The sequence below is a fragment of the Nocardioides sp. IC4_145 genome, assembly GCF_011250565.1.
GTDB lineage: Bacteria > Actinomycetota > Actinomycetes > Propionibacteriales > Nocardioidaceae > Nocardioides.
Genome location: NZ_JAANMS010000031.1, coordinates 1 through 54,868, shown reverse-complemented (window position 1 = coordinate 54,868; position 54,868 = coordinate 1). Strand labels below are relative to the sequence as shown.

Genomic DNA, 54,868 nt, shown 5'->3' with positions numbered 1-54,868 from the left:
GACCGCCTACGAGGACATCGTCCGCAAGGCGAAGAACAACAAGCTGACGATGGAGGACTACTCCGGCACGACGGTCAGCCTCACCAACGTCGGCGGCCTGGGCACCAACAACTCGGTCCCGCGCCTGATGAAGGGCCAGGCGGCGATCATCGGCGTCGGCTCGATGGACTACCCGCCGGAGTTCCAGGGCGCCTCTGAGGAGACGATCGCGCGCAACGCGATCTCCCGCATCCTGACGATGACCTCGACCTACGACCACCGCGTCATCCAGGGCGCGCAGTCGGGCGAGTTCCTCGGCCAGGTCGCGAAGTACCTCCTCGGCCAGGACGGCTTCTACGACGAGATCTTCCGCTCGCTGCGCATCCCCTACGAGCCGATCCGCTGGAACGCCGACGTCTCGGCCTCCCACGACGACGAGATCGACAAGCAGGCCCGGATCCTCGAGCTGATCCACGCCTACCGCGTGCGCGGCCACCTGATGGCCGACACCGATCCCCTGGAGTACCGCCAGCGCAGCCACCCCGACCTGCGCATCGAGTCCCACGGCCTGACGCTGTGGGACCTCGACCGCGAGTTCCCCACCGGCTCCTTCGGTGGCGAGGGCCGGCGCTTCATGAAGCTGCGCCACATCCTCGGCACGCTGCGTGACTCCTACTGCCGCACGACCGGCATCGAGTACATGCACATCATGGACCCCGAGCAGCGGCAGTGGATCCAGGAGCGCGTCGAGCAGCCGCACCAGAAGCCGCCGCGCGAGGAGCAGCTGCGGATCCTGCTGAAGCTCAACCAGGCCGAGGCGTTCGAGACGTTCCTGCAGACCAAGTTCGTCGGCCAGAAGCGCTTCTCCCTCGAGGGTGGCGAGACCACGATCCCGGTCATCGACGAGATCTGCGAGGCGGCCGCGCAGGCCGACCTCGACGAGGTCACCATCGGCATGGCCCACCGCGGTCGCCTCAACGTGCTGGCCAACATCGTGGGCAAGAAGTACTCCCAGATCTTCCGGGAGTTCGAGGGCAACATCGACCCGCGCACGGTCCAGGGCTCCGGCGACGTGAAGTACCACCTCGGCGCCGAGGGCGAGTTCGAGGCCGGCTCGGGCCACAAGATCAACGTGTCCGTGGCGGCGAACCCCTCGCACCTCGAGGCGGTCGACCCCGTGCTCGAGGGCATCGCGCGCGCCAAGCAGGACGTGCTCGACCGCGGCCCGGAGTACCCCGTGCTGCCGCTGCTCGTCCACGGCGACGCGGCGTTCGCGGGCCAGGGCGTCGTGGCCGAGACGCTCAACCTCTCCCAGCTGCGCGGCTACCGCACCGGCGGCACGATCCACGTGATCGTCAACAACCAGGTCGGCTTCACGACCTCGCCGGGCTCCTCGCGGTCCTCGCTGTACGCCACCGACGTCGCGCGCATGGTCCAGGCGCCGATCTTCCACGTCAACGGTGACGACCCCGAGGCGTGCATCCGGGTCGCGCGGCTCGCCTTCGAGTACCGCCAGGCGTTCAACAAGGACGTCGTCATCGACCTCGTCTGCTACCGCCGGCGCGGCCACAACGAGGGCGACGACCCGTCGTACACCCAGCCCCTCATGTACGACCTCATCGAGCAGAAGCGCTCGGTGCGCAAGCTCTACACCGAGTCCCTCATCGGACGTGGCGACATCACGATCGAGGAGGCCGAGCAGGTCCTGCGCGACTACCAGCAGCAGCTGGAGCGGGTCTTCACCGAGGTCCGCGAGGCCAGCACGCAGCCGTCGGAGTGGACGACCGTGCCGGACTACCCGGACAAGCCGGCCGGCGAGGCGAGCACCGCGATCTCCCCGGAGGTCCTCAAGCGGATCTCCGACGCCTACACCACCCCGCCGGAGGGCTTCACCGTCCACCCGAAGGTGATGCCGCAGCTGCAGCGCCGGGCGCAGGCGATCACTGACGGCCCGATCGACTGGGGCACCGGCGAGATCCTCGCCTTCGGCTCCCTGCTGATGGATGGTCGCCCGGTCCGCCTGGCCGGCCAGGACTCGCGCCGCGGCACGTTCGTGCAGCGCTTCGCGACGATCATCGACCGCACCAACGCCGACGAGTGGACCCCGCTGAGCTCGCTCACCGAGGACCAGGCGAAGTTCCACGTCTACGACTCGCTGCTCTCGGAGTACGCCGCGCTCGGCTTCGAGTACGGCTACTCGGTGGCCCGCCCCGAGGCGCTGGTGCTGTGGGAGGCGCAGTTCGGCGACTTCGTCAACGGCGCGCAGATCGTCATCGACGAGTTCATCACCGCCGGTGAGAGCAAGTGGAACCAGCAGTCGGGTGTCGTGCTGCTGCTGCCGCACGGCTACGAGGGCCAGGGCGCGGACCACTCCTCCGCCCGGATCGAGCGGTTCCTGACGATGGCCGCCGACGAGGCATTCGTCGTCGCGCAGCCGAGCAGCCCTGCGTCGTACTTCCACCTCCTGCGCCAGCACTCGCTGGGCGAGCGGCACCGCCCGCTCATCGTCTTCACGCCGAAGTCGATGCTCAAGCGCAAGGAGGCGGCCTCGCAGCCGGCGGAGTTCACCGAGGGCACGTTCCGGCCGTTCGTCGGCGACGCCGCGGCCGACCCGGAGAAGGTCGACACGCTGCTGCTGTGCTCGGGCCGCGTGACCTGGGACCTCATGGTCGAGCGGGGCAAGCAGGAGCAGGCCGAGCGGTTCGCCATCGGTCGCGTGGAGCAGCTCTACCCGCGCCCGATCGACGACATCAAGGCCGAGATCGCGCGGTACCCGCACCTCAAGGAGGTCCGCTGGGTGCAGGACGAGCCGCGCAACATGGGCCCGTGGCCGCACTACCAGCTCAACGTGTGGCCCGAGGTCGACGCAAAGGTCGTGCCGGTGACCCGGCCCGCCTCCTCGTCGCCCGCCGTCGGCACCGTCAAGCGGCACCAGGCCGAGCAGAAGGAGCTGCTGGCGCAGGCGTTTGCCTGACAGGAACCGTCCGAGGAACGAGGACGGGTCCGTCGTCAGGCAGGTCGAGCAAGCGTCACGGCTGAGCCTGCGAAGCCGTGAACCGCGTGTCGAGACCCAGTGAGGCTAGGCAGGGCCTGGAGGTAGCCATGTACTTCACCGACCGAGGCATCGAGGAGCTCGAGCGGCGCCGCGGCGACGAGGAGGTCACGTTCGCGTGGCTCGCCGAGCAGCTGCAGGCGTTCACCGACACCCACCCGGAGTTCGAGACCGCCGTGGAGCGTCTCGCCACGTGGCTCGCGAGGCTGGACGACCCCGAGGACTGAGGGGATGATCAGCGGGTGACCGAGACCTCCTCCCCCGTCCCCTCGGCCCCGGCCGAGACCCCGGCGTACCCGGCGGCGCCGTGGCAGATGACGGGGTCGCTGTTCCTCTCGCTGTTCCGCGTGCCGACCAAGGTCGACGACCTGCGGCCGGCCGGGGTGTACGGCGCGGCGTTCGTGTCCTACGAGGAGCCGAGCCCCCTTACCTACTCCGAGCTGCTCGTCGCCCGCCCCGTGAAGGCGCCGGGCTCGAGGGGTCGCCGGGTCAGCATCACCGACATCTGGGTCGACTCCCCCGCGTCGGTCGCCGGCGGCCGTGAGCTGTGGGCGATCCCGAAGGGGCTGTGCGACTTCCGGCTGGAGTCGGAGTACCGCGGGCCGTTCGCCCGCACCGAGTGGAGCGCGACGCTCGACCGTCGCCCGGTCGCCAGCGCGCGCTTCACCGACGCGGCAAGGCTCGTGCCGCGGGTCCCGTTCAAGGGCCAGACGTGGCAGCCGGGCATCGCCGACACCGACGGCGAGGAGCGCCGCGCGACCCTGCAGGGCAGCGCGAAGGCGATGCCGTGCTGGGGCGCCTGGGAGTTCGACCCCGACGGCCCCCTCGGCTGGCTCGCCGGCCGCCGCGCCATCGCGTCCTTCCGCATGCGCGACTTCCGGATGTCCTTCGGCTGAGCCTCCCGGCCCGGCCGGTCCTCGTCCGGGCCGGTCCGTCCGGGCAGCGTCGGTTCATCAAGGTATGCAGCCGAGCCGTCACTCCCCCAGGTGAGCTCACCGTGGGGAGTGATGGTTTCCCTGCATACCTTGATGAACCGCCGGACGCCCCCGGCCGCGACGGCTCAGGCCTCGGGCAGGCCGGGTCGGTCGTCGGCGGACTCGAGGGTGGCGCGGCGGGCCGCGTCACGCAGCTCGAAGACCTCGGTGGCCAGGCCGCCGAGGGCGCCGGCGACGTCGCGGACCGCGCGGGTGAGGATCGTGGCGACCTCGCCCACGGCGGTCGCGGTCGCCTCGACCGCACCCTGCACGGCGTCCTTGCGGATCTCGGCCTTGCTGAGGTGGTCGGTCATGGGTCCAGTGTGTCCCGGGCGCCTCAGGCGGCCAAGGTGGTCTCGGACTCCGGCGCGACCGCGTCCTCGCGCTTGCGGTCCGGCAGCGCGAACCGGCAGATCTTCCTTGCGACGCTGAACAGCTGCTTGCCGAGCGGACCGGTGTTGTACGGCAGCTCGTAGCGCTCGCAGATGTCGCGGACCTCCTCGGCGACCTCCGGGTAGCGGCGGGCCGGCAGGTCGGGGAAGAGGTGGTGCTCGATCTGGTGGCTGAGGTTGCCGGTCATCAGGTGGAAGAGCTTGCCGCCGGTGATGTTGGCGGAGCCGAGGAGCTGGCGGAAGTACCACTGGCCGCGGCTCTCGTCCTCGCACTCCTCCTGGGAGAAGGTCGCGACGCCGGCCGGGAAGTGGCCGCAGAAGATGATGTTGAACGCCCACACGTTGCGCACCAGGTTGGCGGTGGCGTTGCCGGCGAAGGTGAGCGGGAACAGCGGGCCGGTCAGCGCCGGGAACAGCAGGTAGTCCTTGACGGCCTGGCGCTTGACCTTGCGCATGATGCCGGCGTGCAGGGCCTTGTTGTCCTCGATCCTGCGCTTGCCGGCGACCAGGTTCTCGACCTCGAGGTCGTGCATCGCGACGCCCCACTCGAAGAACACCATCAGCAGGAACGCGTACAGCGGGTTGCCGAGGTAGTAGGGGTGCCACGGCTGGTCCTCGTCCATCCGCAGGATGCCGTAGCCGATGTCGCGGTCCTTGCCGAGGATGTTGGTGTAGGTGTGGTGGATGTAGTTGTGGCTGTACTTCCACTGCTCGCTGGGGCACACGTTGTCCCACTCGTACATCCGCGAGCTGAGGCCGGGGTCGCCCATCCAGTCGTACTGGCCGTGCATGACGTTGTGCCCGATCTCCATGTTGTCGAGGATCTTCGACACGCTGAGCGAGGCGACGGCGAGCGGCCAGGCCGGCGGCAGGTAGAACAGCGCGCGGCCGGCGATCTCGAAGGCGCGCTGGGCCTTCACGACGTTGCGGATGTACGTCGCGTCGGCCTCGCCGAGGTCGGCGAGGACGCGCTGGCGGATGGCGTCCATCTCCTCGCCGAACGACTCGAGCTGCTCGGGGGTGAGCCGGCCGAAGATGCTCGCCGTGCTCTCCGGGGCGTCGGTCGTGGCGGCGGTGTCGGGAGCAGCGTGCTGGGTGGCGGTCATGGTGTTCCTCTCGTCGGGTGCGGAGGCAGGTTCGGGAGGGTGGTCAGAGGTCGACGGTGCAGTCGCCGACGGGGGCGGAGACGCAGATCCGGATCTCCTCGTCCGGCAGCGAGGACTCCTCGCCGGTGAGCACGTTGCGCACGGTCCCCTCGCTCTTGCGGGAGACGCAGGAGAAGCAGATGCCCATCCGGCAGCCGGACTCGGGCGTCAGCCCGAGCGCCTCGGCCTGGTCGAGCAGCGTGTCACCGGTGTTCGCGCCGGCGGCGCCGGAGCGGCTGAAGACGACGTCGCCCTCGGCCGCGTCGGACCCGGCGACCTTCGGTGGCTTGAAGTACTCCAGGCGGAGCGCCGGCGAGTCGGCGTACGCGCCCTTGACCGCCTCGATGAGCGGCGCCGGGCCGCACGCCCAGGTGGGCACGTCGCGGTATCCGGGGACGTGCCGCTCGAGGTACGCCGGCGACAGCGCCGGGTCCCCCAGCTCGGGGTGCAGCAGCGTGACGTCGATGCCGTGGCCGGACCGCCGGACCTCGTCGAGCTCCGCGGCGAAGATCTGGTGCTCGGGGCTCTGGGCGTAGTGCAGGAACGTCACGTGCCCGCGATGCGTGCGGCGCTGGAGCGAGCGCAGCATCGACATGACCGGCGTGATGCCGGAGCCGCCGGAGATGAACAGGATCCGCTCGGGCACGGCGTCGGGGAGCACGAACTCCCCCTGCGCCTGCGACAGGTGGACCATGGTGCCCGGCCGCGCCCGCCCGACGAGGTAGCGCGACACGAGGCCCTCGGGGTTGGCGCGCAGGGTGATCGTGAACCGGTCACCGGGGCGGCTGTCGGGGCTGGAGATGGTGAAGACGCGGGTCGTGCGGCGCGCGCCGTCGATCTCCACGCCCACCTGGACGTGCTGCCCGGCGCGGTGGCCGCGCCACGTCGAGGTGGGTTGGAGGGTGATCGTGGCGACCGGCGGGTGGCCGGGCACGTCGACCTCGCGGTGCACGTCGACGACGCGGGCCCGGACCTCGTGCGCGGCCCACATCGGGTTGACGAGCTCGAGGTAGCGGTCGACGCCGTGCGGCGAGGTCAGCGCCGCGAGCGTGCGGCTGCGCAGGACGGAGGTGGCGAGCCCCATGAGGTTGCTCCTTCGTGGGTGGCACGGGTTCGGTGAACTGCTTCGGTGAACGACTGTGCACTCTCAGGTTGCCGAGGAACTGCGGGTCTGGTCAAGGTCTGGCCAGGTGAGGGTGCACACACGTCCACCGGCGGTGTGACGAGGGCTACGATGAGGACGTGACGGAGACCCGCGTCGAGCGCAAGGAGCGCACCCGCCGCGCGATCCTGGACGCGGCGCTACACCTGTGCGAGGACAGCTCGCTGGTCGCCCTCTCCCTGCGCCAGGTCGCCAAGGAGGTCGGCATCGTGCCGACCGCGTTCTACCGGCACTTCGAGTCGATCGAGGCGCTCGGCCTCGCGCTGGTCGACGAGTCGTTCGTGTCGCTGCGTGCGATGCTGCGGGACGTACGCCGTGGCGAGGGCGCCGCCGACGGCTTCGCCGGCATCGTCGACTCCTCGGTGTCGATCCTCGTCGAGCACGTCCACCAGCAGCGGCAGCACTTCCGGTTCATCGCCCGCGAGCGCGCGGCGGGTCCGCCCTCGGTGCGCGAGGCGATCCGGCACGAGATCGAGCTGTGCGAGCGCGAGCTCGCCACCGACCTGGCGCGCCTGCCGGGCACCGAGCAGTGGTCGGGCGAGGACCTGCGGGTGCTGTCGAACCTGATCGTCACCGCGATGGTCGCCACCGCCGAGTCGATCCTCACCGCGTCGGGGCGCCCCGACGTGGAGAGGCAGCTCGCCGAGAACGCACGCACCCAGCTGCGCATGGTCCTCATCGGGGCCATGCAGTGGCGCTCGAGGCCCTAGCAGGCGAACCGTCCGGTCCCGTCTGACCGGGTCAGCGGGGCTGGACGAGCACCTCCGGCACGACCGCGTCCGCGGGCAGGTCCAGCACGTGCAGGACCAGGTCGGCGACGGTCTCCGCGCGGACCCAGGCGCCGGCGTCGTACTCCTTGCCCTCCTGGCGGTGCACCTCCTCCTGCATCGGGGTGGCGGTGCGGCCGGGGAAGACCGAGGTGACCCGCACGCCGTTGCCGGCCTCCTCGGCGCGCAGGGAGTCGGCGAGGGCGCGCAGGCCGTGCTTGGAGGCGGCGTAGGCGCCCCACTCGGGCTTGGCGGTCCTGCCGGCGCCGGAGTTGAGCAGGACGACCGTGCCGCGCGCGGCGCGCAGGGCCGGGAGCGTGAGCCGGGTGAGCACGGCGGGCGCGACCAGGTTGACGACGAGCTGGTCGGTCCAGGCGCTGGTGGGCAGGTCGGCGACGGTGCCGAGCTCGACGACGCCGGCGGCGTGGACGACCGAGTCGAGGCGCTCGGGCAGCGCGAGCCCGTCGAGCGTCTCCGGCCGGGCGAGGTCGGCGACCGGGACGTCGGCGCCGGGGTACGCCGCCGCCAGGTCGCCCGCGCGGCGCTCGTTGCGAGCGAGGAGCACCAGGTGGTCGCCGCGCTCGTGCAGCCGCCGGGTGACGACCTCGCCGATGCCGGAGCCGGCGCCGGTGACGAGATGGGTCCGCGAACCGGTCACAGCGTGAACACCACCTTGCCGAACAGGTCACCGCCGGCCATCGCCTCGAACCCGGCGCGGGCCTCGGTCAGGGGCAGCACCCGGTCGACCAGCGGACGGACGCCGGTGGCGTCGAGCATCGCGACGAGCGCGGCGAGCTCGTTGCGGGTGCCCATGGTGGAGCCGACGACGCGCAGCTGGCGGTAGAAGATCCGGGTCAGCTCGGCGTCGTCGGGCTGCGCGCCCGAGGTCGTGCCGGAGATGACGATCGCCCCGCCGGGTCGCAGCGACCGCACCGAGTGCGACCAGGTGGCGCGCCCGACCGTCTCCATGACGGCGTCCACCTTGACCGGGAGCCGCTCGCCGCTGGCGTGCACCTCGTGCGCGCCGATCTCCAGCGCCCGCTGCCGCTTGCCCTCGTCCCGGCTGGTGGCGAGCACCCGCAGGCCGGCGGCGCGCGCCAGCACGATGAGCGCGGTGGCGACGCCCCCGCCGGCGCCCTGGACGAGCACGGTCTGGCCAGGCGTGCAGCGGCCCTGCGTGAACAGCATGCGGTACGCCGTGAGCCAGGCCGAGGGCAGGCACGCGGCCTCCTCGAACGACAGCGAGGCCGGCTTCGGCACCAGGTTGCGGCGGGGCACGACGACCGACTCCGCGAAGGTCCCCCAGTGCCGCTCCGAGAGGATCGCGCGGTCCGGGTCGAGCGTCTCGTCGTCGGCCGCGCCCGGGTCGCCGATGACCGCGTGGACGACCACCTCGTTGCCGTCGTCGTCCACCCCGGCGCCGTCACAGCCGAGCACCATCGGCAGGGCCTCGGCCTTGATCCCCACCCCGCGCAGGGTCCACAGGTCGTGGTGGTTGAGCGCGGCGGCGCGCAGGCGCACGCGCGCCCAGCCGTCCGGGACCTCCGGCTCGGGCTGCTCCCCCACCACGAGGGCGGAGAGCGGGTCGTCGGGTGCGAATCGTTCGGCGTAGACGGCGAGCACGGCGGCCCGGTGCCCCTCTCGGCGGCGGCTCAGCAGCCGGTCAGCGGTCGCTCAACGGTCGGTCAACGCCGGGCGACGCCGTCGCGACGCGCGGCCTCGGCGACGGCGGAGGAGACCGCGGGACCCACCCGGTCGTCGAACGGCGACGGGATGACGTAGTCCTCGGCGAGCCGGTCGCCCACGAGCTCGGCCAGCGCGTCGGCGGCCGCGAGCTTCATGCCCTCGGTGATCGCCGTCGCGCGGACGTCGAAGGCGCCGCGGAAGATGCCGGGGAACGCCAGCACGTTGTTGATCTGGTTCGGGAAGTCCGAGCGACCCGTCGCGACCACGCGGGCGTGGCGGTGGGCCACCTCCGGCAGCACCTCGGGGGTCGGGTTGGCCAGGCCGAAGATGATCGCGTCGTCGGCCATCGTCGCGACGTGCTCCTCGGGAACGGTGCCGCCCGAGACGCCGATGTAGACGTCCGCGCCGACCAGCACGTCGGCCAGGGACCCGGAGCGGCCGGTCACGTCCGCGGTGAGCTCGGCGACGACGCGCTTGATGGGCGTGAGGTCGTCGCGGCTGGAGCTGAGCACGCCCTTGCGGTCGGTGACGGCGAGGTCGGTGATGCCGGCCTCGAGCAGGATGCGCGCCACCGCGACGCCCGCGGCGCCGGCGCCGGAGATGACGACGCGGGTCTCGCCGGGGGTGCGGCCGGTCAGGCGCAGCGCGTTCTTGAGCGCCGCGAGCGCCACGACCGCCGTGCCGTGCTGGTCGTCGTGGAAGACGGGGATGTCGAGGCGCTCCTTGAGCCGGTCCTCGATCTCGAAGCAGCGCGGGGCGGAGATGTCCTCGAGGTTGATGCCACCGAAGCTCGGCGCGAGCCGCGCGACGGTCTCGATGATCTCGTCGGTGTCGGTGGTGTCCAGGCAGATCGGGACGGCGTCGACGTTGCCGAACTGCTTGAACAGCACGGCCTTGCCCTCCATCACCGGCATCGCCGCGGCCGGGCCGATGTCGCCCAGACCGAGCACGGCGGTGCCGTCGGTCACGATGGCGACCGTGTTCGGCACCCACGTGTAGTGCTGGGTCATCGAGGGGTCCTCGGCGATGGCGGTGCAGACCCGGGCGACACCCGGGGTGTACGCCATCGAGAGCTCGTCGGCCCCCGTGAGCGCGACCGTCGAGACCGTCTCGAGCTTCCCGCCTACGTGCAGGTCGAAGACCGGGTCCCCGGCACGGGGGTGGTCGGGTGCTGCGGCCTGCGGTGCCTCGGGAGCCTCGGTCGTCTCGTGCGGTGTCGCCATGGTCGGCCACTCTGGCACAGCCGTCGACCGTGGCAGACGGTGTCCAGGATGGTGTGGGTCACAGCAGCCGTGGACGGGGCCACAGCCGGGCGCGGGCGACCGCCAGCACGTCCTCGTCCCGGACCGGTCCCCGGTGCCGGGAGTCGACACCGCGGTCCGGGTCGTCGCTGAGCAGCCACCACCCGGGCCGTCCGGACGCCGTCGTACGTCGCTCGACCGCCCGCTTGACCGCGACCGTCCCGTCGGCCAGCCGCGCCACCACCACCCGACCCGGTCGGGGGGCCACGCCGTGGAGCACGAGCAGCCGGTCGCCGGGGGCCAGCGTGGGCCTCATCGAGTCGCCGGAGACGTGCGCCAGACCGATCCTGGGCACCGGTCCCGGGCCGCGGCGACCTGCTCGTGCGTCACGTGACACGCGGAGTAGTGTCGCAGCAGGGGCCGGCCTCCGTGCCGGCCCGCCCGGCTCCACCGCACAACCGAAGGCTCCGCCGACCACGGGCGGAGCCACCCACCTGAGAGGACGGCAATGTTCGCGCGACTCTTCGCTCCCACCCTCGAGGTCTCGGCCCACTGCGACCTGCCCTGCGGCGTCTACGACCCCGCGCAGGCCCGCTACGAGGCCGAGTCGATCAAGGCCATCATCGCCAAGGTCGCCGACAACGACGACCCTGACTTCCGCACCCGCGCGGTCCTCATCAAGGAGGAGCGCTCGAACCTGGTCAAGCACCACCTGTGGGTGCTGTGGACCGACTACTTCAAGGCCCCGCACTTCGAGAAGTACCCGCAGCTGCACACCCTCTTCAACGAGGCCACCAAGCTCGCGGGCGGTGGCGGCGGCACGAAGGCCACCTTCGACGCCGAGAAGGCCGACCAGCTGATCGCCAAGATCGACGAGATCGCAGAGATCTTCTGGGAGACCAAGAAGGCCTGAGGAACGAACGCCTTCTTGGTCGTCACAGGGAAGGCGTGAGGCGGGACGGGGCCGGTCGCCGGGGGAATCCCCCGGCGACCGGCCCCGACGACTATGGTCACCTCGACGGTCCCAGCGAAGAAGGACGAACCACATGTCTGTCACGGCCAGCGGTCCCAGCCAGGACCGTGCCGACGTCGAGCTGCGGGTCCCGGCCGACGGCGCCTACGTCTCGGTGCTCCGCACCACCACCGCCGGCCTGGCCGCGCGCCTGGACTTCACCATCGACGACATCGAGGACCTGCGGATCGCGGTCGGCGAGGCCAGCGCGATGGTGCTGCCCGAGGCCGACCCCGGCTCGGAGCTGCAGTGCCGCTTCTGGCTTGCTCCCGCGCAGATGACGGTCTCGGTGAGCGTGGAGGCCTCGTCCCCCGCGGCGCCCGACGAGGACAGCTTCGCCTGGCAGGTGCTCACCACCCTCGCCTCCTCCGCGTCGGTGCAGTCCGGTGACGGCCGGCTGGGCGTGACGATGACGATGCGGGCGCTCGACCTCGGAGGGGACGACCTCGAGGCGGCGCTGGGCGCCGGGCGCTGAGGATGGACTCCTCGCGCACGCAGGATTCACCGGAGGTGGACGCACCGCCGACCGGGGTGGAGCTGACCCGGTTGCGCAGCGCCGAGCTCTTCCGCGAACTCCACGACGCGGGTGCGCCGCAGCACGTCCGCGAGCGGGCGCGTGACGACCTCGTCCACCTCCACCTGCCGCTGGTGGAGCACTGCGCGCGACGCTTCCGCAACCGGGGCGAGCCGTTCGAGGACCTGGTGCAGGTCGGCACGATCGGGCTGATCAAGTCCGTCGACCGCTTCGACACCGACCGCGGCGTGGAGTTCTCGACGTACGCCACGCCGACGATCATCGGCGAGATCAAGCGCTACTTCCGCGACAAGGGCTGGGCGATCCGGGTGCCGCGGCGGCTGCAGGAGCTGCGGATGCAGATCGGCTCGGCGACCGCCGAGCTGACCCAGTCCCTGGGCCGCTCCCCCACGCCGCGGGAGCTCGCGGAGGCGATCGGCTGCACGGTCGAGGAGATCGTCGAGGGCATCGAGTCGAGCAACGCCTACTCCACGCTGTCGCTCGACGCCAGCGACGACTCCGACGACGGCGCCGCCTCGATGCTCGACGCGATCGGGGTCGACGACGCGAACCTCGAGCACGTCGAGATCCGCGAGTCGATCAAGCCGCTGCTGGACCGGCTGGACCCGCGGGAGAAGAAGATCCTGCTGCTGCGGTTCTTCAAGAACATGACGCAGTCCCAGATCGCCGAGGAGATCGGCGTCTCGCAGATGCACGTCTCGCGTCTGCTCAACCGCACGCTGGTCCAGCTGCGGACCTCCTTGGAGGAGGCGGACTAGTCCGCCTGCCGGTCCGCCTCACGCCCCCCGCGACCGGTGCCCGTCGGGTCGTCGGTGAGCACCGCGGTGCTGGCGGGGTGGAAGACCCCGGCGAGCACGATCGCGGCGACGACGGCGAGGCCGATCGCGACCAGCGGCAGGTTGCCGCCGCGGAAGGACCAGGCGACGCCGAGGCTGATCAGCTGCGCGAGCACCACGGGGCTGCGCGACCAGGTCGCGTGCTGCCGCAGGCCCCAGGCGCACAGCAGGAGCGCCGCGCCGCACAGCAGGAAGAACCCGGTCGTGGTGACGTTCATGGTGACCCGACCCGAAGTCAGGTGGGCCAGCTCCGCGACGGCGAGCAGCACCAGCACCAAGCCCTCGACCGCCGTCAGGGATGCCGCGACGACAAGGGGCGCGGGGGTCGCGGTCGCCCCGCTCACGCGGTCGTGGCCGGCACCGGTATCGGACGGATCCATCGAGGGCACCGGTCGAGCCTAGCCGGGTCCGGAGAGGCCCCCGCGGGAGCACGTGCGCGGTGCGCCTGTGACGGAAGAGACCATCGCAAACGCTTGTATAACGTTCCAAAGATTGCCACGCTGGACACTCGCTCGTGAATGCGTTCACTTTGCTGTGCCCCGGACACGAGCCCGCAGGCCTGAGCTGCCCCTGGCCTGCACGTGCGTTGTAGAGAGTAGGGATTCCCCAGCCATGGATTGGCGCCACCGTTCCGCCTGCCTCGACGAGGACCCGGAACTGTTCTTCCCGATCGGCAACACCGGTCCGGCCATCCTCCAGATCGAGGAGGCCAAGCAGGTGTGCCGACGCTGCGAGGTGCGCGAGCAGTGCCTCGCGTGGGCGCTGGAGGCCGGGCAGGACCACGGGGTCTGGGGCGGCCTCAGCGAGGACGAGCGTCGCGCGCTGAAGCGCCGCAACGCCCGGGCCCGCGTCCGCACCGCCTGAGCGGCACCGTCCAGAGCCGCACCGCCTGAGCCGCATCGCTAGAGCCGCACCGCCCGGCCTGACCGCCGCCGGGCGCCGGAGCCGGCGGGCTCAGACCAGGGGTACGTCGACCGCGGCCCGCGTCCCGGAGCCGCCCGGCACCGCGCCGAGCTCGAGCCGGCCGCCCAGCTCCGACTCGACCAGCGTCCGGACGATCGAGAGCCCGAGGTTGGTCGAGCCGTCGAGGTCGAAGTCCTCGGGGAGGCCGCGCCCGTCGTCGTCGACGGTGATCCGGAGCCGACCGTCGCCGCGGCGCACGGTCAACCGGATCGTGCCGCCGTCCCCGTCGGCCTCCCCCAGCCGGGACAGGTCCTCGGGCACGGCCGGCTCGGCGTCGCGGTCGACCTCGTAGCCGTGCTCGACGGCGTTCTGCAGCACCTCGGTGAGGACCATCGCCAGCGCGGTGGCCGACTCCGAGGGCAGCGCGCCGAACTCGCCGTCGCGCAGCACCCGCACGCGACCGGCGACGGCGCTGACCTCGATGACCATCGAGGAGAGCCGGTCGGCGATCTCGTCGAAGTCGACGTTCTCCTCGCCGGCCTGGCTGAGCGTCTCGTGGACGATCGCGATCGAGCCGACGCGGCGCACCGCCTCCTCCAGCGCCATCTTGGCCGCCTCGGAGTCGATGCGGCGCGCCTGGAGACGCAGCAGGGCGGCGACGGTCTGGAGGTTGTTCTTCACCCGGTGGTGGATCTCGCGGATCGTGGCGTCCTTGGTGACCAGCTCCCGGTCGCGGCGGCGCAGGTCGGTGACGTCGCGGACGAGCACCAGCGCGCCGATGCGGTTGCCCTGGGGTCGCAGCGGGATCGACCGGACGATGAGCGAGACGGTGTCGGTGCCGATCTCGGTGTCGCGGTGCGCGCGGCCGCCGAGCACGGCGCTCAGCGTCTCCTCGTCCGGCCGGCGCCGCGGCGGCACGAGCTCGCGGGTCAGGTCCGCGAGCGAGAGCCCGGCCAGGTCGCCGGAGAGGCCGAGGCGGCGGTAGACCGAGAGCGCGTTCGGGCTGGCGTAGGCGACCCGGCCGAGGGCGTCGACCCGCAGGAACCCGTCGCCCACGCGCGGGGAGTCGGCGTGGTCGCTGCGCTGCCCCGGGGCCGGGAACCGGCCGTGGGCGATCATCTGGGTCAGGTCGGCCGCGGTCTGGAGGTAGGACAGCTCCAGGCGGCTGGGCGTGCGCACGCCGAGCAGGTTGGTGTTGCGCGCGACGACGGCGATCACCCGGCCCGCGCGGCGCACGGGGATCGTCTCGACGCGGACCGGCACCTCGTCGCGCCACTCCGGGTCGCCCTCGCGGACCAGCCGCCCCTCGGCGTACGCCGCGTCGAGCAGCGGCCGCCGGCCGGCCGGGACGAAGGTGCCGACGACGTCGTCGACGTACGCCGTCGGGCCGGTCGTCGGGCGCATCTGCCCGGCCGCCCAGAATCCGGCGCCGGCGCGGTCGGGCAGCCACAGCACGAGGTCGGCGAAGGACAGGTCGGCGATGATCTGCCAGTCGGCCTGCAGCAGCTGGAGCCACGCGACGTCCTCCGGGGAGAGATCGGTGTGGCTGCGCACCAGGTCGGCGAGGGTCGGCACGCTCCGTGACCCTACTGCCGTGCGCCCGAGACCTCCGCCGGGTCGGCCTGAGCGAGATTCGCTGGCAGGATGGGGGCCATGTCGGGGCAGTACTGGAAGCAGGTCCACGCCTCCGGGCTCGCGGTGCCGGACGACCGACCGCTGGAGGACCTGACCGCCGACCTGACCCGCATGCTGGGGGACCCGGATCCCGAGCTGCGCGAGGCCACCGCCTGGCCGGTGCTGGTCACCTGGATCGGACGCGGCGTGTACGACGACCTGCTGGTCGGCCTCGGCGACGGCATGTCCGCCGGGTTGCGGACGGGGCTCGGCGAGGTCGGCACCGACAGCGTGCTGCGGCGCAGCTGGTCGGCCCGGGTGCTCGCCGAGTGCCTCGAGCGCGACAACCTCCGCTCGCTGCTGCCGGCCGGGAAGGTGCTCGACTGGGGCGACCGGATCGCGACCTGGCTGCTGCGCGAGCAGGACGTCCGCGGCTTCGTGCCCGGTCGGGGCTGGGCGCACGCGGTGGCCCACGGCGCGGACGCGCTCGGAGCACTGGCTCGCTCCCCCCACCTGGGCACCCCCGAGCTGACCGTCGTGCTCGACGTCGTCGCCGACCGGGTGCTGCTGCCGGTGGACCAGCTGTTCGTCAACGCCGAGCCGGACCGGCTGGCCCAGGCGACCATGACGGTGCTGCGCCGCGACGAGGTGCCGCTGCAGGTGCTCGAGCCCTGGATCGCCCGGCTGGTCGCGGCGGCGGCCGTGCAGGCGTCGTACGACGGTCGCGACCCGCACCTGACCGGCGGCAACGCCGAGGCGTTCCTGCGGGCGCTGCACCTGCAGCTCGCGCTGGCGCCGGACCCGCCCGCGGTCCGGGCCGACCTGCTGCTGGTCGTCGTCGACGCCCTGCGCCACACCAACCCGGGTCTGCGGCACGTCGGGGCTTCCACCTCCGTGTGACCTGCGTTGCACATACCCTGCGGGCATGACCGACGCTGACGCAGAGATCTGGCCCGACCTCGACGCCGACACCCCGATCCCCGACGGGCACGTGCGGGGCCACGCCGGCGAGCTGGCGGTCGCCGTCGCGCAGGCGCACGGCGTGGAGACGATGTTCACCCTGTCGGGCGCGCACGTCTTCCCCCTCTACGACGGCGCGGTCAAGGCCGAGGTGCCGATGCGGCTCCTCGACGTGCGCCACGAGCAGACCGCGGCGTTCGCGGCCGAGGCCACCGGCAAGCTGACCCGCGTGCCGGGCCTGGCCGTGCTCACCGCCGGCCCGGGGGTGACGAACGGCGTCAGCGCGATCGCGCAGGCGCAGTTCGCCGGCTCCCCCATGGTCGTCGTCGGCGGCCGCGCCCCGCAGAACCGCTGGGGCAGCGGCAGCCTCCAGGAGCTCGACCAGCCGCCGATCGTCGCCTCGGTCTCCAAGGACGCGCGCACGCTGATGACCGCCGGCGACGTCGCGCCCGGCCTCGACCAGGCCTTCCGCGCGGCCGGCTCCTCGCACCGCGGGCCGGTCTTCGTCGACGTGCCGATGGACGAGCTCTTCGCCCAGGCCACCGTCCCCGCGCCGACCGCGGCGTCGCTGCCGCGCGGCGCCGAGCCGGACCCCGAGGCCGTCGAGCGCATCGTCGAGCTGCTGGCCGGCGCGTCCCGCCCCGTGCTCGTGCTGGGCACCGACGTGTGGGCCGACCGCGCCGAGGAGGCTGCGCTGCGGCTCGTCGAGACCGCCGGCGTCCCGACGCTCACCAACGGCATGGGCCGTGGCGTCGTCCCCGGCGGGCACCCCCTGCTCGTCACCAAGGCGCGCGGCCAGGCGCTCAAGGAGGCCGACCTCGTCATCGTCGTCGGCACCCCGCTGGACTTCCGCCTCTCCTACGGCGTCTTCGGTGACGCGAAGGTCGTGCACGTCGCGGACTCCCCGGGCCAGCTCTCCGCCCACGCGCACCTCGCGGCATCGGTCGCGGGCGACCTCACCACCGTCCTCGACGGGGTCCTCGCCGGGATCGAGCGCTCCGCGCGGCGCCCTGACTGGGCGGCGTGGGTCTCGACCCTGCAGGACACCGTCCGCGCCGGCGTCGAGCGCGACCGCGCCCTGCTGACCGCGGAGGCCGACCCGATCCACCCCGCCCGCATCTACGGCGAGCTGGTCCCCCGGCTCGCCGACGACGCGGTCGTGATCGGCGACGGCGGCGACTTCGTCAGCTTCGCCGGCAAGTTCGTCGAGCCCAAGCGGCCCGGCGGCTGGCTCGACCCCGGGCCGTACGGCTGCCTCGGCGCCGGCCTGGGCGCGGCCATCGCCGCGCGCATCGCCCGACCCTCCTCGCAGGTCGTGCTGCTCCTCGGCGACGGCGCGGCCGGCTTCTCGCTGATGGACGTCGACACCCTCGTGCGGCACCAGCTGCCGGTCGTCATGGTCATGGGCAACAACTCCGCCTGGGGCCTGGAGAAGGGCCCGATGCAGATGCTCTACGGCTACGACGTCGCCGCCGACCTCGCGCCCCGCACGGCGTACGACGAGGTGGTCAAGGCGCTCGGCGGCGCCGGCGAGACCGTCACCGACCCGCGCCAGGTCGGCCCCGCTCTCGACCGGGCGTTCGCCGCGAACGTGCCGTACCTCGTCAACGTCATCACCGACGTCGACGCGGCCTACCCGCGCGCCACCTTCGGGATCTGATGCTGCTGCGACGAGCGTCGCCCGCCGAGCTCGGGCCGGCGGGTGACGTCACCGTCGCGGCGTACGCCGACTTCGTGCTCGGGCCCGACGACCCGTACGTCGCGCGGCTGCGCGACGCCGCCCGGCGCGACCGGGAGGCGGAGCTGTGGGTGGCGGTCGACGACGGGATCGCCGGCAGCGGCGCGGTGCTCGGGACGGTCACGGTCTGCCCACCGGGGTCGCCGTGGCGGGAGGTGGCGCGGGAGGGCGAGGGTGAGCTCCGCATGCTCGCCGTCTCCCCCGCCGCCCAGGGCCGCGGGGTCGGCGCGGCCCTGCTCGACCTGGTCGTCGAGCGGTTCCGCCGCGAGGGCGCGCACGCGGTGGTGCTCTCCAGCCTGCCGCAGATGGCCGCGGCGCACCGGCTCTACACCCGCGCCGGCTTCACCCGGATGCCCGAGCGCGACCACTCCCCCGCCCCGCACGTGCAGCTGCTCGCCTTCCGGAAGGACCTCACCCGATGACCACCGCCACCCTGCCGTTCTCCGTCGGCGACGACGACACCGCGCTCGCCGTCGGCTCCGGCTCCCTGCCCGTCCTCGGCACGCCGCGGCTGCTGGCGTGGTGCGAGGCGGCGACCTGCGCCGCGATCGAGCCGGCGCTCGGCGCGGGCGAGACCTCGGTCGGCACTCGCGTCTCGCTCGACCATCAGGCCGCCAGCCCGCTCGGGCAGGCGCTCGAGGTCACCGCCACGACGGCGTACGTCGACGGGCGGCTGCACCGCTTCACCGTCGCCGCGCGGCACGTCGAGGTCGGCCCCGAGGGTCCCGTGGCCGGCAAGGTGGTCGCCACCGGGGAGGTCACCCGGGTGGTCGTCGACGCGGAACGGTTCCTGAGCCGGATTTCTCCTGGTTCGTGACATCTGGGAGACTGTCCGACGGCCCTTCGTGGGCGACGTACATCGATCCCAGGAGGACACCATGGGCAAGACCGGCCGCAAGCGCCGCGCTCGCAAGAAGAAGGGCGCGAACCACGGCAAGCGCCCCAACGCCTGAGCGCAGGCAAGACGCACTGGACCCCCGAGCCTCCCGGCCGGGGGTTCGTTGCTTTCCCGGGCCGCTCGCACGACCGGCGGCCCTTGTAACGCAGTGTTCGCCGCTGTGTAGGCACGTTGCAACGTGCCTACACAGCGGCGAACAGTGCGTTACATGTCCGGCGCGAGCGAGGCTCAGGCCTCGGTGATGCGGACCTGGACCTCGCGGATGCGGAGCATGACCCGCTCGCGGAGCTCGGCGGGGGCCGGCTCGGAGCAGGAGCGGGCGACGACCTGCTTGACGGTGCGCTGGAGGTCGTACTTCTCCAGGCAGGGGTTGCACGTGTCGAGGTGGACCCGGACGGCGGCGCAGTCGGCCTCGGCCAGCTCGTTGTCGATGAAGTAGACGATCTGCTCGAGGTAGTCCGCGCACTCCTGCGGGTCCACGTGCTGGTGGCGGGCGTCGTCGCTCATCACTTGCCCCCGTCGCGGCCGACGGTGAGGAGGTCGTTGGCGCGGACGTAGTCCGAGAGCATGTCGCGCAGCTGGCGGCGACCGCGGTGCAGCCGCGACATGACGGTGCCGATCGGCGTCTCCATGATCTCGGCGATCTCCTTGTACGCGAAGCCCTCGACGTCGGCGAGGTAGACGGCGAGCCGGAACTCCTCGGGCAGGCGCTGGAGGGCGTCCTTGACCTGGGAGTCGGGCAGGTGCTCGAGCGCCTCCATCTCCGCGGACTTCAGGCCGGTGGAGGTGTGCGACTCGGCCCGGGCGAGCTGCCAGTCCTCGACGTCCTCGGACATCGACTGCTGCGGCTGGCGCTGCTTCTTGCGGTAGGTGTTGATGAAGGTGTTGGTGAGGATCCGGTACAGCCAGGCCTTGAGATTCGTGCCCGGCCGGAACTGGTGGAAGGAGGAGTACGCCTTCGCGAACGTCTCCTGCACGAGGTCCTCGGCGTCGGCCGGGTTGCGCGTCATGCGCATCGCGGCGGAGTAGAGCTGGTCGAGGAACGGCAGCGCGTCGCGCTCGAAGCGCAGCGAGCGCTCCTCGTCGGTCTCGGAGGCGACGTCGACCGGGTCCACGGTCGAGGTGGCCCCCAGCGGGTCAGTGACGGAGTCAGTCATCGCGTCCCAGCGTACTCGCCGCTGGGGTGGGGTCGGCTCGGTCAGCACGGGGCGTTCCATCAGCACGGTCACGCCCAGCAGAACACCTCACCCCCGGCGCTGATTCCCGGTCACCTCGCGCACCAGCCACTCCAGCGTGCACTGCACCAGCAGGTCCATCGCCCCGGCCTGGTCGACGGCCCCGCGGGCCGGCACCTTGAAGCCGTGGTCGGCGTCGGGGACGACGGCCATCTCGACGTCGTCGGGGAACTCCTCGGGCCGCCCCATCGGGTCGCGCTCGCCCTGCACCACCAGGGTCGGCAGCCGGGCCCCGCGCAGCTCCTCGAGCCGGGAGCGCTCCGGCTTGCCGGGCGGGTGCAGCGGGAACGCCAGCGCCAGGCAGGCGACCGCGCCCAGCCTGCGCCCGACCCGCACCGCCGACCGGGCCCCGGCGGAGCGCCCGCCGACCACCAGGGGCGTGCGCACCCGCAGCTTGTCGGAGGCGGCGACGAGGCCCTCGTCGAGGATCCGTCCCGCCGGGGCGATCTTCTTCCCGGCGACCCTCCACGGCTGCTCGACGCGGACGACGGTGAAGCCGTGCCGCGGCAGGTTCGTGGCGAGCGCCTCCAGGTCGCGGCCGTCCACCCCACCCCCGGCGCCGTGGCCGAGCACCAGGGTGCCGACCGGTCGCGAGGCCCGGTTGGTGACGAGGCGGGCCGGGCCGTGCGGGGTGTCGACGACCCGCTCGCTCAGCGTCACTCGGCCACCTCCTCCAGCGGGAGCGGCTCGACGAGGTGCGCGCCGTTGTTGCGCACGTTGCTCACCTCGCGGGAGACGGGGTACGCCTCGAGCGTCCCGGGAGCGGCTGGCACGAGCAGGTCGAGCAGGGAGTCCTGCGGGGCGGTCGGGTCGAGCCAGGAGGCCCAGCGGTCGCGCTCGACCATCAGCGGCATCCGGTCGTGGATGTGGCCGAGGTCGTCCTCGGCGTCGGTGGTGATGACCGTGCAGGTCCACACGAACCGGTCCGGGTCGTCGTCGGCCTTCGCCGGGTCCCGCCAGATCTCGTAGAGGCCCGCCATCGCCAGCGTCCCGCCGTCCTGCGGGCGGATGAAGAACGGCTGCTTGAGCGGCTTGCCCGCCTTGGTCGTCTGCTGCGTGGGGTACCACTCGTAGTAGCCGTCCGCGGGCAGCAGGCAGCGACGCTTCGCGAACGCCCGCTTGTACGCCGGCTTCTCGGCCACCGTCTCCATCCGGGCGTTGATCATCCGGTTGCCGATGGAGACGTCCTTCGCCCAGGACGGGACCAGGCCCCACCGGAGCACCCGCAGCTGCCGCTCGGCGCGCCCGGCAGCTCGCTCCGCGACCTGCTCGCCGGACGGCGGCCGCTCCACGACGGCGTACACGTCCTTGGTGGGCGCGACGTTGTAGTCGGGCTCGAGCGGGGCCGCGATCCGAAGCGCGTCGACGTCGAACTCCTCGACGAGGTCCTCGGCCCGGCGGCTCGAGGCGTAGCGACCACACATGCGCGCCACCCTAGTGGCGTCCGCCCCCTGCGGCGGCCGAGCGGTGAGGGCGGTGCGGGGCGCGCGCCCCCGACTAGAGTGCGGCCCGTGACCGACCCTGCGCGCGCCGCCGTCGAGGACCCCTGGCCCGCGCCCCGCGCGCGCCGTCCGGTCGAGGCCACCGTGACGCTGCCGGGCAGCAAGTCGCTGACCAACCGGGCGCTGGTGCTGGCCGCCGTCGCCGACGGCCCCTCGGTCGTACGCCGTGCCCTGCGGTCGCGGGACACCTCGCTGATGGCGGCGGCGCTGACGTCGTTGGGGGCGCACGTCGACACCACCGGCGAGGACTGGCGCGTCACCCCCGGCGCGCTGGCCGGCGACACGGGTGTCGACTGCGGCCTGGCCGGCACCGTCATGCGGTTCGTGCCGCCGGTGGCGGGCCTCTCGACCGGGACGGTGTCCTTCGACGGCGACCCGCACATGCGGAAGCGGCCGGTCGGCGAGGTGCTCGGGGCGCTCCGCACGCTGGGGATCGACGTCGCCGGCGACGCCCTGCCGTTCGCGGTCCGCGGGACCGGCTCGGTGCCGGGCGGGACGGTCGTGGTCGACGCGTCGGCGTCCTCCCAGTTCATCTCCGCGTTGCTGCTGGCCGGTGCCCGCTACGAGCGCGGCGTCGACGTCCGGCACGAGGGCGCGCCGGTGCCCTCGCTCCCCCACATCGACATGACCGTCACGATGCTCCGCCAGCACGGGGTCGAGGTCGACGACGCCGACGCGGACCGGTGGACCGTCGCGCCCGGGCCGATCCGGGCCGTCGACCACCTCATCGAGCCGGACCTCTCCAACGCCGCGCCGTTCCTGGCGCTCGCCGCGCTCTCCGGTGGCACCGTGACCGTGCGCGACTGGCCGGCGCACACCACGCAGGCGGGCGACGCGCTCCGCGGCATCCTCGCCGCGATGGGCTGCGAGGTCTCCCTCCACGACGCCGGGCTGACCGTGACCGGCCCCGACGAGCTGCAGGGTGTGGACCTCGACCTGCACGACGTCGGCGAGCTCGCGCCGGCGGTCGCGGCGCTCTGCGCGCTGGCCACCACGCCGTCCCACCTGCGCGGCATCGCCCACATCCGCGGCCACGAGACCGACCGGCTCGCCGCGCTCGCGACCGAGCTCGGCCGGCTGGGGGCCGACGTCACCGAGCACCCCGACGGGCTCGAGCTGCGCCCGGCACCGCTGCACGGCGGCGTGTTCCGCACCTACGCCGACCACCGGATGGCCCACGCCGGCGTCGTCGTCGGCGCCGCGGTCGACGGCGTCCTCGTCGAGGACGTCGCGACGACCGGCAAGACCTTCCCCGACTTCGCCGGCTTCTGGGCCGGGCTGCTGGGGTAGGACGCGCGCATGTCGGGCCGCTACTCCACCCACGACCACGAGCACTACGAGCGACCCCGTCGCCACACGCGGCCGCGCACCAAGGACCGCCCGACGTACGACGACGCGGTCGACGGCGTCGTCGTGACCGTGGACCGCGGGCGGTTCACGCTGCTCGTCGACGGCGCCACGGTGATGGCGATGAAGGCGCGCCCGCTCGGGCGCAAGGGCGTCGTCGTGGGCGACCGCGTCCGGGTCGTCGGCGACACCTCCGGCTCGGACGGGTCGCTCGCCCGCATCGTCGAGGTGCGCGAGCGGGAGACCGTGCTGCGCCGGACCGCGGACGACGACGACCCGGTCGAGCGGGTGATCGTCAGCAACGCCTCCCAGCTGGTCGTGGTCACGGCGCTGGCCGACCCCGAGCCCCGCCCGCGCCTGATCGACCGCGCCCTCGTGGCGGCGTACGACGCCGGCATGCAGCCGCTGCTGTGCCTGACCAAGGCCGACCTGCGCGACCCCGAGACGCTGCTGGTGACCTACCGGTCGCTGGGCGTGCCGTGGGTGGTGACGCAGCGCGGTGGCGACGTCTCCGAGGTGCGCGAGCGGCTCGCGGGGCGCACGAGCGTGCTCGTCGGGCACAGCGGCGTCGGGAAGTCGACGCTGGTCAACGCGCTGGTGCCGGACGCCCACCGCGAGGTCGGGCACGTCAACGCGGTCACCGGTCGCGGCCGGCACACCTCGACGTCGGCGTACATGCTCGCGCTCCCGGGCGAGCAGGGCGGCTGGATCATCGACACCCCCGGCATCCGCTCCTTCGGGCTCGCGCACGTCGAGCCCGAGCACCTCATCGGCGCCTTCCCCGACCTCGACGAGATGACCGAGGACTGCCCGCGCGGCTGCACCCACGGCGGCGACGAGCCCGAGTGCGGCCTCGACGAGGCGGTCGCGGACGGCCAGGCCGACCCCGAGCGGGTCTCCTCGTTCCGGCGGCTGCTGGCCGCGCGGAGCGCGTCGGACTACTGACCGAGGAGCGCGAAGGTCGCGACCGCGTGCACGAGGTCCTTGCCGTCCTGCTCCACGCCGGCCTCGCAGACGGTGAGGTCCTGCCCCCGCTTGCGGACCTCCGCGGTGACCACGAGGGTGCCCGGCTTCCCGGGCCGTAGGTAGGTCACGGTCAGCTGGCTGGTCGCGGGCACCTGGTCCTCGCCGGCGCTGCGCACCGCCGCCCCCATGACGGTGTCGACCAGCGTGGCGAACAGGCCGCCGTGGACCGTCCCCGCGGGGTTCAGGTGGCGCTCGTCCACCTCGACCTCCAGCCGCGCGCTGCCGTCGCGGACCTCGGGCGCGCCGGCGCCGACGAGGTCGATGAAGCCGGTCGTGGTGGTGTCCATGGCGCACGGGTACCCGCCCGCGGGACGAGCACGCACGTGAGCGAGCCCCACGGCTCGACCAGTCCGCCGGGCGGCCTGCTCCGAAGAGCCCTACGTGCCTCCCTTCCCCGCCCGCCGGTCCCAGCCCCGGTCCTTGCCCTGGTCCGAGCCCCGGCTCGTCGCCCACGTCGACCGGCTGGCCGAGGAGCACCCGCCGATCGACCTGGCGACCTGCGACTTCACCGTGCGCCGACCCGCCGAGGTGGTGGCCCGGTTCGCGCCGGCGCTGGACTACATGGCCCGCGCCGAGCTCGAGGTCGAGCGCAACACCCTCGAGCTCGGCGTGCTGCTGCCGCACGCGCCCGACGTGGACCGGTACTTCTACCGCGAGGTCTGGCAGCCGCAGGAGTCCCACCACGGGCTCGCGCTCGACGAGCTGCAGGTGCGGCTCGGGCTGCCGCCCGCGCAGACCGACCTCACGACCCTGTCGCCGAAGATCCGCGCGGTCGGCGCGCTCGCCCACGTCGGCGCGCTCCAGGACGTCGTCCGGATGCTCTACTACCTGACGGGGATGACCACCGAGCGTTCGGCGCTGCTGGCCTACCACCGGCTCCACGACGGGCTGGTCGAGATGGGCGAGACCGCCGTCGCCGACACGATCATCACGCCCATCCGGCGGCAGGAGCCGGGACACTTCGCCTTCTACCAGCTCTCGGCGCGCGGCCTGTGGTCCCGGTTGGCGGAGTGGCAGCGTTGGCTCGTGCGACGGATGCGGGCGGTCTCGTTCGCCCCGGTCGCGGCCGGCGACGACAGCCGGAAGGCCGACGTCGGCGACATGATGGTCGCGCTCGGCATCGGCACGCCCGAGGCGGCCGACGAGTTCGTGCAGACGGTCGCCCGGACCGAGGCCGAGCTGCTCGGCGCGGCCGAGGCGGGGCTGGCCGTGCCGCCGTACATCGTCCGGTCGTTCCGCGAGTGCCTCGAGCTGGCCCGGGAGCGGGTCGCGCTCGCCTCGTGATGGCCGGCGTGCGCTCCGGCGCACGCTGGGCAGCACGAGGCGGGTGGGTCAGCCCTCGACGCCGTACCACGCGACCTGGGCGCCGGCGTCGCCCGTCAGCACGGCGTACACGACCGTGGCGACGCCGGTGACGGCCAGCAGCGCCGCGAGCAGCCAGCGGACCGCCCCGACGCGCCGGTGGAGCGCCGCGGCCGCGACGGCCACCACGGCGAAGGCGGCCACCACCAGCCGGAACACCTCGGCGCGCGACTCGTGGGTCTCGATGAGCTCGAGCAGCGGGCCGCCGTACTGGTTGGCCTCGGTGAGCTGCTCGCCGGAGAAGTACGCGATCCACACCGCGACCGCGGCCGGCACCACAAGCACGACCATCGGCCAGCGGATCCAGTCGCGCCACCGCGGGACCGCGGCGTACGCGACGCCGAACAGGGCCGAGACCGGGCCGAGCACGACGGCGGCGTGGACGACGAGGGCGTGCAGCGGGAGGCCGTTGATCTCCATGGATTGAATGTTGCACCACACCGCGCGCCGGTTGCTGAAAGTAGCCTGTGCGTCCGTGGCCACCCCGCACCCCGACTACACCGACGACCTGCGCCTCGCGCACGTGCTCGCCGACGACGCCGACTCGCTGACCATGGCGCGGTTCAAGGCGCTCGACCTGCACGTGATGAGCAAGCCGGACCTGACCCCCGTGACCGATGCCGACCAGGCCGTCGAGGAGGGGATCCGGCGGACGCTGTCGCGGGTCCGCTCCCGCGACGCGGTCACCGGCGAGGAGCAGGGCTCCACCGGCCACAGCCAGCGGCGGTGGATCGTCGACCCCATCGACGGCACCAAGAACTTCGTCCGCGGCGTGCCCGTCTGGGCCACGCTCATCTCGCTCGTCGTGGACGACGAGGTCGTCGTGGGCGTCGTGTCCGCGCCCCAGCTCCAGCGCCGCTGGTGGGCGTCGGCCGGCGGCGGCGCCTGGACCGGCCGGTCGCTGCTCAAGGCGACGCCCTGCCGGGTCTCCGACGTACGCCGCCTGGAGGACGCGTCGCTGTCGTACTCCTCCCTCTCCGGCTGGGACGAGCGCGGCCGGCTCGAGGACCTGCTGTCGCTGATGCGGCGCGTGTGGCGCACCCGCGCCTACGGCGACTTCTGGTCCTACATGCTGCTCGCCGAGGGGGCCGTGGACATCGCCGCCGAGCCCGAGCTCGAGGTCTACGACATGGCCGCCCTCGACGTGATCGTGCGCGAGGCCGGCGGCCGGTTCACCTCCCTCGACGGCACCGACGGCCCGTTCGGCGGCAACGCGCTCGCCTCGAACGGCCACCTGCACGACGCGGCCATGTCGTTCCTCGGCGCGCTGCCCGACCTCGGCGGCGACCCCGACGACCCGGACTGGCCGCGCTCCGGCCCCGGCTCGGTCTCCGACCTGCGGTCCCGGCGCCGGCCGAGCGGGGCCGGCGACCTGCCGCTCGACTGAACCACCCCGGGTCCTGCTCGCGGAGGCCTTTACACGAGCGGGCTCGGGAGTACCGTCGAGGGACTCGTCACGGGAGGTCGACCATGCGCATCAGCGAGGTCCTCGACAGCAAGCCACGCGCCGACGTGGTCACCATCCACCCCGACGCGGACGTCCGCGAGCTGGTCGCCGCGCTCGCCGAGCACAACGTCGGCGCCCTCGTCGTCAGCACCGATGGCACGTCGCTGGACGGCATCGTCAGCGAGCGCGACGTCGTGCGCCGCCTCCACGCCGACGGCACCGTGGTCGACGCCACGGTCGGCGCGATCATGACCGCGGTCGTCGAGACCTGCGGACCCGAGACCGGGCTCGACGAGCTGATGCGGACCATGACCGACCGGCGCATCCGCCACGTCCCGGTCGTCGAGGACGGCCGACTGGTCGGCATCGTGAGCATCGGCGACGTCGTCAAGCACAAGATCGACCAGCTCCAGTTCGAGCGCGACCAGCTCGACAGCTACGTGCACCAGACCTGAGCGCGGGATGTCGAAGTTTCCCCTTCGGTTGTTGAGGTAACGTCTACGGACATGAACAACCTGTTGCGTTCCGGCGCCGGGCTGACCATCGGGGACCTGGCCGAGCGGACCGGGGTGGCCCCAGCGACGCTGCGGATGTGGGAGACGCGGCACGGGTTCCCCGAGCCGGTGCGCCGGGAGTCCGGGCACCGGCGGTATGCCGAGGCCGACGTCGAGGCGGTGCGCGAGGTCGTGCGGCGCCGCGAGGAGGGGGTGCGGCTGGACCGGGCGATCAGCCAGGCCGTCGAGCAGGTCCGCGCGGCCGCGGCGCCGACGCCGGACTCGGTCTTCGCCGAGCTGCGACGGCGCCACCCCCACCTCCAGCCGCAGCGGCTGACGAAGGCGACGCTGCTCGCGCTGTCGTGGGCGATCGAGGACGAGTTCTGCGCCCGGGCCGAGCGGGCGACGCTCTTCGGGTCGTTCCAGGACGAACGGTTCTACGCCCCCGCCGCACGCCGCTGGGAGGAGCTCGCCCGGGTCTCGCGGGCGGCCTTCGCGCTGGCCGCCGGCGCGCCGGACCCCCACGCCACCCACGTGCACCACGTGCCGCTGGCCGAGGACTCGCCGCTGCGCCGCGAGTGGACCGTGGTGTGCGACTCCGCCGACCTGCCGGCCGTGCTGGCCGCCTGGGAGCTGCCCGGCCAGGACGGCGTGCCCGACCGGGATCGCGTCTTCGAGGCGGTCTGGGGCGTCGACCCACGGGCCGTGCGCGACGCCGCCCGCGTCTGCGCCCGCGTCGCCGCCGACGTCGGCGTCGAGGAGGCCCGGCCGGTCCTCTTCGAGCTGGCCGACGACCCGGCGCCGCGGGTCGTGGACCTGGCGACGGTCTCCACCCTCTTCAACCGGGTGGTCGCGTACGTCGACCGCTTCGGCCGCGGCTGAGGCAGGGCGAGCCGGCCGTGCACGCGAACGCCGAGGCCGACGTCGTCGTCGTGGGAGCCGGGCTCGCCGGCCTGCGCTGCGCCCGCGCGCTGGTCGACGCCGGGCTGGACGTGGTCGTGCTCGAGGCGACGGGCCGGGTCGGCGGCCGGGTGCGCACCGACCGCGTCGACGGGTTCCTCGTCGACCACGGCTTCCAGCTGCTCAACCCCGCGTACCCGGCCGTGCGGCGGTGGGTGGACACCGACGCGCTGGGCCTGCAGCCGTTCCCCGCCGGCGTCCTCGCGCGCACCGACGGCGCCGAGGACGGCGCCGGGGGTGGCGCCGAGCTGCTCGCCGACCCGCTGCGCGAGCTCGGGCTCACCCGGCGCACCGCCCGGTCCGTCGCGGTCCGTCCGCGCGAGGTGCTCGCGCTGCTGCGCTGGGCCCGCCCGCTCGTCGGCCCGGGACGCGGCCTGGCCGACCGGGTGACCCCGCGCCGCGGCGACGTCACCCTGCGCGACTCGCTGGACCGGGCGGGCGCCTCGGGCCTGCTGCGGACCGTGCTCGAGCGGTTCCTCGCCGGGGTCCTCCTCGACGGCCCCGGCACGACCGCCGACGCCTACGCGCTGCTCCTGGCCCGCACCTTCGCGGCCGGCACGCCCGCGCTGCCGGCCGCCGGCATGGCCGCGCTCCCCGCCCAGCTGGCCGCCGGCCTCGGTGACCGGGTCCGGCTGCGCACGCCGGTCGAGGGCGTCGACACCACCGGCGCCCACCCCGTGCTGCTCACCCCCGCCGGCACCACCCGCGCGCGGTCGGTGGTCGTCGCCACCGACGGCCTCACCGCCTCCCGGCTCACTGGCACCCCGGCCCCGTCGCCCCGGGGCGTGGTCACCCAGTGGTGGGAGGTCGAGGACCTCGGGGGACGCCGCGACCGCCACGCGCCCGGCGTCCTCGCCGTCGACGCCCGCACGCGACCCACCGGCCCCGTGGTCAACACGGCCGTCGTGTCGGCCGCGGCGCCGACGTACGCCCCGTCGGGGAGGCACCTCGTCCAGGCCTCCGCGCTGCTGCGCCGGGGTGTCGCGGTGCCCTCGGAGGGCCGGATGCGCCGGCACGCGGCCGACCTGCTCGGGATCGGCTCCGTCGGTTGGAGCGAGGTCGCCCGGCACGAGGTGCCGCACGCGCTGCCCGCACAGCCGGTGCCGTTCACGGCCCGGCGGCCCGTCGTCGTGCGTCCGGGGCTCCTCGTCTGCGGCGACCACCGCGACACCGCCTCGATCCAGGGCGCGCTCGTCAGTGGTCAGCGCGCCGCCCGGGCCGTGCTCACGAGCCTGGACCGTGCGCGTGCCGACGGCGCCTGAGGCGCTGCTGGTCGGCGCGACCGCCCTGCACGCCGGCTTCCAGCTGACGGTGACCGCGCTCGTCTACCCCCGCCTCGCCGACACCGCACCCGCAGCCTGGCCCCGGGAGCACGCACGGCACAGCCGCACGATCGCGCCCCTCGTCGCCGTCGTGTACGCCGCCGTGCTGACCGCCTGCGGGTGGGCGCTGGCCGACCCGGGGCCGGCGGTCGTGGCGGCCGCGGCCGCGAGCGCGGTCGCCCTCGGCACCACGGCCCTGCTCGCCGCTCCCCTGCACGGCCGGCTCGCGCGCACCGGCCCCGACCCGCGGCTGGTGCGCCGCCTGCTCGCCGCGGACCGGGCCCGCGCGGTGGCCGCGGTCGCCGCCGTGCCGGCCGCACTCGTGGCCGCCGTAGGGTGAGCCGCATGGACAAGCCCGAGATCGACTTCCCCGACTTCGACCCGCCGACCGACCTGCAGATCACCGACGTCACCGTCGGCGACGGCCGGGAGGCGGCCGCCGGCAACACCGTCGAGGTGCACTACGTGGGCGTCGCCCACTCCACCGGCGAGGAGTTCGACGCGTCGTACAACCGCGGCGAGCCGCTGCGCTTCCGCCTCGGCATCGGCCAGGTCATCTCCGGCTGGGACACCGGCGTGCAGGGGATGAAGGTCGGCGGCCGCCGCCAGCTCGTCATCCCGCCGCACCTGGGCTACGGCGACCGGGGCGCCGGCGGCGTCATCAAGCCCGGCGAGACGCTGATCTTCGTCGTCGACCTGCTCGGCGTCAGCTGAGCGCCAGCACCACCTGCGTCACCAGGGCAGGTCGTCCGTGGTGTCCTGGTCGGACACCCGGGCGGCCTGTCCCTTCAGCTCCACCACGTCGCCGATGCGGAGCTGGCGCCCTCGGCGGGTCTCCACCTCGCCGTTGACCAGCACCAGCCCGTCGGCGATGACCGGCTTGGCCTCGGCCCCGGTCTCCACCAGGTTCGCGAGCTTCAGGAACTGCCCCAGCCGGATCGACTCGTCGCGGATCGCGACGTCCATCGGCTCGGGGGCCGCCGGCTCGTCGGGCCCGCCCTCGCTCGGGGTCTTCCTCCACGGCAGTCGCATCAGTGGATCATGACCGAGATCGCGTGGATCAGCACACCGACGAGGCCGCCGACGATCGTGCCGTTGATGCGGATGAACTGCAGGTCCCGGCCGACGTGCAGCTCGATCCGCCGCGCCGCCTCCTTGCCGTCCCACCGCTCGATGGTGGACGTGATGACGGTGGTCACCTCCGCGCCGTACCGCTCGACGGCGAAGACCGTCGCGTCCGCGGCGAGCCCGTCCAGCCGCGTCCGGAGCGCCTGGTCGGTGAGCAGCCGCTCGGCGAACGCGTGGGCCTCGGTGAGCAGCCGCTGACGGACCGCGCCCTCGGGGTCGCGCAACGAGCCGGTGAGCCCCCGGCGCAGCGCGTTCCACAGCGAGACGCTGGACGCGATGACCTGCGGGTGGTCGAGCAGCCGGTCCTTGAGCCGCTCGGTCCGCTCCTGGGTCGCGGGGTCCTCGAGCAGGTCGGTGGCGAGCTGCTCGAGCATCGAGTCCAGTGCCCGACGGGCGTGGTGGTGCGGGTCGTCGCGGATGTCGGCCACCCAGCGCACCAGCTCGAGGTGGACCCGGGTGGTGACCCGCTCGTTGATGCTCGGCGGCGACCACCACGGCGCCCGCTCACCGAGGATCTCGGTGACCGTGTCGGGGTTGTCGACCAGCCAGTCGTGCATCTCGGTGAGCGCGAGGTCGACCAGGCCGTGGTGCAGGTCGTCGCGGAGCGTCTCGCTGAGCAGGCTGCCGAGCAGCGGCGAGATCGGCTCCTCGTGGAAGCGCGGCACCAGCGCGTCGCGGATGAGGCTCTCGACGTGGTCGTCGCGGACCTTGCCCAGCGCGATGACCGCGACGTCGCTGACCTCGTCGACGACCCGCCGGGCGTGCTCGGGCTCGCCGAGCCAGCGCCCGACCCGCAGCGAGATCGTCGCCGCGTCGACCCGCTCGCGGATGATGTCCTCCTGCAGGAAGTTCTCCCCCACGAACTCCTCGAGCCCGCGGCCCAGGTCGTCCTTGCGCCTGGGGATCAGCGCGGTGTGCGGCACCGGCAGGCCGAGCGGGTGGCGGAACAACGCCGTCACCGCGAACCAGTCGGCGATCGCACCGACCATCGAGGCCTCGGCGCCGGCGTTCACGAACCCGAGCACGCCGTCCTGGCCGAGCGTGGCGACGTACACCGCCGCGGCCAGCAGCAGCAGGCCCACCGCGATCGTGCGCATCTGCCGCAGGCCCTTGGCCCGCAGCTCGTCGGCCTCGGGGTCGGCGGTGATCAGGGGGATGCTGGTGGTTTCGCGCGTGGTCATCACCGACATCCTGACCGACGGCCCCGCATGGCAGGATCACCCGCATGTCACGCACGGTCATCACGTTCGGCACGTTCGACGTCTTCCACGTCGGCCACCTGCGGGTGATCGAGCGAGCCGCGGCTCTCGGCGACCGGCTGGTCGTCGGCGTCTCGGCCGACGAGCTCAACCTGCGCAAGAAGGGCCGCGAGCCGGTCTTCAGCCAGGCCGAGCGGCTCGCGATCGTGGCCGCGCTCAAGCCGGTCGACGAGGTCTTCGTCGAGGAGAGCCTCGAGCTCAAGCGGCACTACATCACCGAGCACGGCGCCGACGTCCTCGTGATGGGCGACGACTGGGCCGGCCGCTTCGACGAGATGAAGGACCTCTGCGAGGTCGTCTACCTGCCGCGCACACCGGCCATCTCGACCACCGCGCTCATCGAGAAGATCTCCGCGACCTCCTGACCAGGTGCCCCCGGGCGCCCGCGGTTTCGCGCGGCCCCGCCCGGGCACGCTGGTGCCCGTCCCCCCACCCGGAGAGAGGCCTCCTCCTCATGCGTCGTTCCTTCGCGGCCGTCCTGGTCGCACTCAGCACCGGCCTGGCCGTGCTGCCCGCCACCGCCGCCTCCTCGGCCGACCCCGGGTCGTCCCCGGCGACCGCGGCCGCTCCTGCCGCCGCTCCCGCCGGCGAGGAGCCCGCGGTCGAGGCGGCGCGTCGTGCGTTGCAGGAGGCCACCGTGGTGCTGGGCGCCGACGTGGCTCCCGCCGCCGGCCTGGCCCGGCGCTCCGCATCAGCCGCCGCACCGGCCGTCGCACCGGGCGGGCAGCGGCCCGACGCGACGCTGGTGCTGCGCGACCTCGCCGTCGCCCTGCCCGCGCTCGAGGGGACCGAGCGCCGCCAGGCCGAGGCGCTGCTCGCGCGCCCGACCGACGGCGGCCGGGACCAGTACGGCGACGGCTACTCGGTGCCGTCGAAGAAGAAGTGCTCGCGCCACTTCTGCCTCCACTACGTCACCAGCACCGCCGACCGCCCCACCTCCGAGGCCTGGGCCAGGAAGAACCTCACGGTCCTGAACAAGGTCTGGCGCAAGGAGGTCACGAAGATGGGCTACCGCGCGCCCGTCAAGGACGGCAACCGCGGCGGCAACGGCAAGTTCGACGTCTACCTCAAGGAGCTCGGAAGCAAGGGCCTCTACGGCTACTGCGCGCCGGAGTACCGCAAGAAGGGCACGAAGTGGGTGGCCTCGGGCTACTGCGTGCTCGACAACGACTTCGCGCAGGCGCAGTACGGCGCGCCCCCGGGCAAGAGCCTCAAGGTCACCGCGGCGCACGAGTTCTTCCACGCCGTGCAGTTCGCCTACGACTACAACGAGGACCGGTGGCTCATGGAGTCCACCGCCACCTGGATGGAGGAGCAGGTCGCCGACGGCGCGAACGACAACCGGCAGTACCTCGCCTCCGGGCAGGTCAAGCTGCCGGTCTCCTCGCTCGACGTCTTCCAGCCCCAGGGGTTCGCGCAGTACGGCAACTGGCCGTTCTGGGAGTACCTCTCGGGCCGCTTCGGCAACGGGATCGTGAAGCAGGTCTGGAACAAGGCCGGCGCGTTCAAGGGCGCACCGAACATGTACTCCGCCCAGGCGCTGCGCAAGACCATCGGCAAGCGAGGCGGCGGCCTGCCCGCGGTGTTCGCGTCGTACGCCGCCGCCAACACCGCCCCGGCCCGCTACTACCCCGAGGGCGCGGCCTGGCCGAAGGCCGGCTTCACCAAGCGGGTGACGCTCGACAAGACCTCCCGCAAGGCCTCGGCCACCGTACGGATCAACCACCTGGCCTCGCGCAACATCGGCGTCCGGCCCGGCGCCGGCCTCAGCGGGAGGAAGTGGGGTCTGCGGATCACCGTCAACGCGCCGAATCGCGCCTCCGGCCCGGCCGTCCACGTGCTCGTCCGGAAGAAGAAGGGCGCCTGGGGACGCAAGGCGATCCCGCTGAGCAAGAAGGGCTACGGCCGCCGGACCGTCGACTTCGGCGGGTCGAGGATCAGCGGCGTCACCATCACCCTCGCCAACGCCTCCACCCGCTACCGCTGCTACCAGGGCACGAACCTCTCCTGCCGCGGCAAGTCCCGCGACCAGAACAAGAAGTTCAGCGTCCAGGTGAAGGCCGTCAAGCGCTGACCGCCACCGCTGGCTGGTGTCCGGTGTTCGATGTCCGGCCGCCGGGCGGTCGTTTCATCAAGGTATGCGGGGAATGCCGCACTCCCCTGGGTGAGCTCCGCCAGGGAAGTGACGGTCCGACTGCATACCTTGATGAACCGACACCGGCTGGGCCGCCGCCCGGCACCGATCGGCGTCGGTCAGCGGCCGCCGCGGAGGGGCCCGCCGAGCAGGCCGTCCAGGGTGTCGGTGAGGCCATCGGTCGTGCCCTGGACGGCGCCGGTCACGGGCGCGAGCGCGCCGCCGGTCAGGCCGTCGACGGCACCGACGGCGCCGGCCACGACGGGGTCGACGAGCCGCGAGACCGGGCCGCGACGGTCGTCCTCGGGTTCGGGTCCGGGATTGGATCCGGGATCGGGCCCGACCGGGGCGGGCCCGTCCTGTCCGGGGGCGGGGTCGCCGCCCGGGTTCGTCGGGCCGGAGCCGGGGCCGGGGTCCGAGGGGCTGCCGGGCGACCCGCCCGGCGACGTACCGCCCTGGGGTGCGGGAGCCACGCCGTCACCGGCGGCGAGGCCACCGGCCGGGGCGCCGACGCCGACGGTCGGGCCGTCGACGCCGGCGGCCGGAGCGGCGGCCCGGACGAGCACCCGCGCCTCGGCGACCTGCTGGGCGAGCGGCCCGCTCGGCGGCTGGGCCACGGGCAGGCCGGGCAGATCGGTGTCGGTGACGTAGAGCGTGGTGACGGTCATGAGCACGAACGCCGCCGCGCCGATGCCAAGGGCGCCGTACCCGATCCGCAGGTCGCGCTGCGGCTTGCTCATCGGTGCGCTGAAGCCCACCGGCCCTCCCTCGTGTCGTGCTGCCTGGCCCCCGTGCCCGAAGCCGACAACGACCGAGCCCGACCACGGTAACGGCGCGGCGGGGAGCGGCGCAGCGGTATGGACCGGTCGGCGCGCGGCTACCCCTCCGCCATGACGACGACAGCCACCGACCCGTCCGACGCCGACCTGAGGACCGTCCTCCGCAGTCACCCCGGCGAGCACGACGTCGACCTGTCGGCACTGGCGACGGCCGTCGAGCTGCTCGGCGAGTGCGTGGCCACCTGCCGCGCCTGTGCGGACGCCTGCCTCGACGAGGAGATGGTCGCCGACCTGGTCGCGTGCATCCGCGGCGACCTCACCTGCGCCGACGTGTGCGCGACGACGGCGGCGGTGCTGGTGCGACGCCCGACCGACCCAGGGCTGGTGCGGTCGCTCGTCGAGGCGTGCATCGCGGCGTGCGGGGCCTGCGCGACCGAGTGCGAGCGGCACGCCGGCATGCACGAGCACTGCCGCGCCTGCGCCGAGGTGTGCCGCCGCTGCGAGCGCGCCTGCCGCGACCTGCTGGCCGCGCTCGGCTGACCCGGACCGGCCGGTCCCGCGCGGGCCGGCTAGGACTCGTCGACGAAGCGGACCGGACCGGTGTCGGGGCGGTGCCCCTCGAGGTTCAGCGTGGCGTCCTCGCGGATGATCCGCCGCACGTCCTCGCGGTCCGGCCGCTCGTCGTCGGTGCGGGCGACGTCGATCACCTGCCGGCCGTCGACCTCGACGTCGGGGTCGAGCGCGGCGTCGTACCCGTGCCGCGTGAGCGCCGCGACGACCGCCGCCGGGTCCTGCCCGAGCGGCACGGCGTACCGCAGGCGCGTGGACGGCATCTCGTCCGACACGCGCGTCCCGCCGGCGCGACGGCCGCCGAGCGCCACCAGGCCACTGGTGCTCAGGAAGTAGAGCACCGCGATGCCGATGACCAGGATGAGCAGGAAGGGGATCGCGCCACCGACGAGGGACCTCCGAGGTTCCGGGACGTGAGGGACACGTCCCGGTCCCCGGAGGCCGCCGGGGCTAGACCTGCGGCCCGGAGGCGCGGCGGGCGCGCTCCTCGTAGGCGGCACGTGCCGCCGGGTCGGCCTGCGCCAGCACCGAGTCGGCCTGGGTCAGCCTGGCCATGGCGTCCTGCACCGTGCGCGGCAGCAGCGAGGTCACCTTCACCAGGCCCTGCGACCAGCGCGGCACCCACATCTCGGCCTTGGGCGAGCGGACCGCCTGCTCGATGACCTTCGCGACGTCGTCGGCGGTGACCGGCTTGACGCCCTTCGCGGCCGGCACGCCGGCGGCGAGCTCGGTCTGCACGACGGTCGGCAGCACGACGGTCACGTCGATGCCGTGCGGGCGCAGCTCGGAGCGGATGGCCTCGCTGAAGCCGACGGCGGCGAACTTGGAGGCGGAGTACGTCGCCCCGTCGGCGACCGCGAGCCGGCCCACCGCGGAGGCGACGTTCACGATGTGGCCGTGGCCGCGGTCGACCATCCCGGGAGCGACGGCCTTGGTGCCGAAGATGACCCCGTGCAGGTTGACGTCGACGATGGCCTTCGTGACGCCGTCGGGCTCCTTGAGCACCGAGCCCAGCGGCATGATGCCGGCGTTGTTCACCAGCACGTCGAACGGGCCGAGCGCGGAGACGTCGTCGAGGAACGTGCGCCACGACTCGGGGTCGGTGACGTCGAGCGACGCGGCCTTCACGCGGTCGCCGTACGGCGCGGCGACCAGCTCGGCGAGGTCGACGTCGCGGTCGCCGATGGCGACCTTCGCGCCCTGGCGCGCGAAGCGCTCGACCGTCGCCTTGCCGATGCCGCGGGCACCGCCGGTGACGATGACGGACAGGCCGGAGATCTCTCGGGGCATGGCGATGGTTCCTTCCGATTCTGACAGGGCTTCCTGTCAGTCTGGACAGTGACAGCGTTTCTGTCAACGACTCCCGGCGGGTGGGCGGTCAGCCGCGGACCAGGGTGCGGACGGCCTTGCGGTCGGTCTTGCCCACGCTGGTGAGCGGGACGGCGTCGACGACGAGCACCTCGCGGGGGTACTTGTACGCCGCGAGCCGACCCTTGGCGTACGTCACCAGGTCGTGGCCGGTCAGCGTCGAGCCGGGCTGGACCGACACCACCGCGACGACCTCCTCGCCGCTGGCCGGGTCCGGGCGACCCACGCACGCGGCCGAGGTGACCTCGGGGTGGGTGAGCAGCGCGTCCTCGACGTCGCGCGGGAAGACGTTGAACCCGCCGCGGATGATGAGGTCCTTGACGCGGTCGACGACGTAGAGGAACCCGTCCTCGTCGAGGTGGCCGATGTCGCCGGTGTGCAGCCAGCCGTCGACGACGGTCTGCGCGGTGAGCTCCGGCTCGTTCCAGTAGCCCAGCATCACGCCGGGGCCACGCACGCAGATCTCGCCGTCCTCGCCGGCGGGCACCGGCTGCCCGGCCGGGTCGAGGATCGCCACCTCGGCGTGCGGCAGCGGCTTGCCGACGCTGCCGGCGCGCCGCTCGTGCATGGTCGAGGCGGAGACGACCGCGCTGGCCTCGGTGCAGCCGTAGCCCTCGAGCACCACGACGCCGAGCCGGTCCTCCACCTTTTGGCGCAGCGCCTCGGAGAGCGGAGCGCCGCCGGAGCCGAAGGACTGCAGCGAGGACAGGTCGTGGTCGTCGAGCGGCTCGGCCAGCAGCATCGTCAGCATCGACGGCACCACCGGGCTGGACTCGAGGCGGTGCTCCTGGACCAGCTCCAACCAGCTCTTCGCGTCGAACCACCGCTGCAGGACGGACACGCCGCGCCGCTCGCTGTGCATCCCGCCGACCACGACGATCAGCCCGTAGGCGTGCGAGAGCGGCAGCGGGAGCAGCGAGCGGGTGGAGTCCATCGTGCGGGCCACCGCGTCGATGCCGGCTCCGCTCTCCCACAGGCCGCGGTGGCTGAGCATGACGCCCTTGGCGCGACCGGTCGTCCCGCCGGTGTAGAGCAGCGCGGCGAGGTCGTCGTCGGCGCGTGGCTCGATCGGAAGCGGGTCGGCGGTCTCGAGCTCGGCGTACGGGCGGGTGCCCGGCGTCGGCTCGGCCTCCTCCCCCACCACGAGCACCTCGAGGTCGAGCCCCTCGGCGGCCGACTGGAGCAGCGGCAGCAGCTCGGGGGTGACCACCACGGCGCGGGCGCCGGAGTCGGTGAGGATGTGGCGCAGCTCCGGCGGGGTCTGCAGGAACAGCACCGGCGTCACGACCGCGCCGGCCCGCCAGACGGCGCGGTAGGTGATGAAGACCTCCGGGGTGTTCATCATCAGCACGACGACGCGGTCGCCGACCTGGATGCCGATCCGCCGCAGGCCGCCGGCCACGCGGGCGGCCCGCTCGTGGATGCTGCCCGAGGTGTGCCACCGCCCCTCGAAGAACAGCGCCTCGTGGTCGCCGTGCCGCTCGAAGGACCGCTCGGCCAGCACGGCGAGGTTGTGCTCGCCGGGCTGCGCCGCGGTCGTCCCGCTGGTCCCGCTCGACTGCCGCGGGTCCACGGTGGACGCGCTCATCGGGCGGCCACCGCGGCCTCGGCCGAGGCGCCGGCCTCGGCGCTCGGGCCGTCGCCGGCCAGCGCCTGCGCGATCGCGAGCCGGGCGACCTCGTCGTACGCCGCCACGTCGTCGCCGAGCAGGAACCGGTCGACCTTGGCGCGCCGCCAGTACAGGTGCGCGTCGTGCTCCCAGGTGAAGCCGATCCCGCCGTGCACCTGGATGAGCGTCTCCGCGGCGGTCGTGAGCGTCGTGGCGGCGGCGGCCTTCGCGGCGGCCGCGGCCATCGGGAGCTTGTCGTCCGCTTGGTCGGCGGCCCACGCGGCCCACCACACGAGCGAGCGCAGCTGCTCGACCTGCACGTAGACGTCGACCAGCGCGTGCTTGACGGCCTGGTAGGAGCCGATGGCCCGGCCGAACGCCTGGCGCTCCCGGGCGTAGGCGACGCCGATCTCCAGGGCGCGCCCGGCCGCCCCGAGGTCCTCGGCGGCCAGGACGACCCGGCCGACCCGCTCGGCGTGCTCCCACCGCAGCCGCGCGTCGGGAGCGAGCACCTCGACGTCGCCGAGCACGACCTGGCCCAGCCCGCGGGTGGGGTCGATCGGCGCGCGCACGTCGACCGCGCCCGGCCCGCAGACCAGGTCGTCGCCGCGCAGCGTTAGGAAGGTGTCGGCCGAGGCGGCGTCGAGAACCGGCCCGGTGCCGTCGACGACAGCCACCCGGAGGCTGCCGTCGACGAGGCGCGCGAGCCGCTCGTCGTCGCCGGCGAGCAGGACCGCGGCGCGCGCGAAGGTGATGAGGGACGGCCCGGCGAGCACCCGGCCGGCCTGCTCGGCGACCACGGCGAGGTCGAGGAGCGAGCCTCCCCCGCCGCCGGCCGACTCGGGAACGGTGATGGTCGCGAAGCCGCTGGCGACCAGGGCGTCGCGCCCCGGGGCCAGCGCGGCCGCGGCCGGGTGGTCGGCGTCCAGGGCCGCGCGGGCCACGGCGGGCGAGGCCGAGGAGGCCAGGAAGTCACGAGCGGACGCGGCGAGGTCGCGCTGCTCGTCGTCGAGGTCGAAGTTCATGTCGTTCTCCTGTCTCAGGCGCCCGCGGCGGCGAGGCTCTCGCGGAAGGTGACGCCCTTGTCGGCGCGGGGCTCCGGCGGCAGGCCCAGGACCCGCTCGCCGATGACGTTGCGGAGCACCTGGTCGGTGCCGCCCGCGATGGCCATGCCCGGGAGCACGGCCTGGAGGTCCTGCCAGGTGCTCGAGCCGGACGGCCCGACGGCGTACGCCGCGTGCTCGCCGAGGACGCGCACGGCGAGGTCGGCGAGGTCGCGGGCGGACCTGGTGCCGGCGAGCTTGCCGGCCGAGGCCTCCGGGCCGGGGAGGTCGCCGCGGCTGATCGCGGAGAGCTGGCGGTAGCCGGTGTAGCGGGTGCCGAGGCTGTCGACGTACGCCCGGCCGAGCTCCTGGCGCACCAGCGCCTGCCGGTCCGCGGAGAGGTCGCCGACGTGACGGGCGACGTGCTCGGCGATCGCGGCGGAGCCGACGCCGATCTCGGTGCCGCCACCGCCGAGCGAGAGCCGCTCGCTCATCAAGGTGGTCAGCGCGACCCGCCAGCCGTCGCCGACGTCGCCGAGCCGCTCCTCGTCGGGGACGACCACGTCGTCGAAGAAGACCTCGTTGAAGTCCGCCCCGCCGCTCATCTGCCGCAGCGGCCGGACCGTCACGCCGGGTGCCTTCATGTCGACGACGAACATCGTCAGGCCGCGGTGCTTGGCGACGTCGGGGTCGGTGCGCGTGAGCACGATGCCGTGGTCGGCGAGGTGGGCCAGGGTCGTCCACACCTTCTGGCCGCTGATCCGCCAGCTGCCGTCCTCGGTGCGCACCGCCCTGGTCCGGAGCGCGGCCAGGTCGCTGCCGGAGGCCGGCTCACTGAAGAGCTGGCACCACACGTCGTCGGCGCGCAGCAGGCGCTTGAGGTAGCGGCGGTGCTGCTCGGGGCTGCCGTGGTGGATGACCGTGGGGCCGCACATGCCGATGCCGATCAGGTTGATCAGCCCGGGCACCTCGGCGCGGGCCAGCTCCTGGTCGACGATGGCCTGCTGCATCGGCGTGCCGCCCTGGCCCCCTGCCTCGACCGGCCACGTCACTCCGACCAGCCCGCCGTCGTACAGCAGCGCCTGGCGGGCCCGCGCGACCCGGTCGTCGAAGCGCTGCTCGTCGCCGCGACGGCCGAGCTCCTCGCGGTGCTCCTCGATGAAGGCGCGCACCTTCGCCCGCCAGGCCGCCTCGTCCGGGGTGTCGTCGAAGTCCACGACGCAGGTCCTCTCGGTTCGCGTGCGACGCGGCGAGTGTGAGCCACGCCACGTCCGGGAACCGGACTGTAACTTACCTGCGAGCCTGCAGGTAAGTGGTTTGGGGGGTCGGGGTGAGGACGGCACGATGCAGCGGTCACCGGTTCACCGGTGACCCCCTCGCTTACCGGGGAAGATCTCCCGTGGGAAGCGCGAGGGTCGCCTGAGAAGTGGTGCTGGCGGGGCTGGCGGGACGCGACGGGCCCGTCCCGTCCGAGGCGCACCCAGGGCGGTACGTCGAGCCGCATGCAGGGGTGGACGCGACCGGAGCCGCCGTCAGCCGAGACCGGCGAGCAGCTGGTCGCGGGCCGGCGGCCACGACCGCTGCACCTGCGGCTCGCTGGCCACCGCGCGCAGCATCCGCAGGCCGCGGATCGTCGCGATCGCGGTGACCATCAGCGGCTTGAAGTCCTCGCGCCCCACCAGCTCCGGAGCGACCCGAGCAGCGGCGGTCGCCAGGGTCCGCTGGACGGCCCCGTCGAACTCCACCAGGTGACGGTGGAGGTCCTCGTCGGTGCGGGCCGCGACGAACAGCTCCAGCTGCGCGGACGACACCGGCCCGCTGAAGATCTCCCAGAGGCGGTCCAGCAGCACGGCGTACTGCCCGGCCGGGCCGTCCGCGACGTCCAGCGGTCGGCCCACGAGGTCGTCGACCAGCCGGTCCGTCAGGTGCGCGAGCGCCTGGACGACCAGGTCGGCCTTGGTCGCGAAGTAGTGCGCCTGCGCGCCGCGCGTCACCCCCGCCCGCTCGCAGACCGTCGTCGCGGTCAGCCGGGCGTAGCCCCGGTCGACCAGCACCTCGATCGTGGCGTCCAGCAGGGCGCCCCGGGTGCTCGCACGCCGCTCGGCCTGGGTACGCCGCGCCGGGCGCGAGGAGGTGGGCACGCGCCGCAACCTACCCGCGCACCCCGCCGGCGCCCCCTCGGCCGGCGTTCAGCGGGATCCCAGCCTGCGGAGCGCCTTGAGCTGGGAGTTGCCGAGCCTGACGAACGTCTCCAGCGCCATGCCCGGGGGCGGGCCGACGGGGCCCATCCGGGACAGGGCGATGGTCTGGGTCTCGGTGAACCGCTGGATGCCCTGGGCGCCGTGGCGGCGGCCGAGACCGCTGTCGCCCATGCCGCCCATGCCGGCCTCGACCGAGCCGGCCGCGAGCGCGGCGCCGTCGTTGATGTTGACCGACCCGGCGCGGATCCGGCGGGCGAGGGCCTGGGCGGTGCGGGTGTCGCGGCTGAAGATGCTGGCCGAGAGGCCGTAGGAGCCCTGGTTCGCGAGCGCCACCGCCTCGTCGTCGCTGGAGACGCGGTGCAGCGCGACGACGGGGCCGAAGGTCTCGCCGAGGCAGAGGTCCATGTCGTCGGTGACACCCTCGAGCACGGTCGGCTCGTAGACGTAGGGGCCGAGGTCGGGCCGGGCGCGGCCGCCGCAGAGGACCGTCGCGCCCTTGGCGACGGCGTCCTCCACGTGAGCGGCGACCTTCTCCAGCTGGGCCGCACTGGCGAGCGAGCCGACCTGGCAGGAGAAGTCGAAGGACTGCCCGACCGCCAGCGCGCGCGTGGCGGCCACGAGCTTGTCGCGGAACGCGGCGTACACGCTCTCGTGCACGATGACGCGCTCGATGTGGATGCACATCTGGCCGGTGTTGGTGAAGACCGCGTCGACGGTGCCGGCGGCGGCCTTGTCCAGGTCGGCGTCGGCGCGGACGAGGAGCGGGTTCTTGCCGCCGAGCTCGAGGGAGGCGCCGACGAGCCGGCGGGCGGCGGCCTCGCTGACGATCCGGCCGGTGGCGGTGGAGCCGGTGAAGCAGACGTAGTCGGCGGACTCGACCAGCGCGGTGCCGACCTCGGCACCCGGCCCGGCGACGACGTCCCACACGTGCGCCGGAAGCCCGGCCTCGCCCATCAGCGCGCGGGTCCACAGCATGGTCAGCGGGGTCTGCGGGTCGGCCTTGCTCACGACCGAGCAGCCGGCGAGCAGGGCGGGGACGGCGTCGCCGACACCGAGGTAGAGCGGGTAGTTCCAGGGCGAGACGATGCCGACGACGCCGCGCGGCACGCGCACCTCGCGGACCTTGGTCAGCAGGGGCATCGCACCGCGGACCGGGCGGTCGGCGAGGTACGCCGCGGCGCGGCGCGCGTAGTGCCGCGTCAGGTTGGCGACCTGGAGGATCTCCATCCAGGCGTGGTACCGGGCCTTGCCCATCTCCCACTGGACGAGGTCGATGACCTCGTCCTGCCGCTCGAGCAGCAGGTCGTGGAAGCGGAGCAGCACCTCGGCCCGGGCGGCGACGGTCAGCCCGGCCCACGAGGACTGCGCCGCGCGGGCGCGCACGACGGTCGCCGCGACGTCGTCGGCGGTGCAGCTCGGCACCGGCGCGGTGGGCTGCGCGTCGTACGGCGCGGTCGCGGTCAGCGGCTCCTCGCCGCCGGAGACCGGGGCGGAGACCCAGCGGTTCCAGGACGCGAGCTTCGCGTCGGTGACCCACGCGGGTCGGACCGACGTGGTGGTGGGCTCGAGGGTGGCGGTCAACAGGTCCTCCGCAGGTCGATGGGCTGGCCGTCCTTGGGGAACGGCAGGGAGTTGTTGTTCATGGGGGCGACGTAGCCCGGCGGGACGCTCCACTCCCAGCCGCGCAGCAGGTGGTGGAGGACGGCCTTGACCTCGGCGCCGGCGAAGTACATGCCCAGGCACTTGTGGACGCCGCCGCCGAAGGGATTCCAGGCGTAGCGGTGGGACTTGTCCTCGCGGCGCTCCGGGGAGAACCGCTCGGGGTCGAAGACCAGCGGGTTGGTCCACAGCTCCTCCATCACCTGCGCGAACTGCGGGGCGACGGTGACGAAGGTGCCCCCGGGGATGCGGACTCCCTGGACGACGGTGTCCTTGACGGTCTGCCGGAGCACGACGGGGACGGGCGCACGCAGCCGCAGCGACTCCTTCATCACCCAGTCCATGGACTCCAGGCCCTCGAGCTCGGCGAGGGTCGGCCGCGGGCCGAGCGCGAGCGACTCCTCGCGGCAGCGCTGCTGCCACGCGGGGTGCTGGCCGAGCAGCTGGAGCATCGTGGAGAGCGTGATGGTGGAGGTGTCGTGAGCCGCCATCATCAGGAAGATCATGTGGTTGACGACGTCGTCGTCGCTGAACCGCTCGCCCTCGTCGCTCTCGATGTGGCACAGCTGGGAGAACAGGTCGTCGGTCTCGACGGCGCGGCGCGAGGGCAGGTAGTGGCGCAGGAAGTCCTCGAGCACCTCGCGGCCCCGGTGCCCGCGGCCCCAGCGGGTGCCCGGGAGGTCCTTGCGGACGATCGCCGCGGCGGCCTGGACGCAGGCGATGAAGGCCTCGTTGACCTTCGCCATCTCCTCCGGGGTGGTGTCCTCCGCGCCGCCCATGAAGATGTCGGCGGCGACGTCGAGGGTGAGCTGCTTGAGCGAGGGGTACGCCCGGAAGTCGCGGTCGCGGCCCTTCGCGGCCCAGTCGGCGATGCCGGCCTCGATCGGCGCGTGCATCCGCGCGGCGTACGCCTCGAGCCGGTCGCGCGTGAAGGCCTGCTGCATGATCCGCCGGTGCATGTGGTGCTCCTCGAAGTCGAGCAGCATCAGGCCCCGGTTGAAGAACGGGCCGACCAGGTAGGTCCAGGCCGGGCCGTTGGCGAAGGCCTTGTCCTTGTTGCGGAACGCCTCCTCGCAGGCGTCCGGACCGAGCAGCATCACCCAGCGCTGCCCGAGCATCGAGATCGGCGCGACCGGGCCGTAGTGCTCCCACTGGCGGCGGAAGAGCGCGAACGGGTCCTTGGCGTACTCGAACGCGCGACCGAGCACCGGCTTGCCGCGGTCGTCGGGCCGGATCGGCGGGAGCTCCCGGACCGCCTCGGGGTGGTCCGCCGCCGACGTGCCGGAGCGGTCGCGGCGGGTGGGCGGGCTGCTGAGGTCGAGCGACACGAGAGGCTCCCTGGGAGGTGTGACGGGCGCTACGGTCGGGCCAGCATCATTCAGACAGGACGTCCTGTCAACCTTGTCGTGAGAGGGTGGCGGCCATGGCTGTGCAGTCCGGGACCTACCGCGGCGTCAGCGCCGAGGACCGCGCCGCGGAGCGCCGCGAGCGGCTGCTCGAGGCGACGCTCGCGGTCTGGGCGGACCCCACCGGCGCGCGGCCGACGATGACGCGGATCTGCGCCCAGGCGGGCCTGACCGAGCGCTACTTCTACGAGTCGTTCCGCTCCCTCGACGACGCGCTGACCGCCGTCATGGACCGGATCGCGACCGAGATCGAGGAGGTCAGCCTCGCCGCCGGCGACGCCGCCGGGGACGACCCCGCCGCGCGGGCGCGCGCCTCGGTGCTGGCCTTCGTCGAGTACCTCACCGCCGACCCCCGCAAGGGTCGCGTGGCCATCATCGAGGCCGGCGCGATGCCCGGCCTGCGCGCCCGCCGCACGCAGCTGCTGCGCCACTTCGCGCACCGCTCGGCCCAGGAGGCGCGCGACATCTACGGCGTCGGCGGCTGGGGCCCCCGCGAGGGCGAGATCGCCGGCCTGCTCTTCATCGGCGGCATGGCCGAGCTGGTCTCCGCCTGGCTCGACGGCTCGCTCGAGGCCACCCCCGAGGAGCTCGTCGACGCCGCCACCACGATGTTCCTCGGGCTGCACGCGGGCGGCTGAGCACCGGCGGTCGGCGCGGTCGGCGCGCGGGCTGCGAGGTTCATCGGGGCCCCGACAGAGCTCACGGTCCCCCGACGAAATTTCATCGGGGGACCGTCAGGTTCGTCGGGGAGCCGATGGACCTGACGACCGCCCGCCGCACGCCCACTCGCCGCGGTCCGCTACACGTCGATGCTGACGACGAGGTCGACCACGTCGCCGGTCACGACACCCTCGGCGCGGCGGGCGGCGACCTTGAGGGGGACGACGTACGTGCCGTCCTTGGGCCACAGCGCCGTGGTCCACCGCGCGGCACCCATGCGTACGGCGACGGGCACCATGCCCCAACCGTAGGTGACCGCGGCAGCGACCTCCCGGACGAGCGCGGCGTCGTCGGCGAGCAGGGCGACGAAGTGGTGCGGGGCGGGGCCGCGCCACTCGAAGACCGGTCCGGTGACCTCCAGCTGCACGCGACGAAGACTAGGCGGGTCCCGACCGCAGCGACACGACGCAGCGCACCCGGCCCGCACGGGCCATTGACAGACCCTGACGCGTGTCAACACTGTTGACCCCGTGTGGCGCAGAGCACGGCCGGTGAGCCCGGCCGACCCGTTCTCCGGCAGCCAGGCCCTCGTGACCGGAGGCGGCTCGGGCATCGGCGCCGCCCTGGTCCATGCGCTCGTCGACGCGGGGGCGCACGTCGTCGTGGCCGACCTCGACGAGGTCGCCGCGCAGCGGGTGGCGGACGCCGCCGGAGCCGCGGGTGCGCCGGGCACGGCGCGGGCGGTGCGGCTCGACGTGACCGACGCGGCCGCGGTGCAGGCGGCGGTGGACGAGGTGGTGGCGCGGGCGGGGCGGATCGACCTGCTGTTCAACAACGCCGGGATCACCTTCGGCGGCGAGACCGAGGACCTCACGCTGGCGCAGTGGGACGCGATCATCGACGTCAACATCCGCGGCGTCGTGCACGGTGTCGCCGCGGCGTACCCGCACATGGTCCGCCAGGGCGCCGGCGGCAGCGCGTGGGGCGGCCACGTCGTCAACACCGCGTCGATGGGCGGGCTGATGGCGGCGGGGCTGATCACCAGCTACGTCATGACCAAGCACGCGGTCGTCGGCCTCTCGCTCGCGCTGCGCACCGAGGCGGCCGCGAAGGGCGTGGGCGTCACCGTCCTCTGCCCCGCCGCGGTCGAGACGCCGATCCTGGAGAAGGGCCACCTCGGTCGGTTCCACGGGCGCGACTACTACCTCAAGGGCCAGGGCGTACGCCGCCCGCTGGACCCCGACGTGCTGGCCGCGGAGGCGCTCGCCGCCGTCGCCGCGGACCGGCCGCTGCTGGTCACGCCGCGTCCCGCTCGGATCGCCTGGCGGGTCGGCCGCCTGGCCCCCGCCTTCGCGAACCGGGCCGCCACCCGGTTCGTCGCCAAGCAGCGCCGGCTCCAGGCCCGGCGCGCCCGCAAGCAAGGAGCAGCCGCATGAGCAGCAACCCCACCCCAGGCACGCCGGTCGCGCTCGTCGTCGGCGGCGGCTCCGGCCTCGGCGCGGCGACGGCCGAAGCTCTCCGGGCGGCCGGGCACACCGTCGTGACGGGCGACCTCGAGGGGGCCGCCGCGGACCTCGTCGTCGACGTGACCGAGGAGGCGTCGGTCGCGGCAGCGGTGGACACGGTCGTCGCCGAGCACGGCCGTCTCGACGTGGTGGTCAACAGCGCCGGGGTGAGCACGTTGATGCAGGTCGTCGACCACGACGTCCAGGAGTTCCGTCGGGTCGTCGACGTCGACCTGGTCGGCGGGATGCTCGTCATCAAGCACGCGGCGCGGGTGATGACCGCGGCCGGCACCGGCGGGTCGGTCACCTCGATCGCCTCGCTCAACGCCCGCCAGCCGGGCACCGGCATGGCGGCGTACTGCTCGGCCAAGGCGGGCCTCGCCATGCTCACCCAGGTCGCCGCGCTCGAGCTCGGGCCCCAGGGGGTCCGGGTCAACGCGGTCTCCCCCGGGTTGGTCGTGACGCCGCTGACCGCGCCGGCGATGGACATCCCCGGGGTGCGGGAGGACTACGTCGACAACACCCCGCTCGGCCGGCCGGGCACGCCGGAGGAGGTGGCGGAGGCGATCGTCTACCTCGCGACCGCCCGCTGGCTGACCGGCGAGGTGCTCGACCTCAACGGCGGCGCCCACCTGCAGCGCTACCCGGACCTGGTCGGCCACGTGACGCGGGCGTTCGGGTGAGCGTGCGCTTCCCGGAGCTGGCCTGCTACGGGCTGGCCGGCCACGCCGACCAGCCGCGGGACCTGCTCACGGAGGCGCGGCTGGCCGAGGAGCTGGGGCTCGGGTCGGTGTTCCTGTCCGAGCGGTTCAACCTCAAGGACGCGGGCGTGCTGGCAGGTGCGCTCGCCGCGGCCACCGAGCACGTCGGCATCGCCACCGCCGCGACCAACCACAACACCCGCCACCCGCTGGTGACCGCGACGCTGGCGACGACCGCGCACCGGCTCTCGGGCGGGCGCTACGCCCTCGGCCTGGGTCGAGGGTTCGCCGCGCTCTTCGACGTGATGGGCCTGCCGCGGGTGACCGGCGCACAGCTCGAGGACGTCATCGGGATCTACCGCTCGCTGTGGCGCGGCGAGGCCGTCCTCGGCCACGAGGGGCCGGCCGGGTCCTACCCCTACCTCAACCAGGACTCCTCCTTCGACGAGCACATCCCGGTCCTGATGACCGCGATCGGCCCCCGCTCGCTCGCACTCGCCGGGCGGCTGGCCGACGGCGTCGTTCTCCACACGTTCCTCACCGACGAGGCGCTGGCGCGGTCGGTGTCGACGATCCGGACGGCTGCGGAGGAGGCGGGGCGCGACCCCGGCTCGGTGCGCGTCTGGGCGGTGCTCGCCACCGTCGAGGACTCGCTGCCCGAGGAGCTGCGGCTGCGCAAGCTGGTCGGCCGGCTCGCGACCTACCTGCAGGGGTACGGCGACGTGCTGGTCGCCGCGAACGGCTGGAACGCCGCCGTGCTCGACCGGTTCCGCGCCGACCCGCTCGTGCAGGGCTACCCGGGAGCGTTCGACGCGATGGGGACCGTCGACCAGCTGACCTACCTGCGGGACGAGGTGCTGCCCGCGGAGTGGCTGGCCGCGTCGGCCACCGGCACCGCGGAGCAGTGCGCCGCCCGCGTGGTCGAGCAGCTCGCGATCGGGGCCGACTCGGTCGTGCTCCACGGCGCCACGCCGGCCGAGCTGGCGCCCGTGCTGGCGGCGTACTCCTCGGTGCGAGCGGTCGACCGCGAGCTCCCTGCGAACCCGGGGTGGATGTCGTGACCGCGCCGTCGATCGACACCGCCGACGAGATCACCCCTGCCTGGATCGGCGCGGTGCTCGGCGCCGTGCCCGGGTCGGTGGACGTGGTGCCGGTCGGCTTCGGCCAGATCGGGTCATGCCTGCGCGTGGCGCTCACCGGCGAGGGGCTGCCGACGAGCGTGCTGGTCAAGCTGCCGACCGCCGACGCCGGCACCCGCGGCATGCTGGCCGGCGCCTACCGCTCGGAGGTGAGCTTCTACCGCGAGCTCGAGCCGACCGTGGCCGTCGACGTGCCCGCCTGCCACCTCGCCACCGACGTCACTGACGACGGGTGCTTCACCCTCGTCCTGGAGGACCTCGCTCCTGCCGAGCAGGGCGACCAGCTGCTCGGCGGGACGCCGCAGCAGGTGCGCGGCGCGGCCCAGAACCTCGCCGGGCTGCACGGGCCGCGCTGGTGCGACCCGACCCTGCTCGACCTCGGTTGGATCACCCTGCAGGACGTCGACGGCGCGGACCTGCTCGCGGAGGTCTACCCGTCGGCGGTCGACGCCTTCCTCGACATCACCGGGCCGCTGATGACGGCCGAGGCCGCGGCGACCGTGCGCGCGACGCTGCCGGTGGTCCGGGACTGGTCGCTGGCGCGGGCGGAGCGGTTCGGGATCGTCCACGGCGACTACCGCCTCGACAACCTGATGTTCTCCCCCGACCCCGCCGTGCCCGTGAAGGCGGTCGACTGGCAGACGCTCAGCCTCGGGCTGCCCGCCAAGGACCTCGCCTACCTCGTCGCCACCAGCCTCGACCCCGGTGTGCGGCGCGAGCACGAGCGGTCGATCGTGGCGGCGTACCACTCCCGCCTCGTCGAGCACGGCGTCACCGACCACCCCCTCGAGGAGTGCTTCGAGGACTACCGGTTCGCAATGCTCCAGGGCATCCTCGTGTCGGTCTTCGGCTGTGCGTACGGCGCGCGCACCGACCGCGGCGACCGGATGTTCGCCGTCATGGTCGAGCGGACCGCCGCCGCCGTGCGCGACCTCGGCACGCTCGACCTGGTGTGAGCCGGGGCGCCCGCCCCACCGGCGCCGGTCACCCGTCGGTCGGCAGACGTCGGTGGAACGGCGCGTGGCCGGGGCGCGCCGTCCGAGGGGGTCTCAGCGTTCGCGCGGCCCGGCTGGACGGTGACCTGTGACGGCTCCGCCAGGGGTGGCGCTCGGTCCTGGCGTGGCGGTGCGTTCATCCTCGAAGCGGGCGCCGGTGAGCACGCCCGAGAGTCCACGCTGCCGGGTGAGGGGAACGGCCACGAAGGCGGCCAGCAGCAACAGGGTCCCCGCGACCTGTGCCGCGGTCGCCCCGACGGACTCGGGCTGCCACCTGACGTAGAACTGGGTCAGGCTGTAGGTGCCGGCCACGCTCATCGCTCGGAGCAGTCGCCGGGAGGTGCTGGGGTCGTGCTCCCACACGGGCTCGAGCCGGGCTGCCCGTTGGCCTGGCGAAGCCCCGGTCCCGTGCCAGGCGGGCAGGACGAAGACGCAGAAGGCGGGGACCAGGGTGATCAGTGCTGCCTCGACGAGGGGGTGTGCCGAGGGCAGGCGACCTGTCGTGGCCAGAGCAGCGAGCCGATAGCTGACGACGAGGGCGAACCCCAGCGCGTTGAACGCGGCGAGGTCGAGCGCCATGCCGAGCCATCTCCGCCAGCTGCTGACGGGCCGCGGGAGCTGTCGGGTGTCGTCGAAGGACCGCGGACGAGGCATCCACCACACACCCAGGGCGCGAGGACGGCTCCGATGAGTGCCCCGAGGGTGTTGACGATCAGGTCGTCCACGTCGCCGACGCGGTAGGCGCAGTGGTAGATCCCCCACACCCCGGTCAGCTGGGTGCTCTCGATGACCACGGAGGCAAGGAACCCCGACCACGTGGCGAAGGCGGCGGACCGTCCCCAGAAGCCGCGGACCATCAGTCCCCACGGCACGAACAACACGAGGTTGAAGAGCACCTGCAGGGTGACGCGACTGCTCAGCAGCTGCAGCGGCCCCGCGCCGGCAGCCGCGTCAGCGATGTCGGTGATGAAGTGGAGGGGCCGCCATTGAGGGCTCGCGGCGGCGGTGGCGCACCAGTCGCCCCGGCTGTCCGGTAGCGGCAGGAACGTGTAGGCGAGCTGGGACGTGCCGTACACGCTCACCGCTGCTGCGCCCAGGGCACGCCGCGGGGTGAACTGGCCGTAGCGCCGGTACTGGTACGCCAGGATCGGCACCAGCAGGAGGAGCAAGGCCGAGGTACCGAGGACGACCCCGACGTACGCCGGCCACACCCATGGATCCATCGCAACCTGCTCCGTCCCTCGGCGCGAGCGTCCTGGTCACCTCGCGGACAAGGACAACCATGTCAGCGAGGCCATGCCCGCGATCGCGATGCCGGACAGGCCCAGCAGCAGCCGATGCTCGAGCATGACCGCCGCGAACTCCCGCAAGTACGCGCTGGGCCAGAAGTACCAGGCGGTCGGCGCCCCGATCGCCTGGGCGTCGATGCCGAGCCTGCGGGCGAGCTCGGCGGCTCGCGGAGCGTGGTAGTCGTTGGTCACGACGAGGTACGGCGCGGGTACGCCGTGCCGCTCCAACAGTCGGGCGCTGAGGAGCAGGTTCTCGCGCGTGGTGCGGGCGCGGTCCTCGACGAGGATGTCGTCGGCATCGACTCCGCGCCCGCGCAGCCACTCAGCCATGACCTGGCCCTCCGGGCGGGGCTCGTCTCGTCCCTGGCCGCCGCTGGGCACGAGGACGGGTCGGCGGCCGGCCCCGTCGCGTTCCTCGGCAGCGGTGACCGCGCGCTCCAGCCGGGCGGCGAGCAGCGGGGAGACTCCCCCTCTCACCAGGCCGCTCCCCAGCACCACCACCGCGCGGGCGGGGGCACGTCGGGCGATCCGCGCGTAGAGCACCGTGTGGGCTGCGAAGGCCAGGAAGCAGGCGCTGATGCAGGCCTGAGCGGTGAGCAGGGCGACAGCCGCGCTGCCGGTCCACGGGTTCTCGTGGCGCAGCAGCGGCACGAGGACGACCGGCAGGCCCAGCAGGGCGAGTCCGGTCAGCAGTGACAACGCGTTGCCGAGCGATCGCCTCTCGCGACGCATCATCACGACGCCGTTGCCGACCAGCAGCAGCGGCAACGTCAGGAGACCGAGCGCGACCGCGATCGTGACGACCAGGGTCACGATGTCGCCGACCGTCTCCAGCGTGGACGACGCCGTGGCCGCGAGGACGCCGAGGCCCAGCACGTAGTGCGCGAGCACGATGACCAGGAACCCGTTGCGCAGCGACCGCGGGTCTCGCTTGAGCGACCACGCCAGCAGCCCGCCCCAGAGCAGGACGCCCGTCACCGCCGGAAGTGCTGGTGCGACGGCGTCGGTCATGAGGTCCATCGGTTTCGGCCACCTCGTTCTCGGTCGTTGGGGATCGAGCAGTCGGTGGGGGCGGACACGCCGGCGAGCCGATCGACCGTCCACTGCTCGAGCTGGCCGGACAAGGGCGCGTCCGGCTCGAGCACGCTCATGTGGGTGCCGTCCTCGTACGTCGAGAACGTCAGCGTGGCACCACTCGCGCAGGCTCGCGGGATCCACGCCCTGGTCAGGCGCACGGGGATCACCTCGTCCGCCGTTCCCTGCGCGACGAACAGCGGCGCCGCCCAGGGGCCGGTCGGCACGTTCTCGGCGAGACGGTCGGCCAACGGGCCCTCCCCGGGCGGTTCGCGCAGGATCGGCTGGTCCCGGGCGATCGCCAGCCCACCCAGGATCGTGAACAACGTGCCGCCCTCGCCGGTGCAACGGGACGCCGCCTCGCGGACGATCGTGCGGGCCGAGGGCGTCACGAGCGCGTCGAGGGCGACGCCGTAGGTCCGTGTGTACGCGTCGGCGACGAAGGCGATGCCGAGGCTCGCTCCCGGGACTCCCGGGTTCGCGGTCACCACCTCGGCCAGGCCGAGCGGATCGGCGGCCGGCGAGAGCGCCGCGGTCCCGACCACGCCGGCGTCCGGGGCGTACGACGAGGCGAGCTGACCGGCCCACAGTGCCGCGTGCCCACCTTGGGAATGACCCCAGAGGACGGACTGGTCAGCCAGCCGGACGCCGGGCACCTCGCGTGCGGCTCGCACCGAGTCGAGCACCGAGTAGGCCTCGCCCGCGCCGACCAGGTAGGGGAACTCCCCCTCTGTCCCCATCCCGGTGTAGTCGGTCGCCACCATCGCCCACCCCCGTTCGGCGAGCGCGTCCATGGCCGGCATCCCCTCCGTGCTGATCGCGTCCCGACCGAGGCTCGGCGCGCACGCCCGGGCGACACCGACGGTGCCGTGCGCCCAGGCGATGAGCGGCGCCGGTTCGGCAGAGGTCTCCTCGGGCACGGCAAGCACTCCGCTGGCCAGCGCTGGTGACCCGTCGGACGCGGTGGTCGTGTAGAGGATCCGGTACGCCGTCAGGCCGGCGGGCAGGTCGCCGCCGTACGGCTCGCTCCGCACCAGCCGGCCGGGCTCCGCCGGGACGCTCGCCGGGGCGTCGTAGAAGTCGTCCAGCACCGGGACGCCGGCCCGGAACAGGTCACTGACGTAGAGCCCCGCGACGGCGACCGTCAGGACCAGGACGGCGCTCGCCCAGCGGACCGCCGGCACCGACCGAGGAGCGTGGCGCGACACCGCGCGATCCCCTCGGGCGCCCCGCCACACGAGGGCGACCCCGAACGCGGCCGTGCGGGCGCCGAACAGCACGGCGACGACCAGCAGCGTCACGTCGGGCCACCACAGGGCCATCACGCCCCAGGCGATCTCGGAGGCGCCGAACAGCGCCCGAAGCACCGCGGCGCTGCTCCGGTCGCGCACGAGCGCCACGACCGAGACGCCGCCCGAGACGATCAGCAGCACGGCCACGAAGGGCCCGAGGAGCTCGATGCTGCGGCCGACCCACACCACGATCGCGATTCCGGCGGCGAGCCAGGCGACGCCCTGCAGGAGCACGACCCGATCCCGCCGCTCGCCCCTCTGTCTCAGGAGGTCGCCGACCCCGGAGAGGACGCAGCTGGCGCCGACGTAGTAGCCGAGCACCTCGAGTGCGCTCAGGGGGCGGACGAGGAGGTTGGCACCCAGGACCGTGACGACGGCCCCGACCAGCACGAGCAACCACGGCGGTGCCCCGGCGACCAGGCCCGGGAGCGCACGCACACTCCGGCCGATCACCGCACCGCCCGCCACGGGCCGAGGAGCCCTTCCGTGGTCCCCCGTGATCCATCGCCCTGCTGCACGCCCTCAGTGTTGCCACGTCGGCAACGGTCTACGCCCCTCGTCACGGGTCGGCGGTCATGGCCGACCGCAGAAGCCGATGCGCATCAGCGGGCTCTCGTCCCAGTCCTCGAGCCGGGTCGGCCGGATGGTGCCAGGTCGTGGGGCTGGTCGAGATCCGCAACGATCTCCGCCAGCACGACCCCACGTTCCCGTGCGGAGTCGTCGCCTCCGGTGGCGCCTGGGGAGCTCATGCGGCCTCCGCCTGGAGGGCGGGCCCGAGCAGGAGCCCGCCGTCGACGACGTGCTCCGACCCGGTGACGAAGGAGGCGTCCGACGAGGCGAGGAACAGGAGGAGCCGGGTGACGTCGGTCGGCTCCGCGAGCCGCGGGATGGCGAACGGCTCGGGTGAGTAGCCGTGCCGCCCAGGCCCATGGTCGAGGCGATGTCGACGATGGCTGCCCCGGTGGCGCGGTCTGTCGTGCAACGCAGGGCAGGGGTGGCGACCTTGATGGCCAGGAAGGTCGGGACCCCGTGTCGTCTCCGTCTGCGCATCAGGTCCGCACCGACCCCGCTGGCCGTGCTCCCCGTAGGCTCGAAAGGTGAGCAGCTATCTGACCGATCAGCGTGATCGTCCGGTCAGCGCGTTCGTCGCCGTCGTCGTGGCCCTCCTCAGCGGCGGCTACATGCTGCCGTGGGCGGTCGCGGCCCTGCGCGGCAAGTCGAACCACTGGACGATCTTCTGGATCAACCTGCTGGGCGGCTGGACGGTGGTCCTGTGGATCGTCGCCCTCGTCATGGCGTTCGGCTCCCACAAGCCGATCCGGCGCTACTGATCCTCTTCGCAGGTCGATCGCCCGCCGGCACCGAGGGACGCCCGAGAGTCACGGTCCGGATCGGCGAGGACCGGCCACCCCCGGACGCCGTCCGGGCCTTCGTCCCACCCCGGACCGCCTCGCTCCGGTCCACCCAC

The 54,868-nt window shown here is 73.5% G+C and carries 62 protein-coding genes (1 of these 62 cut by a window edge); 30 read left to right on the top strand and 32 right to left on the bottom strand.

Annotated features, from left to right (window positions below; genetic code table 11):
* From G6553_RS13820 to G6553_RS13810, 3 genes are all read left to right on the top strand, one after another.
* On the top strand, nt 1-2,953 hold the 3' portion of the coding sequence (locus tag G6553_RS13820; protein WP_166193939.1) for a multifunctional oxoglutarate decarboxylase/oxoglutarate dehydrogenase thiamine pyrophosphate-binding subunit/dihydrolipoyllysine-residue succinyltransferase subunit. The gene continues 830 nt to the left of window position 1, outside the view; 2,953 of the gene's 3,783 nt are visible here — the last part of the coding sequence; the start codon falls outside the window, past its left edge; its stop codon occupies nt 2,951-2,953.
* Between the two features lie 128 nt (nt 2,954-3,081).
* Nucleotides 3,082-3,258: a DUF6104 family protein gene (locus tag G6553_RS13815; RefSeq protein ID WP_166193936.1), complete on the top strand. Its 177-nt coding sequence runs from the start codon at nt 3,082-3,084 to the stop codon at nt 3,256-3,258.
* Nucleotides 3,259-3,273: 15 nt separating this feature from the next.
* Complete coding sequence (locus G6553_RS13810) at nt 3,274-3,927, top strand: acetoacetate decarboxylase family protein (protein ID WP_166193933.1); 654 nt, start codon at nt 3,274-3,276, stop codon at nt 3,925-3,927.
* 164 nt (nt 3,928-4,091) lie between these two features.
* Here the strand turns inward: G6553_RS13810 and G6553_RS13805 are convergent, their stop codons facing one another.
* Genes G6553_RS13805 through G6553_RS13795 form a run of 3 tightly spaced genes read right to left on the bottom strand, consistent with a single transcriptional unit; the run spans nt 4,092 to nt 6,626 of the window.
* Entirely contained in the window at nt 4,092-4,319 is a 228-nt protein-coding gene (locus tag G6553_RS13805; protein WP_166193930.1) for a hypothetical protein, read from the bottom strand.
* Between the two features lie 23 nt (nt 4,320-4,342).
* Nucleotides 4,343-5,503, bottom strand: coding sequence for a fatty acid desaturase (locus G6553_RS13800; protein ID WP_166193927.1), 1,161 nt, complete (start codon nt 5,501-5,503; stop codon nt 4,343-4,345).
* A 43-nt stretch (nt 5,504-5,546) separates the two neighbouring features.
* Nucleotides 5,547-6,626: a ferredoxin reductase gene (locus tag G6553_RS13795; RefSeq protein ID WP_166193924.1), complete on the bottom strand. Its 1,080-nt coding sequence runs from the start codon at nt 6,624-6,626 to the stop codon at nt 5,547-5,549.
* 158 nt (nt 6,627-6,784) lie between these two features.
* Between G6553_RS13795 and G6553_RS13790 the strand changes: the two genes are divergently transcribed.
* Nucleotides 6,785-7,414: a TetR family transcriptional regulator gene (locus tag G6553_RS13790; RefSeq protein ID WP_166193921.1), complete on the top strand. Its 630-nt coding sequence runs from the start codon at nt 6,785-6,787 to the stop codon at nt 7,412-7,414.
* A gap of 31 nt (nt 7,415-7,445) precedes the next feature.
* Here G6553_RS13790 and G6553_RS13785 read toward each other — a convergent pair whose 3' ends face one another.
* The 4 genes from G6553_RS13785 to G6553_RS13770 form a co-directional block, all read right to left on the bottom strand.
* Nucleotides 7,446-8,129 carry an SDR family oxidoreductase gene (locus G6553_RS13785; protein WP_166193918.1) on the bottom strand — a complete coding sequence of 228 codons (684 nt, stop codon included), beginning with the start codon at nt 8,127-8,129 and terminating at the stop codon, nt 7,446-7,448.
* A complete protein-coding gene (locus G6553_RS13780) occupies nt 8,126-9,094 on the bottom strand; it encodes a zinc-binding dehydrogenase (protein WP_166193915.1) in 969 nt (322 codons plus the stop codon). Before G6553_RS13780 ends, G6553_RS13785 begins: the two co-directional genes overlap by 4 nt.
* Nucleotides 9,095-9,156: 62 nt before the next feature.
* Nucleotides 9,157-10,380, bottom strand: a complete 1,224-nt coding sequence (locus G6553_RS13775; RefSeq protein ID WP_166193912.1) for an NADP-dependent malic enzyme — start codon at nt 10,378-10,380, stop codon at nt 9,157-9,159.
* A gap of 58 nt (nt 10,381-10,438) precedes the next feature.
* On the bottom strand, nt 10,439-10,795 hold the full coding sequence (locus tag G6553_RS13770) for a S24/S26 family peptidase (RefSeq protein ID WP_347565709.1): 357 nt from the start codon (nt 10,793-10,795) through the stop codon (nt 10,439-10,441).
* 111 nt (nt 10,796-10,906) lie between these two features.
* On the opposite strand from G6553_RS13770, the gene sodN reads away from it, so the two are divergent.
* The 3 genes from sodN to G6553_RS13755 all read left to right on the top strand — a co-directional run bounded on the left by sodN (nt 10,907) and on the right by G6553_RS13755 (nt 12,703).
* A complete protein-coding gene (gene sodN / locus G6553_RS13765; protein ID WP_166193909.1) occupies nt 10,907-11,311 on the top strand; it encodes a superoxide dismutase, Ni in 405 nt (134 codons plus the stop codon).
* 133 nt (nt 11,312-11,444) lie between these two features.
* Nucleotides 11,445-11,885 (top strand): anti-sigma factor, encoded by a 441-nt coding sequence (locus G6553_RS13760; protein ID WP_166193906.1) that lies wholly within the window; start codon nt 11,445-11,447, stop codon nt 11,883-11,885.
* Between the two features lie 35 nt (nt 11,886-11,920).
* A complete protein-coding gene (locus tag G6553_RS13755; protein WP_347565708.1) occupies nt 11,921-12,703 on the top strand; it encodes an RNA polymerase sigma factor SigF in 783 nt (260 codons plus the stop codon).
* On the opposite strand, the gene G6553_RS13750 is transcribed toward G6553_RS13755, so the two are convergent.
* Nucleotides 12,700-13,170 carry a hypothetical protein gene (locus G6553_RS13750; protein WP_207619765.1) on the bottom strand — a complete coding sequence of 157 codons (471 nt, stop codon included), beginning with the start codon at nt 13,168-13,170 and terminating at the stop codon, nt 12,700-12,702. The genes G6553_RS13755 and G6553_RS13750 overlap by 4 nt on opposite strands.
* Before the next feature lie 223 nt (nt 13,171-13,393).
* On the opposite strand from G6553_RS13750, the gene G6553_RS13745 reads away from it, so the two are divergent.
* Nucleotides 13,394-13,645, top strand: a complete 252-nt coding sequence (locus G6553_RS13745; protein ID WP_011755173.1) for a WhiB family transcriptional regulator — start codon at nt 13,394-13,396, stop codon at nt 13,643-13,645.
* Nucleotides 13,646-13,735: 90 nt separating this feature from the next.
* Here G6553_RS13745 and G6553_RS13740 read toward each other — a convergent pair whose 3' ends face one another.
* Entirely contained in the window at nt 13,736-15,259 is a 1,524-nt protein-coding gene (locus G6553_RS13740; protein ID WP_347565707.1) for a histidine kinase N-terminal domain-containing protein, read from the bottom strand.
* Between the two features lie 78 nt (nt 15,260-15,337).
* Between G6553_RS13740 and G6553_RS13735 the strand changes: the two genes are divergently transcribed.
* From G6553_RS13735 to G6553_RS13720, 4 genes are read left to right on the top strand one after another with little or no spacing between them, the layout of a single operon-like run.
* The gene (locus G6553_RS13735) at nt 15,338-16,198 is read left to right on the top strand and encodes a DUF2785 domain-containing protein (RefSeq protein ID WP_166193897.1); all 861 of its coding nucleotides are present in this window, start codon (nt 15,338-15,340) and stop codon (nt 16,196-16,198) included.
* A gap of 25 nt (nt 16,199-16,223) precedes the next feature.
* The gene (locus tag G6553_RS13730) at nt 16,224-17,918 is read left to right on the top strand and encodes an acetolactate synthase (protein WP_166193894.1); all 1,695 of its coding nucleotides are present in this window, start codon (nt 16,224-16,226) and stop codon (nt 17,916-17,918) included.
* Nucleotides 17,918-18,418: a GNAT family N-acetyltransferase gene (locus G6553_RS13725; RefSeq protein ID WP_166193891.1), complete on the top strand. Its 501-nt coding sequence runs from the start codon at nt 17,918-17,920 to the stop codon at nt 18,416-18,418. Before G6553_RS13730 ends, G6553_RS13725 begins: the two co-directional genes overlap by 1 nt.
* A complete protein-coding gene (locus G6553_RS13720; protein WP_166193888.1) occupies nt 18,415-18,813 on the top strand; it encodes a thioesterase in 399 nt (132 codons plus the stop codon). Before G6553_RS13725 ends, G6553_RS13720 begins: the two co-directional genes overlap by 4 nt.
* Nucleotides 18,814-19,122: 309 nt before the next feature.
* Here the strand turns inward: G6553_RS13720 and rsrA are convergent, their stop codons facing one another.
* From rsrA to G6553_RS13700, 4 genes are all read right to left on the bottom strand, one after another.
* Nucleotides 19,123-19,401: a mycothiol system anti-sigma-R factor gene (gene rsrA / locus G6553_RS13715; RefSeq protein WP_166193885.1), complete on the bottom strand. Its 279-nt coding sequence runs from the start codon at nt 19,399-19,401 to the stop codon at nt 19,123-19,125.
* Nucleotides 19,401-20,051: a sigma-70 family RNA polymerase sigma factor gene (locus G6553_RS13710; protein WP_242680435.1), complete on the bottom strand. Its 651-nt coding sequence runs from the start codon at nt 20,049-20,051 to the stop codon at nt 19,401-19,403. Before G6553_RS13710 ends, rsrA begins: the two co-directional genes overlap by 1 nt.
* Before the next feature lie 87 nt (nt 20,052-20,138).
* On the bottom strand, nt 20,139-20,789 hold the full coding sequence (locus G6553_RS13705; RefSeq protein WP_347565706.1) for an alpha/beta family hydrolase: 651 nt from the start codon (nt 20,787-20,789) through the stop codon (nt 20,139-20,141).
* Nucleotides 20,786-21,553: an SOS response-associated peptidase gene (locus tag G6553_RS13700; protein WP_166193882.1), complete on the bottom strand. Its 768-nt coding sequence runs from the start codon at nt 21,551-21,553 to the stop codon at nt 20,786-20,788. The genes G6553_RS13705 and G6553_RS13700 overlap by 4 nt, the downstream gene beginning before the upstream one ends.
* A gap of 87 nt (nt 21,554-21,640) precedes the next feature.
* Here G6553_RS13700 and aroA point away from each other — a divergent pair, with 87 nt between their 5' ends.
* The gene (gene aroA, locus G6553_RS13695; protein WP_166193880.1) at nt 21,641-22,921 is read left to right on the top strand and encodes a 3-phosphoshikimate 1-carboxyvinyltransferase; all 1,281 of its coding nucleotides are present in this window, start codon (nt 21,641-21,643) and stop codon (nt 22,919-22,921) included.
* 9 nt (nt 22,922-22,930) lie between these two features.
* Nucleotides 22,931-23,923: a ribosome small subunit-dependent GTPase A gene (rsgA, locus tag G6553_RS13690; protein WP_166193877.1), complete on the top strand. Its 993-nt coding sequence runs from the start codon at nt 22,931-22,933 to the stop codon at nt 23,921-23,923.
* Here the strand turns inward: rsgA and G6553_RS13685 are convergent.
* The gene (locus tag G6553_RS13685; RefSeq protein ID WP_166193874.1) at nt 23,917-24,291 is read right to left on the bottom strand and encodes a PaaI family thioesterase; all 375 of its coding nucleotides are present in this window, start codon (nt 24,289-24,291) and stop codon (nt 23,917-23,919) included. The genes rsgA and G6553_RS13685 overlap by 7 nt on opposite strands.
* A 133-nt stretch (nt 24,292-24,424) precedes the next feature.
* Between G6553_RS13685 and G6553_RS13680 the strand changes: the two genes are divergently transcribed.
* Nucleotides 24,425-25,288: a GTP-binding protein LepA gene (locus G6553_RS13680; RefSeq protein ID WP_166193871.1), complete on the top strand. Its 864-nt coding sequence runs from the start codon at nt 24,425-24,427 to the stop codon at nt 25,286-25,288.
* A gap of 48 nt (nt 25,289-25,336) precedes the next feature.
* Here the strand turns inward: G6553_RS13680 and G6553_RS13675 are convergent, their stop codons facing one another.
* On the bottom strand, nt 25,337-25,786 hold the full coding sequence (locus G6553_RS13675) for a DUF2231 domain-containing protein (protein ID WP_166193868.1): 450 nt from the start codon (nt 25,784-25,786) through the stop codon (nt 25,337-25,339).
* 55 nt (nt 25,787-25,841) lie between these two features.
* Between G6553_RS13675 and G6553_RS13670 the strand changes: the two genes are divergently transcribed.
* The 6 genes from G6553_RS13670 (at nt 25,842) to G6553_RS13645 (ending at nt 30,303) form a co-directional block, all read left to right on the top strand.
* Nucleotides 25,842-26,753: an inositol monophosphatase family protein gene (locus G6553_RS13670; protein WP_347565705.1), complete on the top strand. Its 912-nt coding sequence runs from the start codon at nt 25,842-25,844 to the stop codon at nt 26,751-26,753.
* Nucleotides 26,754-26,836: 83 nt separating this feature from the next.
* Entirely contained in the window at nt 26,837-27,268 is a 432-nt protein-coding gene (locus tag G6553_RS13665) for a CBS domain-containing protein (protein ID WP_166193862.1), read from the top strand.
* A 51-nt stretch (nt 27,269-27,319) separates the two neighbouring features.
* Nucleotides 27,320-28,189, top strand: a complete 870-nt coding sequence (locus tag G6553_RS13660) for a DICT sensory domain-containing protein (protein WP_166193859.1) — start codon at nt 27,320-27,322, stop codon at nt 28,187-28,189.
* 17 nt (nt 28,190-28,206) lie between these two features.
* Nucleotides 28,207-29,529 (top strand): NAD(P)/FAD-dependent oxidoreductase, encoded by a 1,323-nt coding sequence (locus G6553_RS13655; protein WP_347565704.1) that lies wholly within the window; start codon nt 28,207-28,209, stop codon nt 29,527-29,529.
* Nucleotides 29,507-29,929, top strand: a complete 423-nt coding sequence (locus G6553_RS13650; RefSeq protein WP_207619764.1) for a hypothetical protein — start codon at nt 29,507-29,509, stop codon at nt 29,927-29,929. The genes G6553_RS13655 and G6553_RS13650 overlap by 23 nt, the downstream gene beginning before the upstream one ends.
* A gap of 5 nt (nt 29,930-29,934) precedes the next feature.
* Entirely contained in the window at nt 29,935-30,303 is a 369-nt protein-coding gene (locus tag G6553_RS13645; protein ID WP_166193856.1) for an FKBP-type peptidyl-prolyl cis-trans isomerase, read from the top strand.
* Nucleotides 30,304-30,321: 18 nt separating this feature from the next.
* Here the strand turns inward: G6553_RS13645 and G6553_RS13640 are convergent, their stop codons facing one another.
* Nucleotides 30,322-30,555 (bottom strand): RNA-binding S4 domain-containing protein, encoded by a 234-nt coding sequence (locus tag G6553_RS13640; RefSeq protein ID WP_166193951.1) that lies wholly within the window; start codon nt 30,553-30,555, stop codon nt 30,322-30,324.
* A 65-nt stretch (nt 30,556-30,620) separates the two neighbouring features.
* Nucleotides 30,621-31,898, bottom strand: coding sequence for a DUF445 domain-containing protein (locus tag G6553_RS13635; RefSeq protein ID WP_166193853.1), 1,278 nt, complete (start codon nt 31,896-31,898; stop codon nt 30,621-30,623).
* Nucleotides 31,899-31,942: 44 nt separating this feature from the next.
* Here G6553_RS13635 and G6553_RS13630 point away from each other — a divergent pair, with 44 nt between their 5' ends.
* Together G6553_RS13630 and G6553_RS13625 are read left to right on the top strand one after the other, a co-directional pair.
* Entirely contained in the window at nt 31,943-32,341 is a 399-nt protein-coding gene (locus G6553_RS13630; RefSeq protein ID WP_166193850.1) for an adenylyltransferase/cytidyltransferase family protein, read from the top strand.
* Between the two features lie 89 nt (nt 32,342-32,430).
* The gene (locus G6553_RS13625) at nt 32,431-34,050 is read left to right on the top strand and encodes an MXAN_6640 family putative metalloprotease (RefSeq protein WP_166193847.1); all 1,620 of its coding nucleotides are present in this window, start codon (nt 32,431-32,433) and stop codon (nt 34,048-34,050) included.
* Nucleotides 34,051-34,229: 179 nt separating this feature from the next.
* Here the strand turns inward: G6553_RS13625 and G6553_RS13620 are convergent, their stop codons facing one another.
* Nucleotides 34,230-34,850, bottom strand: a complete 621-nt coding sequence (locus G6553_RS13620) for a hypothetical protein (protein WP_166193795.1) — start codon at nt 34,848-34,850, stop codon at nt 34,230-34,232.
* Nucleotides 34,851-35,000: 150 nt separating this feature from the next.
* Between G6553_RS13620 and G6553_RS13615 the strand changes: the two genes are divergently transcribed.
* Entirely contained in the window at nt 35,001-35,429 is a 429-nt protein-coding gene (locus G6553_RS13615) for a four-helix bundle copper-binding protein (RefSeq protein WP_166193844.1), read from the top strand.
* A gap of 29 nt (nt 35,430-35,458) precedes the next feature.
* On the opposite strand, the gene G6553_RS13610 is transcribed toward G6553_RS13615, so the two are convergent.
* The 8 genes from G6553_RS13610 to G6553_RS13575 form a co-directional block, all read right to left on the bottom strand.
* Nucleotides 35,459-35,800 (bottom strand): hypothetical protein, encoded by a 342-nt coding sequence (locus G6553_RS13610; protein WP_166193841.1) that lies wholly within the window; start codon nt 35,798-35,800, stop codon nt 35,459-35,461.
* Between the two features lie 109 nt (nt 35,801-35,909).
* Nucleotides 35,910-36,749 (bottom strand): SDR family oxidoreductase, encoded by an 840-nt coding sequence (locus tag G6553_RS13605; RefSeq protein WP_166193838.1) that lies wholly within the window; start codon nt 36,747-36,749, stop codon nt 35,910-35,912.
* A gap of 88 nt (nt 36,750-36,837) precedes the next feature.
* The gene (locus G6553_RS13600; RefSeq protein WP_166193835.1) at nt 36,838-38,415 is read right to left on the bottom strand and encodes an AMP-binding protein; all 1,578 of its coding nucleotides are present in this window, start codon (nt 38,413-38,415) and stop codon (nt 36,838-36,840) included.
* A complete protein-coding gene (locus tag G6553_RS13595) occupies nt 38,412-39,461 on the bottom strand; it encodes an acyl-CoA dehydrogenase family protein (protein WP_166193832.1) in 1,050 nt (349 codons plus the stop codon). Before G6553_RS13595 ends, G6553_RS13600 begins: the two co-directional genes overlap by 4 nt.
* A 14-nt stretch (nt 39,462-39,475) precedes the next feature.
* On the bottom strand, nt 39,476-40,696 hold the full coding sequence (locus G6553_RS21805; RefSeq protein WP_166193829.1) for an acyl-CoA dehydrogenase family protein: 1,221 nt from the start codon (nt 40,694-40,696) through the stop codon (nt 39,476-39,478).
* A gap of 315 nt (nt 40,697-41,011) precedes the next feature.
* Nucleotides 41,012-41,620 (bottom strand): TetR/AcrR family transcriptional regulator, encoded by a 609-nt coding sequence (locus tag G6553_RS13585; protein WP_166193826.1) that lies wholly within the window; start codon nt 41,618-41,620, stop codon nt 41,012-41,014.
* A 48-nt stretch (nt 41,621-41,668) separates the two neighbouring features.
* A complete protein-coding gene (locus G6553_RS13580; RefSeq protein ID WP_166193823.1) occupies nt 41,669-43,261 on the bottom strand; it encodes a succinic semialdehyde dehydrogenase in 1,593 nt (530 codons plus the stop codon).
* Nucleotides 43,258-44,667, bottom strand: coding sequence for a cytochrome P450 (locus G6553_RS13575; protein ID WP_166193820.1), 1,410 nt, complete (start codon nt 44,665-44,667; stop codon nt 43,258-43,260). The genes G6553_RS13580 and G6553_RS13575 overlap by 4 nt, the downstream gene beginning before the upstream one ends.
* A 95-nt stretch (nt 44,668-44,762) precedes the next feature.
* Between G6553_RS13575 and G6553_RS13570 the strand changes: the two genes are divergently transcribed.
* Entirely contained in the window at nt 44,763-45,383 is a 621-nt protein-coding gene (locus G6553_RS13570) for a TetR/AcrR family transcriptional regulator (protein ID WP_166193817.1), read from the top strand.
* A 161-nt stretch (nt 45,384-45,544) separates the two neighbouring features.
* Here G6553_RS13570 and G6553_RS21265 read toward each other — a convergent pair whose 3' ends face one another.
* Nucleotides 45,545-45,832, bottom strand: a complete 288-nt coding sequence (locus tag G6553_RS21265) for a DUF1905 domain-containing protein (protein WP_166193814.1) — start codon at nt 45,830-45,832, stop codon at nt 45,545-45,547.
* A 124-nt stretch (nt 45,833-45,956) separates the two neighbouring features.
* Here G6553_RS21265 and G6553_RS13560 point away from each other — a divergent pair, with 124 nt between their 5' ends.
* The 4 genes from G6553_RS13560 to G6553_RS13545 are packed head-to-tail and all read left to right on the top strand — an operon-like array spanning nt 45,957 to nt 49,706.
* Nucleotides 45,957-46,841, top strand: coding sequence for an SDR family oxidoreductase (locus G6553_RS13560; RefSeq protein ID WP_347565703.1), 885 nt, complete (start codon nt 45,957-45,959; stop codon nt 46,839-46,841).
* Nucleotides 46,838-47,593, top strand: coding sequence for an SDR family oxidoreductase (locus G6553_RS13555; protein ID WP_166193811.1), 756 nt, complete (start codon nt 46,838-46,840; stop codon nt 47,591-47,593). Before G6553_RS13560 ends, G6553_RS13555 begins: the two co-directional genes overlap by 4 nt.
* The gene (locus G6553_RS13550) at nt 47,590-48,672 is read left to right on the top strand and encodes a TIGR03857 family LLM class F420-dependent oxidoreductase (protein WP_166193809.1); all 1,083 of its coding nucleotides are present in this window, start codon (nt 47,590-47,592) and stop codon (nt 48,670-48,672) included. Before G6553_RS13555 ends, G6553_RS13550 begins: the two co-directional genes overlap by 4 nt.
* Nucleotides 48,669-49,706, top strand: coding sequence for a phosphotransferase (locus G6553_RS13545; protein WP_207619762.1), 1,038 nt, complete (start codon nt 48,669-48,671; stop codon nt 49,704-49,706). Before G6553_RS13550 ends, G6553_RS13545 begins: the two co-directional genes overlap by 4 nt.
* 93 nt (nt 49,707-49,799) lie before the next feature.
* Here the strand turns inward: G6553_RS13545 and G6553_RS13540 are convergent, their stop codons facing one another.
* The 5 genes from G6553_RS13540 to G6553_RS13520 all read right to left on the bottom strand — a co-directional run bounded on the left by G6553_RS13540 (nt 49,800) and on the right by G6553_RS13520 (nt 54,382).
* Nucleotides 49,800-50,057, bottom strand: coding sequence for a hypothetical protein (locus G6553_RS13540; protein WP_166193792.1), 258 nt, complete (start codon nt 50,055-50,057; stop codon nt 49,800-49,802).
* 143 nt (nt 50,058-50,200) lie between these two features.
* Entirely contained in the window at nt 50,201-50,968 is a 768-nt protein-coding gene (locus tag G6553_RS13535; protein ID WP_166193806.1) for a VanZ family protein, read from the bottom strand.
* Nucleotides 50,969-51,004: 36 nt separating this feature from the next.
* Nucleotides 51,005-52,054 (bottom strand): YdcF family protein, encoded by a 1,050-nt coding sequence (locus G6553_RS13530; RefSeq protein ID WP_166193803.1) that lies wholly within the window; start codon nt 52,052-52,054, stop codon nt 51,005-51,007.
* On the bottom strand, nt 52,042-53,838 hold the full coding sequence (locus G6553_RS13525) for a lipase family protein (RefSeq protein ID WP_166193801.1): 1,797 nt from the start codon (nt 53,836-53,838) through the stop codon (nt 52,042-52,044). Before G6553_RS13525 ends, G6553_RS13530 begins: the two co-directional genes overlap by 13 nt.
* A gap of 307 nt (nt 53,839-54,145) precedes the next feature.
* Nucleotides 54,146-54,382, bottom strand: a complete 237-nt coding sequence (locus tag G6553_RS13520; protein ID WP_242680433.1) for an SDR family oxidoreductase — start codon at nt 54,380-54,382, stop codon at nt 54,146-54,148.
* Nucleotides 54,383-54,497: 115 nt separating this feature from the next.
* On the opposite strand from G6553_RS13520, the gene G6553_RS22205 reads away from it, so the two are divergent.
* Nucleotides 54,498-54,731 carry a superinfection immunity protein gene (locus G6553_RS22205; protein ID WP_166193798.1) on the top strand — a complete coding sequence of 78 codons (234 nt, stop codon included), beginning with the start codon at nt 54,498-54,500 and terminating at the stop codon, nt 54,729-54,731.
* The last annotated feature ends 137 nt before the right edge of the window (nt 54,732-54,868 follow it).

Bases quoted from the DNA above. Each gene is read 5' to 3' on its own strand.
- G6553_RS13815 (WP_166193936.1), top strand. From the start codon at position 3,082: ATGTACTTCACCGACCGAGGCATCGAGGAGCTCGAGCGGCGCCGCGGC.
- G6553_RS13805 (WP_166193930.1), bottom strand. From the start codon at position 4,319: ATGACCGACCACCTCAGCAAGGCCGAGATCCGCAAGGACGCCGTGCAG.
- G6553_RS13800 (WP_166193927.1), bottom strand. From the start codon at position 5,503: ATGACCGCCACCCAGCACGCTGCTCCCGACACCGCCGCCACGACCGAC.
- G6553_RS13795 (WP_166193924.1), bottom strand. From the start codon at position 6,626: ATGGGGCTCGCCACCTCCGTCCTGCGCAGCCGCACGCTCGCGGCGCTG.
- G6553_RS13775 (WP_166193912.1), bottom strand. From the start codon at position 10,380: ATGGCGACACCGCACGAGACGACCGAGGCTCCCGAGGCACCGCAGGCC.
- sodN (WP_166193909.1), top strand. From the start codon at position 10,907: ATGTTCGCGCGACTCTTCGCTCCCACCCTCGAGGTCTCGGCCCACTGC.
- G6553_RS13760 (WP_166193906.1), top strand. From the start codon at position 11,445: ATGTCTGTCACGGCCAGCGGTCCCAGCCAGGACCGTGCCGACGTCGAG.
- G6553_RS13745 (WP_011755173.1), top strand. From the start codon at position 13,394: ATGGATTGGCGCCACCGTTCCGCCTGCCTCGACGAGGACCCGGAACTG.
- G6553_RS13735 (WP_166193897.1), top strand. From the start codon at position 15,338: ATGTCGGGGCAGTACTGGAAGCAGGTCCACGCCTCCGGGCTCGCGGTG.
- G6553_RS13730 (WP_166193894.1), top strand. From the start codon at position 16,224: ATGACCGACGCTGACGCAGAGATCTGGCCCGACCTCGACGCCGACACC.
- G6553_RS13725 (WP_166193891.1), top strand. From the start codon at position 17,918: ATGCTGCTGCGACGAGCGTCGCCCGCCGAGCTCGGGCCGGCGGGTGAC.
- G6553_RS13720 (WP_166193888.1), top strand. From the start codon at position 18,415: ATGACCACCGCCACCCTGCCGTTCTCCGTCGGCGACGACGACACCGCG.
- rsrA (WP_166193885.1), bottom strand. From the start codon at position 19,401: ATGAGCGACGACGCCCGCCACCAGCACGTGGACCCGCAGGAGTGCGCG.
- G6553_RS13710 (WP_242680435.1), bottom strand. From the start codon at position 20,051: ATGACTGACTCCGTCACTGACCCGCTGGGGGCCACCTCGACCGTGGAC.
- G6553_RS13700 (WP_166193882.1), bottom strand. From the start codon at position 21,553: ATGTGTGGTCGCTACGCCTCGAGCCGCCGGGCCGAGGACCTCGTCGAG.
- rsgA (WP_166193877.1), top strand. From the start codon at position 22,931: ATGTCGGGCCGCTACTCCACCCACGACCACGAGCACTACGAGCGACCC.
- G6553_RS13685 (WP_166193874.1), bottom strand. From the start codon at position 24,291: ATGGACACCACCACGACCGGCTTCATCGACCTCGTCGGCGCCGGCGCG.
- G6553_RS13675 (WP_166193868.1), bottom strand. From the start codon at position 25,786: ATGGAGATCAACGGCCTCCCGCTGCACGCCCTCGTCGTCCACGCCGCC.
- G6553_RS13665 (WP_166193862.1), top strand. From the start codon at position 26,837: ATGCGCATCAGCGAGGTCCTCGACAGCAAGCCACGCGCCGACGTGGTC.
- G6553_RS13660 (WP_166193859.1), top strand. From the start codon at position 27,320: ATGAACAACCTGTTGCGTTCCGGCGCCGGGCTGACCATCGGGGACCTG.
- G6553_RS13645 (WP_166193856.1), top strand. From the start codon at position 29,935: ATGGACAAGCCCGAGATCGACTTCCCCGACTTCGACCCGCCGACCGAC.
- G6553_RS13640 (WP_166193951.1), bottom strand. From the start codon at position 30,555: ATGGACGTCGCGATCCGCGACGAGTCGATCCGGCTGGGGCAGTTCCTG.
- G6553_RS13635 (WP_166193853.1), bottom strand. From the start codon at position 31,898: ATGACCACGCGCGAAACCACCAGCATCCCCCTGATCACCGCCGACCCC.
- G6553_RS13630 (WP_166193850.1), top strand. From the start codon at position 31,943: ATGTCACGCACGGTCATCACGTTCGGCACGTTCGACGTCTTCCACGTC.
- G6553_RS13625 (WP_166193847.1), top strand. From the start codon at position 32,431: ATGCGTCGTTCCTTCGCGGCCGTCCTGGTCGCACTCAGCACCGGCCTG.
- G6553_RS13620 (WP_166193795.1), bottom strand. From the start codon at position 34,850: ATGAGCAAGCCGCAGCGCGACCTGCGGATCGGGTACGGCGCCCTTGGC.
- G6553_RS13615 (WP_166193844.1), top strand. From the start codon at position 35,001: ATGACGACGACAGCCACCGACCCGTCCGACGCCGACCTGAGGACCGTC.
- G6553_RS13605 (WP_166193838.1), bottom strand. From the start codon at position 36,749: ATGCCCCGAGAGATCTCCGGCCTGTCCGTCATCGTCACCGGCGGTGCC.
- G6553_RS13600 (WP_166193835.1), bottom strand. From the start codon at position 38,415: ATGAGCGCGTCCACCGTGGACCCGCGGCAGTCGAGCGGGACCAGCGGG.
- G6553_RS13595 (WP_166193832.1), bottom strand. From the start codon at position 39,461: ATGAACTTCGACCTCGACGACGAGCAGCGCGACCTCGCCGCGTCCGCT.
- G6553_RS13570 (WP_166193817.1), top strand. From the start codon at position 44,763: ATGGCTGTGCAGTCCGGGACCTACCGCGGCGTCAGCGCCGAGGACCGC.
- G6553_RS13555 (WP_166193811.1), top strand. From the start codon at position 46,838: ATGAGCAGCAACCCCACCCCAGGCACGCCGGTCGCGCTCGTCGTCGGC.
- G6553_RS13535 (WP_166193806.1), bottom strand. From the start codon at position 50,968: ATGGATCCATGGGTGTGGCCGGCGTACGTCGGGGTCGTCCTCGGTACC.
- G6553_RS13530 (WP_166193803.1), bottom strand. From the start codon at position 52,054: ATGGACCTCATGACCGACGCCGTCGCACCAGCACTTCCGGCGGTGACG.